Origin of the sequence: Azospirillum ramasamyi (assembly GCF_003233655.1) — a bacterium.
In the GTDB taxonomy this organism is placed as follows: domain Bacteria; phylum Pseudomonadota; class Alphaproteobacteria; order Azospirillales; family Azospirillaceae; genus Azospirillum; species Azospirillum ramasamyi.
In genome coordinates this window covers 285,701-340,784 of the sequence record NZ_CP029834.1, presented here as the reverse complement: position 1 = coordinate 340,784, position 55,084 = coordinate 285,701, and the positions used below count along the sequence as shown (strand labels likewise).

Sequence of the window (55,084 nt, the reverse complement as noted above, 5' to 3'; positions counted from 1 at the left end):
CGTTCACGGCGTCGGCGATGCGGATCGCCGTGGTGAAGTCGGGATTGCGCAGGGCCATCCGCACCATGCCGACATCGTTCAGGGCGAATTTCAGCTCGCGCTCGACCGTGGCGCCGTTGGCGATGCGGGCGGTGGTGGGCACGCCCTTGGTCACCGTCGCCGCCGCGCCGCCGGCGCTGAAGCCGCTGACCGACAGCGCCCCCTGGGCCACGGCATAGGCCTCGCCGTCGGCGCCCAGCAGCGGCGTCACCACCAGCGTGCCGCCCAGCAGGCTGGTGGCGTCGCCGAGCGCCGAGACCGTGACGTCGACGGTGGTGCCCTGGCGCGGGAAGGGCGGCAGGCTGGCCGTCACCATCACCGCCGCGACGTTGCGGGTGCGCAGGGTCTCGCCGCGGGTGTTGATGCCGAGCCGCTCCATCATGCCCTTCAGGCTCTGTTCGGTGAAGGGCGTGTTGATCAGCCGGTCGCCGGTGCCGTTCAGCCCGACCACCAGCCCGTATCCGACCAGCTGGTTGCGGCGGACTCCGTCGAAGGTGACCAGATCCTTCACCCGCGTCTGCGCCGCCGCCGGGGCGGGAAGCACCGACAGGGCGGTGAGCGCCAGCATCAACCCGGCGGCCAGCGCCACAGCACGGCTCGACAAAGCACGGCTGGACGCACGGCTCAGGGAGGCGGGCCGGAGCCGGCGCGGAACGGGAACCTGGATGCCGGGGCTCATGGCGATAGGACCTAGAGGTAGTTGGTCAGGCGGAGCTTAGCGATGCGCGCGGTGGCGTTGGCGGTGGCGTCGATCTGCGCCTCCAGCTGGCTGATCCGCGTGCTCGCCTCGTAGAGGTCGACGCCTTCCAGATTGTCGATCTGCAGGCTGAGGATAGACTTCTGCGTCTTGTGCTGTTCGGTCAGGGTGGCGATCTGGGCGCGCTGGACGCCGAGCTGCGCGGTCGCCTCCCGCAGGTTGCCGAGCCCGGCGGACAGCTTGTCGACCGCCGTCCTGATGTAGTCGGGATAGGCGTCGACATCCATTTTCGAGGTGTCGACCGCCGCCAGCATGTAGATGCCTTCCAGGAGCTCCCGCATCATCGGGTCATTGGCCTGGACGCCATAGGCGATGGTGCTGGAGTCCGCCGGCCGGCCGCTGACGCGCGGGGAGGCGCCGCCGCCGGGCTGGACCGAGGTGGTGCCGGTGTAGAGCCCGCCCTCGAAGGTGTCGGTCAGCGGGGTGGGGGCCGGCGTGGCCGGGTCGCGCACGGCGAACAGATCGTCCAGCCGGGCGATGACCGCCGCGGTCTCCGCCGCGGTCGTCGGCATCTCCGCGCCGCCGGTGGCGGACTGGATGGCGTCGCGGACGATCTGCATCGGCGAGCGCAGGCCCGACTTGTCGCCGTCGACATTGCGCATCGGCGGCTGGTCGAGCGCGGTGCCGGCGAACAGATAGGCGTTGCCGGCCGAGGCGTTCAGCAGCCCGACCACCTGATCCAGCACGCCGCGCGCCCGGACCTGCAGCGAGGTGCCGGTCGGCGACTGCTGCCCCAGGCCGGTGGAGGCGGCGGCCAGGAGGTCGGTTCCGGACTCGATGATGCTGGTCATCGCGCTGTCCATCATCTTCATCCGGCCGTCGAGCAGGTCGGCGGTTTTCACATACTCGTCGGTGCGGTCGAACAGGTTGCGCAGCGCGATGTCGCGGCCGGTGCTGGCGCCGATGGTGGCGGCGACGTCGGCATGGACGCCGGTCGCGACCTCCTCGTTCGCGCGGACCAGGTCCATCTGCTGCCGGGTCATGGTGCTTTGCAGCTTCCGGCTCATTCCCAGCGTGGACAGGGCATTGTACAGCATCGGCCTTACCCCTTGATCTGCAGCAGGATGTCGATCATGCGGCTGGCGACCTGCACCACCTGGGCACTGGCGCCATAGCTCTGCTCGATCAGAAGCAGCTTCTGCATCTCGTCGTCGATGTTGACGCCGTCGCGGTTGATGCGGGCGGTTTCCAGCGTGTCGGCGCTGATCTTGCGCGCGTTCATCTCCGATTCCGCACCGGTCCGGTAGCCATGCTGGGCCGACACCATCGCGGTGGCATAGCCGCCGAGCGTCGCGGAGGCCGGCATGTCGGCGGCGGCGAAGCTGCGGGCGTCGGTGAAGACGGTCAGGAACTGGTCGATCTGCGTCTGGTCGCCGGGCTGGAGCGGGGCCGCCGCCTGGACGCCGCTGCGCACCCGCCAGCTTTCCGTCCGCACCGCGTCGTTGACGGCGATGCGCGACGCCAGCCCGGCGGTGGCGCCATAGGCCGCACCGTCATCGGTGAACAGGCCCGGCTGGCCCGGATCGGCCTCTGCCCCCTGGAAGGCCTGCACGAGACCGGCGGCCAGCTCGTCCAGTTGGGCCAGCGCGCGGGGCATGTCCTGCTTGATGGTCTGGACATAGCCCATGATCCGGCCGCTCTGGATCTCGCTGTCCGCGTTGGCGGACAGGGCGACGCCATTGGCCATCACCTCGTTCCCCAGCAGGGACAGCGGCTGTTCGTGCGGCGCCAGCGGGCGGTCGAGCAGGGTCTGGCCGTTGCGGGTCATCACCACCACCTGGCCGTCCTCGCGGCTGTAGGTGCGGATGCCGATCTCCTGCGAAACCTGGTCGAGCAGGCGGTCGCGGTCGTCGCGCAGGTCGCCGGTATCGCCGCCGCGCGCTTCCAGCCCGGCGATCCTGCCGTTCAGGTCGCTGATCCGCTGCAGCGCGGTGTTCACCGAATCGATCGAGGTCTCCAGCCGGTCGCGGGCGTCGGACTGCACCGTCTGCGCCGCTTCCGCCGCACGGTTCAGGCTGTCGGCGAGCGTGATCGCCTGCGACACCACCGCGTTCTGGGCGGCATCGTCCTGCGGCATGCCATGCAGGCGGGAGAAGGCCTGCTGCAGCTTCGACAGCTGGGTGGAGACCGATCTCTCGTCCTGCGGCTGTCCCAGCACCAGGGCGTAGTCGGCCAGCGCCGAAGCCCGCGCCTCCTGCCCGGTGTAGCGGCTGGTCTCGAACCGCGCGTCGCGGATCAGCAGTTCGTCCACCTTGCGGGCGATGGCGTCGACCTGCACCCCGGCGCCGCGGCCGGAGGTGTTGGCCGACGACAGGGCGAGGTCGCGGCGCACAAAGCCGGCGGTGGTGGCGTTGGCGAGGTTGTGGGAGGTCATCGCCGCCTGCTGCTGCGTCGTACGCAGGCCGGACAGGGCGGCGGTGAGGGCAAGTTGGACGCTCATGGCCGGGGCTCCGTCGCGACTGGGCTCAACGCTTCAGGCGGGTGGTTTCCTCGACCAGCTCGTCCGCCGTGCGCACCAGGGTGGCATTCGAGGAATAGGCGCGCTGGGTCTCGATCAGCGAAACCAGCTCCGTCGCGATGTCGACGTTCGACTGCTCCAGCGCGCTGCCGATGACGGTGCCGGCGGCCCCCTTATTGCCGGCGCCCAGCGTCAGCGTGCCGGTCTCGGCGCCCAGCGTGTAGGTGTTGCCGTCCTGGGCGACCAGACCGTCGGGGTTGGTGACGGTGGCGATCGGGATCTGGTACAGCGCCTGCCGGGCGCCGTTGTCGTACATCACCCACAGCTTGCCGCTGTCGTCGATGTTGACCGAGGTGACCTGACCGACCTTGGCGCCGTCGCCGGTGACGGTCGGGACATAGTCGCCGTTCAGCTGCGTGAGGTTGCCGAGCGACATGGTGAAGGTGTCGGCGGTCGGCGTGGCGGGCGAGGTGATGGTGATGCCGGGCATCGGGTCCAGCGGCATGCCGGCGCCGTCCACCGGCTTTCCGGCATAGGGGCCGGTTGCGGCGAAGGTGAGCGTCACCGGCGCGCCGCCGACCGTATAGCCGGCCGGGCCGGAGGCGGTCAGCGTCCACTCGTTGGGGGCGGCGCCCTTGGTCCAGGTCACCGACAAATCGAGCGGGTTGCCGAGCCCGTCGTAGAAGGTCGGGCTGGTGGTGAAGCTGTCGCCGGCCGCCGCCTGGGCCGGCAAATTGCCGGAGAAGTCCATCAGCGTGGTCCGGCTGCCGCCATAGACGAGATTGCCGATGTTGACCGGCTGCAGGTCGTCGAAACGGGCGGTGCTGACGTTGGGCATCGTGCCGTCGGGGTTCAGCTTCCACGCTTCCAGATACTGGCCGGCGTTGTTGCGCAGGAAACCGCTTTCATCGGGCAGGAAGCTGCCGGCGCGGGTCAGCGAATATTGCGGCGTGCCGGATGCGTTGCTGCCGACGACGAAGAAGCCGGCGCCGCTGATCGCCATGTCGGTCGTCGAGGTGCTGCCGAGGATGGTGCCGTCCTGCTGCACCTGATAGTGCGTGGCGGACTGCACGCCGCTGGCCGTGTAGGTGCTGCGCGCGCCGGGCGAGGTGACCAGGGTGGAGAAATCCACGGTGGCCCGCTTGTAGCCGACCGTCTGGGAATTGCTGATGTTGTCCGAAATGGCGGCGAGTCGCGAGCTTTGCGCGGCCATGCCGCTGACACCGGAACGCATTGCGCTGTACAGGCTCATCCTTGGGATCCTCTGGTCAACCGTCGAACGGGCCGTCGCAGTGACGACAAACGGAAGGGGAATGGCGTGTCCCGGGATTCTCCACGAAGGACTGACGGGTTAACGGTAGCGAAGCTGTTTTAAAGGCGCTTTAAAGGAAAAGCCGGACGGTTTTGTTAAAATGTCCGGCGCTTTTCCTTTAAAGCGAATTTGCATTCGTTTTGGATTCAGATGACCTCATTCGCCGGTCGGGCTTCGGCCGCATGAGCGGCCGGGACCGCCGTCGCGGTCCAAAGCGGATTGCAATCCACTTTAGGCGGCGGGCGCATCGAAGCCGAAACCTCACCCCGGCCGCCGCAACAGCGTGATGCTGATCCGCCGGTTGCTGGGGTCGAGCGGGTTGCTGCTGGCGAAATGGTCGAGATCGGCGCGGCCTTCGACGCGGACGATGCGGCTGCCGGGAATGCCGCTGGTCAGCAGTTCGCGGCGGGCGGCGTTGGCGCGGTCGCTGGACAGTTCCCAATTGCCGTATCTGGCGTCGGGAGCGTAGCCGAGACCGTCGGTGTGGCCGGTGATGCCGATGGGATTGGGAATGGCCGCCAACGCGGAGGCCACCATCCGCATCAGGCGGCGGCCCTGCTCGTTCATCTGGGCCGAGCCGACCTTGAACATCGAGAAGCGGGCCTGATCGGTCAGCTGGACGCGCAGCCCCTCCGGCACCTGCTGGATCACCAGACTGCCCTGCAGGGCGTTGAGGTCCGGCGATGCGGCGATGCGCCGGCGCAGGTCGTGCTCCAGCGCCTCCAGCGCCAACCGATCGGTCAGCTCGGCGGACTGGCGGTCGAGCAGCGCCTCGAGTTCCGCGCGGGTGGCGGCGATGCCGGCTGCCGGAGGTTCGGCGGCTGCGGCTGCGGCTGCGGCCTGCGCCGGTTCGGCGGCGGGGTGCAGCAGATCGATCGGCGGCACCGGGCTGCCGAGGGGATGCGGCATCGGATCCTTGCGGCCGGCCGGCTGGCGGTCGCTGTCGCCGACCGATGCCACGACCGGCGGGGAGGCCACCGGGCTCGCCTGATCGCCGGCGGCGTTGGGGGTGGTCAGCGAGCCGGAACTGTCGACCGAGCGGCCGGCCAGCATGCCGTCGGCGCCGGAGTTGTTCTGCGACACCGCGACCGGATTGAAGTAATCGGCGATGCCCTTGCGCTGTTCGGTGGTGGTGATGTTCATCAGCCACATCACCAGGAAGAAGGTCATCATCGCCGTCACGAAGTCGGCATAGGCCAGCTTCCAGGCGCTGTTGTGCTCCTCTTCATCATGGCTGCCGAGATGGCGCTTGACGATGATCGGGGGGAGGGGGGCCTTGCGGGGCATGGCCGGTCACGCCGGCTGGCGGCCGTCGCGGCCCTTGGCCTGCGACGACAGGGTGGTGGCGATCTCGACCTCCGCCAGACTGGGCTGGATGTCGGTGTAGAGCACCTTGCGGGCATACTCGGCGCAGATCTGCGGGGGGCTGCCGCGCAGGTAGGCGCAGAGCGCCGCCTTGATGCAGAAATACATGTTCAGTTCCGATTCGCGGCGCTGGCGGGCGGCGCTGGCGATCGGGCCGACCATGCCGTAGGACAGCAGCACGCCCAGGAAGGTGCCGGACAGCGCCCCGGCGATCATGCGGCCCAGCACCTCCGGCGCCTCGCTGATGGCGCCCATGGCGTTGATGACGCCCAGCACCGCGGCGACGATGCCCAGCGCCGGCAGGGCGTCGGCCAGATTCTGCAACGCCTTGGGCACCTGGTTCAGTTCGCGGCCCAGCGTGTCCAGCTCCTCCGTCATCAGCGATTCGAGGTCGTGCGGGTTGTCCTGCCCCAGCGCGATCAGGCGCAGATAGTCGCAGAGGAAGGTCATGCAGCGCTCATAGCGCAGGACGTTGGGGTACTGGGTGAACAGCGGGCTTTCGGAGGGCTTGTCGATGTCGGCCTCGATCTGCGACATGCCCTTGGACTTGGCGATGCGCAGCAGGCTGTAGACCAGCGCGATCATGTCGAGATAGTCGTTCTTTGGCGTGTTGCGCCCGCGGGCGATGGCGCCGACGGCGCGCAGCGTGTCGCGCAGGACCGCCGGGCTGTTGGCGATGGCGAAACCGCCGATCCCGGCGCCGACGATGATGACGATCTCGACCGGCTGCCACAGCACGGTCATCCGCCCGCCCATGGCATAGAATCCGCCGAGCACGCTGGCGAACACCGCGAACAACCCGAACATCAAGCGCATGTTTTACTTCTCCGGATGTACACAGGCCGTCGCGACCGCTGTCGCCCCGACGACGCTACAGGCCGCGGTTTAAAGCGGCTTTACGGATTGTGGCCCGAAAGTCAGGGCTGCCCGCGCCAGCCGCGCGCCAGCCGGTCGAGCGCGGCGGCGGCGGCGAGGTCGCGCTCCACCGAGTCCGCGCGCAGCGGACCGTCGGCGGGCGGCGGGGCCAGCGCATCGAGCAGGCCGGCCCAACGGGTGCCGTCCAGCCGGCCGCGCTGCGCCTCGCCCAGGCCGCGCAAGGCCTCGCCGTCGCCGGCCAGATAGGCCGACAGGCCCTGCAGGGCCACGTCCTCCGCCATCGGCTCGCCACCGGCCTCTGCCAGTTCGGCGAAGGCCTTGCGGGCGGCGGCCCACTCGCCGGCGGCGAACAGCCCCTGGGCGCGCAGCCGCGCCGCCTCCAGGCCGGTCAGGCCGCGCAGCGCGTCGAGCGCCCGCACGGTGTCGCCGCCGCCGAGCAGCGCGTCGGCGCGCAGCAGGGCGCGGCGTTCGGCCAGGGCGGGCTCCAGTGTCGGACCACCGGTACCGGCCAGCACGTCCAGCGCCTCCGCCTCCCGTCCGTTGTCGATCAAGGCGCGGGCGAGGGTGGCGCCCAGCTCCGCCCGCTGCGGGCCGCTGGCGGTCTCGGTCAGCGCGTGCAGGATGCGGGTGGCCTCCAGCGCATAGCCGTCGCGCAGCAGCAGGGCGGCGAGGCGCAGGCGCAGCCCGCCGTCCGCCCGGTCGGCCAGCGTCACCAGCCGGCCATGCCGGGCCTGAAGCGCCAATGCGTAGAGCCCGCCCGGCGGCGACCGGTCGAGGCGGTCGAGCACGGCGGTCAGCAGGTCGCGCCCGGCCTCCAGCGCGTCGCGCCCGCGCGCCGTGGCGCCGAAGCGGCGGCCGAGCAGGCCGAAGATGTCGAGCGCCGCATCGGTCTTGCCGCTGCGGGCATAGGCGGCGCCGAGGGCGGCCAGCGCATCGGTTTCGATCTCGTCGCCACGCCAGGCGAAGCGCAGGGCCTCCAGTGCGGCGATGGCGCCCTCCTCGTCCAGCCGGCCGAGGCTGCGGCGCAATTCGATGGCGCGCACCTCGGCCCGTCGGGCGAAGGGGCCGCGGCGCAGGGCCGCCGCGGCATCGTAGCGGTCGAGCGCCGCGTCGGGCGTCGCCTTCAGTTCCGCCAGCCGGCCGCGGAAGTAATCGAGCCGCCCGTCGGCCATCCCCGTGGAATCGACGGTGATCATCTCCAGCACGATCAGGTTCAGGGCGGCGACGTCCCCGGCCTGATCCGACGAGTCGGCCAGCGTGGTCAGCAGGCGGCTGCGCAGATCGGCCGGATAGTCGAGAAGGCGGCGCAGGGCGATCGGCAGCCCTTCCTTCGCCGCAGTCCAGCGGGTCGGGGCCAGTGCGACGCTGCGCCAGACATTGTGGTCGGCCATGACGCCGGCCGGCAGCTGGACGAACAGGTTGTCGTCGGGCGCGTCCTCGCGGTCGAGCGCGCGGAAGGCGTCGCCGAGGATGCGCAGGGTGTAGCGCTGGTCGGGCGCCGGCGACAGGCTGGCCGCCGTTTCCAGCGCCGCGCGGCCTTCCTCGTCCATGGCGCGGGCGAGCAGGAAGCGGATCAGCGCGATCTGCGCATCGACCCGCGCCCGGCCCTGCGCCGCACCGACCGCCTGCTGCAGGGCTTCGCGCGTGCGGTTGAAGTCGTCACCGGCCCAGCCGGGGAAATCCATCGCGCCGATGGGCGGCGGGGCGGGGGGCTTCGGCGGTTCGGCCGCTCGCGGCGCCGGCTTCGGGCTGCGGTCGGGCAAGCGTTCGAGCCGCCGCAGCGTGTCCTCGATGCTGGAGCGGACCTCGTCCTCCAGGCTGGCGACGAGGGCGGCAGGCGGGGATATGCCCTCTCCCGCCCTGGGAGAGGGAGGGCCCCCCCGATGTGGGGAGGGGGAGGGACTATCCGAACATGGAGCGACCGGATCCTTGCAATCCCCCTCACCCTTCCCAAGCTGCGCTTGGGCCCCTTCCCTCTCCCGGGGCGGGAGAGGGAGGTTGGCGGGCGCGGCATGGGCCGTGCCGATGGGGCTCAGAGCTTCAGCAATCGTCGCCACGCTGGACGTACCCGGCTGCGGCGGGGCGGGGGCTGGCTCCGCCGCGGTGACCGCAGCCGCCACGACCGCATCCGGCGGGGCCTCCACCGGCACGGCTTCCGGCGCAGCCGGCTTGATGCCCGGCACCGGCGGGCCGCCGACATCGACGATCAGCATCCGGCGCTCGATGAAGCTGGCGACCCGTGCGCCGCAGGGGATCGCCGCGGTCAGGCTGCGCCCGTCATCCGCGGTCACGAAGTCCGACAGGCGGCGGGAGTAGGTGGCGTGCAGGCTGGCCAGCGGCCAGCGCACCGGCTCGGGCGTGCTGATTCGCAGCACGCAGCCGTCGACGACCGCAACCGGCTCCGGCCCCCCCGGCACCGACAGCACCAGCCGCGAATGGTCGGCGTGGTCGCCCATCTGCGCGCGGACGGACGCGGCCTGAGCCGGGCCGGGCACCGCCAGCAGAGCGAGGACCAGCGTCGAACCAGTGATCAGTGCGGTATCCGGGCGCCGTTTCATCACAGTCGTCTCGTATTTTATCGAAATGATCGCCAAACCGTCGCCAACACCGGCAAGGAGCCGGCCGGGACGGTCCGGGTTGAAACCCGGCTTTAAACTGCATCGTCCAGATTAAGGCGGAGTTCAAAACCGGAGAGTTCGGCGATGGAGAACCAGCTTTACATCGGACTGTCGCGCCAGGTGGCGCTGCGGCGGCAGCTGGACGTCGTGGCGAACAACGTCGCCAACATGAATACCGTCGGCTTTCGCGGCGAACGCACCCTGTTCGAGGCGGCGCTGGAGGCCGGCGGACGCAAGCCGACCGACCGCATCGCCTTCACGATCGACCGCTCCACCTACACCGATCTGCGCGCCGGCGCCTTCAGCGAGACCGGCAACCCCTATGACGTGGCGCTGGACGGCGATGGGTTCCTCTCGGTGCAGTCGCCCGACGGCGTGCGCTACACCCGCGACGGCCGGATGCGCCGCGATGCCGACGGCACGCTGGTCGGCACCAACGGCCATCCGGTGCTGGACGACGGCGGCCGGCCCATCGTCATTCCGCAGGATTCCAGCACGATCAGCATCGGGTCGGACGGGCTGCTGTCGGCCGACGACAACGTGATCGCCCGCATCGCCGTGTCGCGATTCGAGAACCCGCAGATGCTGAAGCAGACCGGCGACCTGCTGTTCGAGCCGGCGGACGGGATGGAGGCGCTCCCCGCGCCCGACACCCGTCTGGTCGAGGGCAAGGTCGAGCGGTCCAACGTGCAGGGCATCGTCGAGATCAGCCGCATGATGGACCTGACCCGCGACTACCAGTCGGTGACCAAGATGGTGGACGACGGGCAGGAGCTTCTGCGCTCCGCCATCAACCGCCTCGGCAAATCCACCTAAAGCGCCAAAAGGGAGAGATCGTCCATGCGCGTGCTCAGCATCGCGTCCACCGGCATGATGGCCCAGCAGATGAACGTCGAGGTCATCTCGAACAACATCGCCAACATCAACACCACGGCCTTCAAGCGCTCGCGCGCCGAATTCCAGGACCTGATGTATCAGGCGGAGCGGCGGCAGGGCAGCCAGTCGACCGATTCCGGCACCATCGTGCCGACCGGCGTCGAGGTGGGGCTGGGCGTGCGGCCGACCTCGGTCAACCGCATCAACACCAACGGCAACCTGACCTCCACCGGCAACGAACTGGATCTGGCGATCGAGGGGCGCGGCTATTTCAACGTGACCCAGCCCGGCGGCGAGACCGTCTACACCCGCGCCGGCAGCTTCAAGCTGTCGCCGGAGGGCACCATCGTCACCGCCGACGGCTTCACCGTCGCCCCCGGCATCACCGTGCCGCAGGGCACGCGCGAGGTGGTCATCAACCGGTCGGGCGAGGTGCTGGCCTATGTCGACGGCCAGAACCAGCCGGTCAACCAGGGCCAGCTGGCGATGACGGTGTTCGTCAACGACTCCGGGCTTGAGGCGCTGGGCGACAACCTGTTCCGCGCCACCCCGGCCTCGGGCGAGCCGCAGGACGGGCTGGCGGGGCAGGCCGGATTCGGCACCATCCGCCAGAAGTACCTGGAATCCTCCAACGTCAACGTGGTGCAGGAGATCACCGAACTGATTTCCGCCCAGCGCGCCTACGAGATGAACGCCAAGGTGATCGAGGCGGGCGACCAGATGGCCTCCACCATGACCAACATGCGGTGACGACCGTGCGGCACACCATCCGCCGGCCGCTGGCCGTTCTGCTGCTGGGGGCTTCCCTGGCGCTGCCCTGGCAGGCCGCCGCCGGGCCGGTCGAGTCCCGGCTGGCGGAGGAGCTTCTGGTCTCGCTCGGCCCATCGGTGCCGGCGGACGCGCAGGTGGCGGTCACGCTCGGCCGGCCCTTCGACGGCCCGATGGACGCGGTGCGCGACGTCAGCCTCGATCCCCGCACCGGGATCTTCCAGGCGCGGATCCTCAGCGACGGGCGGATGGTGGAACTGAGCGGGCGCGCCGAGGTCGAGGTGGCGATGCCGGTGCCGGTCCGCCGCATCCGCCCCGGCGAGATCATCGAGGCGGCCGACCTGACCACCGTCCGCCTGTCGCTCGACCGCGCCGGTTCGGGATTCATCTCGTCGGCCGACGCGCTGATCGGGCTGTCGCCGCGCCGTCAGATCTCGGCCGGGCGGCTGATCCAGGTCGGATCGGTGGGTGCGCCGATCGTCGTCCAGCGCAACCGGCCGGTGACGCTGGTCTACGAGGACGGTGCGCTGGTTCTGGCGGCGCGCGGCCGTGCCTTGCAGGAGGGCGGCGTCGGCGACGTCGTCCGCGTCATGAACATCGCCAGCAGCACCATCGTCACCGGAATCGTCACCGGCGCGGAAACCGTTTCGGTGAACGGCCCGCGCATTCCGCAACACCCCTGACCGTTGGCCGCGCGGCCCTGATCGACCCATACGAGGGAGCTTCCGTCATGCGCACCGCGCTCGTCCCCATCCTGCTGCTTTCGCTTGCGACCGGCGGCTGCGCGCGGCTGTCCGATATCGGCAGCGCTCCCACCCTGTCGGAGATCTCCAACCCGGCGATGCAGCCGGAGGCGCGCGTGATCTCGCTGCCGATGCCGCAGCCGACGACGGCCGAGCAGATCCCCAGTTCGCTGTGGCGCACCGGATCGCGCGACTTCTTCCGCGACCCGCGGGCCAAGGCGGTGGGCGACCTGCTGACCGTCGTCATCGACATCGCCGATCAGGCGCAGCTGCGCAACAGCACCCAGCGCGGACGCAGCAACAACGAGAAGGCTGGGCTGTCCAACTTCTTCGGGCTGGAAAGCCGCCTTCCCGCCGTCCTGCCCGATGCCGTCGACGCGTCGGGCCTCGTCGATCTCGACAGCTCCAGCTCGTCGAGCGGCAACGGCACCATCCAGCGCAACGAGCGGATCGCCATGCGCGTCGCCGCCGTGGTGACGCAGGTGCTGCCCAACGGCAATTTCGTGATCGCCGGCCGGCAGGAGGTGCGGGTGAACTACGAACTGCGCGAGATGCGCATCGCCGGCGTCATCCGTCCCGAAGACATCAGCAACGCCAACACCATCGAATACGACAAGATCGCCGAGGCGCGCATCACCTATGGCGGCCGCGGCCAGATCACCGACGTGCAGCAGCCCCGCTACGGCCAGCAGGTGCTGGACGTGATCCTGCCCTTCTGACATCCGGCTTCACTGGGGAATCCGCACCATGAAAGCCGTCCTGCTGTTCGCCGTGGCCGCCGCGCTCGCCTTTGCCGGCGGCTACGGCTTCGGCCGTTTCGAAGCCCCGCAAGCCCCCGAAACCGTGGACCGGCCTCCCGATGCCGGGGTGCCGGTTGCCGGCGGTCCCTACTATGTCGAGGCCGGGCAGCTTATCGTGCCGATGCTGGAGCGCGGCCGCACCATCGCCTTCATCCTGACCCAGGTGACGCTGGAGGCGTCGAGCGCCGACGATGCGCTGCTGGTGCGCCGCCGTCTGCCGCATGCGCGCAGCGCCATGCTGGAGGCCCTGTTCGACCTCGCCGGGCAAGGCCGCTTCAACGGCCCGTCGGTCGATCCGCAAGGCGTGGCGACCGCCCTGCTGGCCGGCGCCAACGGCACCCTGACCAGCCAGGAAAGCACCCAGCCGGTCCGTGCCGTGCTGATCGACCGCCTGCTGCGCCAGGACAACACGCGGCTGTAACTACGCTCTCTCTCCGCCCGGAGATCCCTCTCCCCGGGGGGAGAGGGGGCAGACCAAGGTCGGGAGAGGGTGATTTTCGCTTTACGACGCCGACAGCACGGCATCCGAAGAGATGGTGGCGCCGTTCTTCAGCACGAACTTGGTGGCGCCGTCGACGCTGCGCACCTCGGCCACCGTGTCGGTGACGACGGTGGCGGTGTTCAGCGCCTTGCCGTCCTTGTCCTTCGCCGTCACCCGCAGCGTGTAGAGGCCGTCGGGGGCGGTGCCGCCGCCGGCGGTCTGGCCGGTCCAGCTGAAAACCTGGCGGCCGGTCTGCAAGGCGCCGGGCATGCTGTGGACGACGTTGCCGGCGCTGTTCAGCACCTCCAGCTTCACGCTTGCCGGCTGGCCGTCCACGGTATAGGCGGCTTCCGCCTTGCCTTCGGTAAGCGACAGCTGGTTCGACTCCACCTCCACCTTGCGGCCGAGCAGGGCCATGTCCATGCGCATGCCGCTGCTCTTCAGCGTGTCCAGAACCTTGCCCAGCGTGTCGTTTGAACGCATCGACTGCTCGACCGTGGACAGCTGCGCCAGCTGGGTCATGAACTGCGAAGCGTCCATCGGCGCCAGCGGATCCTGGTTGCGCAGCTGCGCGGTCAGCAGCTTGAGGAAGGATTCGTAATCGACGGTGGGCTTCTTGGACTCGTCGGCAGACGCGGCGGCCTTCGTGGCCGCGACTTGCGTCATGCCGGTGCCGGGGGTGGTGGTCATGGCGGGATGGTCTTTCCTGTTCAGACGGTGACGTCGACGAGCCCGTCGATCGGGCGCATCGGTCTTTCCGCGACGGGTTCGGGACTGGCTTCCGGTTGGGCCTGGGCGCGCCAGCCGGCGGTGCGGCCCTGGTCGGGAGCGGCGAAGCCGCGCGACTGGCCGTCGTCCCGCAGCGAGAACTGGAGGCTGGCGTTGTCGAGCGACAGGCCGGCATCGCCGAGCGCGCGTTCGAGCTGTTGCAGGTCGCGCCGCAGCATTGCCAGCGTATCGGCCTGTTCGGCCTGGACGACCAGCGAGACCTTGCCGTCGCTGACGTCGGCGACGACGCGGATGCGGCCGAGCTCCGCCGGGGCGAGGTCGATGTGGAACTCCCCGCCGCCGGTTTCCAACACGCGGACGAGCGGTGCGGCCAACTGCGCCATCGCCGGGCTGTGCGCCGTCGCGGCCCGGCCCGATGCCGCCGCTGCGGCATATTGGGTGGCGGCCTGGGCGGGCAGGGTCGGCAGCGATTCGAACCCGGTCGCGGCGGTGCCGCCGCCGACGCCGGCGGTGAGCGGTGCGCCGAAGGCGGGGGCGGGGGCCGGTTCGGGAGCGATGGCGGAGGCGGTCGCATCGGTGGGGGGCTGGGCCGTGCGGGAAACCGCCGGAGCGGCCGTGGGCTGCTCCGCCTTGTTGGCGGCGGCCGGTTTGCCGGTTCCGCGAGAGGAACGGATCGCGGTGCGGGGATCGGTGCTTTCGTCGCGGCGGCTGGCGCGCGCGTCAGGCTCCGCGTCGGTCGCAGCCGTCGCGGTCGCCATGGTTGCGGTCGCGGCGGCGGTTTCCGCGGGCGCTTGCGTTGTCTGCGGGAAGGCGGGGGCGGACGCGCTCCGGTCCATGGCGCCTTGAGGGGTGCCTTCGGCGGCGCTTGCGCCCTGTGCCGTGCCCGCAGGCGCGGGGTTAGTGCTCGCGGTTGCGGACGGGTCGGCCGGCTGCTGCGGAGCGGCAGCGGTCCCCGTGGTCCGGTTGCCGTTCCCGGCCGCGGATGGAGCAGGCTGCCCCGGCAGCGCGGCAGCCGCGCCCGGATCGGGAGACGGTGTCCCGGATGCGGCCGGCGGTGCGGCCGGCGGCGGGGCGGGAGGCGCGGCCGGGATGGCGGCGACCATCCAGGGCATCAGTGGGGCGTCGGTGCTGCCGCCGGGCCGGACCGCCGGCTGGACGACCGCCTGGGTGATGGCGGCCTGCACGGCGGCGGGGCTGTCGGGCATCGCCTCCTTGCGTTTGCGCAGCCGGTCGGAGCGCGTCGCGCCCTCGTCGGACTCGTCCTCGGCGGCGTCGTCCACCAGACTGGAAAAGTCGCCGTCGCGGGCGTCGTCGCCGGCGGAGCCGCCGCGCTGGGACGGGGTGGGGCGGGACGGTGCCGCGACGGCATCGGGCATGCTGGTCATGGCGCTCAATTGGTCAGGGTGGGGCGCGGCATGGCGGCGGTGACGGGGACCGCCGTCCCCCCTGTTGCCGGGGCCGCCTTGCGGTCGCCGGGCAGGGCGCGGCGCTGCAGGATCAGCCGCGTCACTTCGCGGGCCTTGGCGTCGGCCATCTCGGCAAGGATCGGGGCGGCGCGCCGTTCGGTGATGCGGTCCAGCACGTCGACCACCATGTCGGTTTCCATGTCCGTCAGGATGCGGGCGGCGTCGCGCGGCTTCATCGCCTCATAGATCGCCACCATGCGCTTCAGGTCTTCCTGCTGCAGGGTGGAGCGCTGGGCCATCAGCGCCTCGACCTCGTGCTTCACGCCGTTCAGCCGCTGGATCTGGGTGCCGACCCGCGCCTCGGTGGCGGCGAGCACCGCTTCGGCCTCGCGCAGGCGGTTCTGCCGGCCGGCGCTGTCGGCCTTCTGTTCGTCGATGGCCGCACGCAGGAGCGGGTCGGTGCAGCTGGGCGGAGCCAGCGCGACCGGCGGCGGCGCCTCTGCCACCGGGGCCCCTGCGGCCGGCGCCGAGATCGGGGGGGAAGCGGGGGCCGGCGCCGTTTCGGCCGCCTTGGGATCGGTCGTCTTCAGGTCGGTCGCCCAGGGGCGCTCATGGGCGCCGAATTCGCGGTCGAACTGCTGGGCGATGACCGGGAAGCCGTCCACCAGCGCGCCGAGCTTCAGCGGCAGGACCATCAGGACGGCGACCAGGGTGATGGGAAGGATGCGCGGAATCATGCCGACGTCTCCGAGCCCACGGTGCGCAGCCGCGCGTAGAAGGCGCTGGCCGCGGCCTTGGCAGGACCGGTGGGGGCCGGGGCCGATGATGCCGGGGTAGAGGGCGCGGCGGTTTCCGCCGGCTGGCCGCTCACCGCGCGCAGAGCCGTTTCGAGCGCCTGGAACTCGCCCTTGTCGACCTCCGCCGCCTTCAGGGCCGACAGGAGGGGGGATGCTGGTGCGGCCTCGGCCTCGGCCGGCTTCGCCATGCTCCCGGCCGCGATGCCGGCCGCGATGCCGGCCCCAATGCCGGAGGTGCCGTCGGCGTCGGCCATTTCCCGCCGCATCCGGTCGCGTCCGCCGCGCATGGCGCCCGCCATGGCGCCCTCATCCAGCCGGCGCAGCAAGGCGCGGGCATGCTGGACGGATTCCTCCATGCGGGCGGTGGTGCGCTCGCAGGAGCCGAGGATCAGCGCCATGTCCTCCTTCATGCCCTTGGCGCGGTCCAGGTCGTCGGACAGGCGGGCGGCGATCTCGGTCGCCGAGGCCACCATGCGCTTCATCGAAGCGTCGGTATCGTCGATCGACTTGGAGAAGGTCGACACCAGGGCATTGATCTCGGACTGGCCGTTGCGCAGCAGCTTCAGCCGCTTGTTGACGATGACCAGATAGACGGTCGCCGTGACGAGCATCACCGCCAGGGCCGCGTCAATGAGAAAGGAGACCATCGATCAGCTCCTGCTTGGTATCGAGATCGGTGTCGATCTTCACCGCGATGTTGTCGTTGCGCTGTCCCATGTGGCCGGCGAACAGCGGGATGGTCTTGCTGAAGACCAGGACGGTGGAATCGGGGTTGATGCGCAGCTTCAGAGACTGGCCCTTCTGCCAGGCCAGAACCTCGCCCAGCGGCACCTTGGTTTCCGCCAGCACGGCGACCAGCTCCAGCTTGGAGCGCATCAGCTCGTTCTTCAGGTGGCTTTCCCACACCGTGTCATGGCCGAACTTCTCGCCCATGAACATCTGCACCAGCTTGCCGCGGATCGGCTCCAGCGTGGCGTAGGGGATCACGATGTCGATGTGGCCGGTGCGGCGCTCCACCTCCACGGCGATGCGCACGCGGATGATGGCGTTGGAGGCGCGGGTGATGGTGGCGAATTGCGGATTCACCTCCAGCCGGTCGAAGACGAAGTCCACCTGGGCCAGCGGGTCGAAGGACTGCCCCAGATCCTGGAGCACCACCTTCATCATCCGCTCGGTCATCTTGCGTTCGATGGAGGTGTAGGCGCGCCCGTCGATCCGCCCCGGCCGCGAGCGCCGTCCGCCCAGCAGCACGTCCATCATGCAATAGATCAGCGCGCTGTCGATCGACACCAGCATCTGGTTGTCCCACGGCTCGGCGCGGGCCACGCCGATCAGGGCCGGCAGTTCGATGGTGTCCTGGAAGTCGGTGTAGCGCAGCCATTCGATCTTCGACAGCGACGCCTCGACGTTGGAGGACGCGAACTGGCGCAGCGAGGTGTTCAGCATCCGCACCATGCGGTCGAACACCACGTCCAGCATCGGCAGCCGGTCCTTGTTGACCGTGGTCGAGCTGACCAGCCGCTGGATGGCGCTCATCTCCGGCCCGCCGCCTTCCGGCGCGCCGAAATTCAGCAGCCGGTCGATCTCCTCCTGGCTCAGCGTCTTGGTCTCGCCGGGCATGGCGGCCATCGCCTCGCTCATCGTCTCGGCCGGCGGAGCGTCGGACGGAACGGCGGACGGGGCGGGCGGATCGCTCTGCTGTGCGGCGGCCAGTTCCCACGCGGCGTCGGACCAGTCCGCGGCCTCGTCGGGGGTCGGCTGGGAAGCGGCCATGGATGGGGCGGTCGGGGCGGGGGTATCGGTCATCCGGTGCCTCTGGAGGTCGCTATTGCGTGAGCAGGCTGCGCAGCAGGACGTCGGTGACGACCTCCTGCCGGCCGGCGGGATCGGACAGGATCAGGTTGAAGCGGCGCTTGATCTCGCTGCGCAGCCGGTGGAGCCCGGCCGACCCCTCCAGATCGTCCTGGTCCAGGTTGCGCAGGAATTCCTGCAGGCTGTCGGTGAGCTGCGGCATGGCGCGCTCCACCGTCTCGCGGTCGCTCTGGGCGATCGCCAGCGACAGGCCGATCTTCAGGAAGCGGGACGGCGTGTCGCGCCGCAGGTTGACCACCAGTTCCGGCATGTCGACCACCGTGTCGGCCGGCAGCGCCTCCGTCACCGTCTCCGCGGTCCACAGCCGGTCCAGCGCCTGCGGTCCGGCGGCCATCCAGTATCCGGCGATCCCGGCGGCCGCCACGGCCCCCACCGCCATCATGCCTGCGGCGAGGCGGGCGAGCGGCAGGGCGATCACCAGGATGCGTCCCGATCCGCGCAGACGGTTCAGGACTTCTTCCCGGACCGCTGCCGTCCCCGACATGCCAAATCGTGTAATCATCGAACCATTCCGCCGGCGATTGCCGAAAATTTTAGTAAAGCTGACATTCTGTAAGATTTGAGCCGCTTTGTCTTGGGAGGCTGCGCCGTTTTTTACTCCGCTTAAAAGTCGCCCCGTTAGCGTGAGGGGGTGTGCAGGGCGAAGACTAGGCCCGCCGATTTTCAGAAACTTTAAAGGTGCGGGGAACCGTGGACAGTCTGATCGACACGTTGCGGTCGTTGGGGCGCGGTCGGCTGCTCGTGCTGGCGGGGACCGGGCTCGGCATCGTCCTGGCGATCGCCGGCATGGCGCTTCTATTGTCGCAGCCGCACATGACGCAGCTCTACAGCGGCCTGGAGCCGTCGGAGGCCGGCCGCATCGCCAAGGCGGTGCAGGAGATGGGCGTGCCGGTGGATGCCGGTTTCGACGGGACGACGATCAGCGTGCCGCAGTCCGAGGTCTCCCGCGTCCGCATGGCGCTGGCGGAAAAGGGCCTGCCGGCCCAGGGCGGCGTCGGCTACGAGCTGTTCGACACCGACAAGCCGCTCGGCATCACCAGCTTCATGCAGCGCATCAACCGACTGCGCGCCATGGAAGGGGAGCTGGGCCGCACCATCGAGACGCTGGCCGGCGTCGAGGCCGCGCGCGTCCACATCGTCATGCCGGAGCGCGAGGAGTTCTCGCGCAGCGCGCCCAAGCCGACCGCGTCGGTGGTGGTGCGCATGCGCGGGCGGGCGGCGATGGACCGCAAGCAGGCCCTGTCGATCCGCCATCTCGTCTCCGCCGCCGTGCCGAACCTGAAGCCCAGCGCCGTGACGGTGATGGATTCCTCCGGCGAGCTTCTGCTGACCGAGGATGACGGGCCGGGGCTGGCGTCGGCGCGCACCGACGGGATGCGCGTGGCCGCCGAGACCCGCGTCGCCCGCGCGGTGGAACAGATGCTGACCGCCCGGCTCGGCGCGGGCAACGTCCGCGTCCAGGTCGCCGCCGAGGTGGAGACCAAGCGCGAGGTGGTGCGCAGCCAGACCTTCGATCCCAACAGCCAGGTCGTCCGCTCCACCCAGACCGTGCAGGAGCAGGAGCGCGCCCTGGACAGCAACGGCGAGCCGCCGGTCACCGCCGAACAGAACCTGCCGCAGCGCGACGTGCGCGCCCAGCCGCAGGGGCCGCAATCCTCCAACGACAGCAAGCGGCAGGAGGAGACGGTCAACTACGAGATCTCCAGCGTCAGCCGCGAGACCGTGATCGAACCCGGCGACGTCCGCCGTCTCAGCGTCGCCGTGCTGGTCAACGGTACCTGGACGACCGCCGCCGACGGCACCCGCCAGTACGAGCCGCGCAGCGCGGAGGAGCTTCAGCGCCTGACCGAGCTGGTCCGCTCCGCCATGGGCTTCAGCGAGGAGCGCGGCGACCGGGTGACGGTGGACAATCTGGAATTCGTCGATCTGGCGCCCGACCTGACGCCGCGCCCGCTGGGCGACGAGATCGCCGAGACGCTGAGCCGCAACATCATGACGCTGATCCAGTGGGTGATCCTGCTGGTGCTCTCCGCCCTGGTCATCCTGGTCGGCCTGCGTCCTCTGATCCGCCGCGTCTTCCCGGCGCCCGAGCCGGCGGCGGCGGAAACCCCCGCCCCGGCTCTGGCCGCGCCCGCGGCCGGCGCCATGCCGCAGCTGGCCGGCCCGGCCACGGCCGCCGCGGCCGGCGGCGCGACGGCTCTGGCCGACGGCGAGGAGGGCGATCCCGCCCTTGCCGCCGCGTCGATGACGCCGCAGCTGGGCATCGAAGAAACCATGGACCAGCTGATCGAACTGCGCACGGTGGAAGGCCGCGTCCGCGCCTCCTCCATCCGGCGGCTGGGCGAGCTGGTCGACCAGTATCCCGACGAGGCCATCGATATCCTGCGCTCCTGGCTCTATGAGGAGGTGGCGTGATGGCCGCCTATCCGCGTTACCGTTTCGACCACGGCTTCGGTGCGCCCGCCCCCGTGGTGGAACCGGAGGTGGTGGAGGTGGCCGATCCGCTCGACCTTCCCACCCTGTCGGAGCGCGAGCATCAGGCCGCCTTGGCGCAAGCCCGTGCGAGCGCGCTGGACGAGGGGCTCGCCCAGGGCCGCGCCGAGGGCGAGGATGCCGCCGCCCGGCGGACCGAGGCGGAGCTTGCCGCCACCCTCGACCAGCTGGCGCAGCGGATGGCGGCGCTCGACGCCGACCATGCCGCCCTGATGGGACGGCTGGAGGCCGAGGGCGCCTTGGTGCTGGTGGCGCTGGTCCGCCGGATGGTGCCGCAGCTGCTCGACAAGGTGGCGCGCGAGGAGGTCGAGCGGCTTGCCGCCGATGCCCTGCGCGCCGCCGGCCAGTCCCCCGTCCTCACCCTGCGCCTGCACCCGTCGCTCCGCCGCCCGCTGGAAGAGCGGCTGGCCGGGCAAAGCGCCTTCAGCGGCCGCATCGACATCCAGGGCGACGCGGCGCTCGCCGTCGGCGCTTTGGAAGCGAGCTGGGGCGCGGGCTCCGTCCGCCGCGATCCCGCCGCCTTCGAGGCCGCCGTCGCCGCACTCGCCGACCGTGCCGTCGCCGCGCTGATGCCGGCGCCGTCTTCCGACATCACCTGAACGATCCGAAGCGAGAATCCTCATGCCTCCCTTGAACCTCGACATGCTCGACGATGATCCCAAGCAGGCCGAGAAGGCCGCCGACAAAAGCCTCGAGAAGACCTTCGATGGCCCGATGAACGCCATCTACAACGTGCCCGTCGACGTCCAGGTCGTGCTGGGCCGCACCAGCATGCTGGTGGCGCAACTGCTGAAGCTCGGCCGCGGCGCGGTGCTGGAGCTTGAGCGCAAGGTGGACGAGCCGGTCGAGGTGCTGGTGAATCACCGTCTGGTCGCGCGCGGCGAGGTGGTGATCGTCGAGGACCAGCGGCTGGGCGTCACCCTGACCGAGATCGTGCGGACGGAGCTGGAAATCGACTGAGTTGGGAACTCCAACTCCCTCTCCCGTCCCGGGAGAGGGCGATTCGCCAGACATGTCTTCATCCCCCCGAAAGCCAGCGCATGCGTCCCCGTACCCTCATCCCCCTCGCCCTGACCCTTGTCGCCGGCCCCGCCGCCGCGGCGCCGCTCGATCTCGATCTCGGTGCGCTGGGGGCGATGGCGGACGGGGCGAGCCTGTCGGGGCGGATCATCCAGGGCATCGTGCTGCTGACGGTGCTCAGCGTGGCGCCGGGGCTGCTGATCATGGTGACCTGCTTCACCCGGATCATCGTCGTGCTGTCGCTGCTGCGCTCGGCACTCGGCCTGCAGCAGTCGCCGCCGAACATGGTGCTGGTCAGCCTCGCCATGTTCCTGACCTTTCACATCATGGGGCCGACCTTCGACAGCGCCTGGCAGGATGGCCTGCGTCCGCTGCTGAACGAGCAGGTGACGCATGAGCAGGGGCTGGAGCGGATGATCGAGCCGTTCCGCAGCTTCATGGCCTCCCATGTCCGCGAACGCGACCTTGCCGCCTTCGCCGCCTTCACCGCCAAGCCGAAACCGGCCGGCGAGGACGGCGCGGCGCAGGACGAGCGGCCGGTGACGGCGGAGAGCGTCGATCTGCGGTTGCTGATGCCGGCCTTCCTGCTGTCGGAGCTGCGCCGCGCCTTCGAGATCGGCTTCCTGCTGTTCCTGCCCTTCCTGGTGATCGACATGGTGGTGGCGGCCATCCTGATGGCGATGGGCATGATGATGCTGCCGCCGGTGATGATCGCGCTGCCCTTCAAGATCATCTTCTTCGTGCTGACCGACGGCTGGTTCCTGATCGCCGGCAGCCTGATCCGCTCCTACGGGGTCTGAGGATGGACGAGGCCGCCGCCAACCCCGCCAACCCCGCCGAGCCGCCGGCCAGCCTCGCCGACAGCATGCTGGCGCTGGCCAGCCGCCGCGGCGTAGCGGTGCCGGAGGACGGCTCCATCGCCGGGCTGCTCGCCGCCATCGAGCCCAACCCGCTGATCCCGCATCCGCTGCTTCTGGTGGCCGGCGCGGTGATGGCGGTCGCCTTCCGCCACGACCGCGCGCTGGCCCTGCCGCCGGCCGACGGACCCGACGCGCCGCCGTCGTCCGCAGATACCGCCGACCTTTCCTTCTGAGGTGCCGCCATGGGAACGCCGATCAAGATCCGTGAGAACTACAAGAGCCTGAGCGGCGTCGAGAAGAGCGCCGTCATCTTCCTGGCGCTGGGCGAGGAGCGCGGGTCGCGGCTGATGGAACGGCTGGACGAGGACGAGATCCGCCTCGTCAGCCGGGCGATGGCCACGCTGGGCAACGTCACCTCCAATCTGGTGGAGGCGCTGATGCGCATCTTCACCGAACGCTTCGCCAATGCGGGATCGGTCGTCGGCTCCTACGACAGCACGGAGCGGATGTTGAACCGCTTCCTGCCGCCCGACCGCGTGACCGAGATCATGGGCGAGATCCGCGGCCCGGCCGGACGCACCATGTGGGAGAAGATGTCCAACGTGAACGAGGGGGTGCTCGCCAGCTATCTGGCCGGCGAATATCCCCAGACGGCGGCGGTCATCCTGTCCAAGATGCGTCCCGACCATGCCGCCAAGGTGCTGGTCCTGCTGCCGCCGGCCATCCGCACCGAGGTGATCGAACGCATGATCCAGATCGAATCGGTCCAGCGCGAGGTGCTGCTCGACATCGAATCGATCCTGCACAACGAGTTCATGGCGAATTACGCCCGCACCCACGGAAACGATTCGCTGGAGCGGATGGCCGACATCTTCAACCGCATCGACCGCGAGACGCTGGGCGAGATCTTCGACGATCTGGAAACGGTGATGCCGGAGCCGACCCAGCGCATCAAGCAGCTGATGTTCACCTTCGAGGATCTGATGCGGCTGGACCGCGTCTCGCTGCAGGCGGTGATCCGCCGCTGCGACACCGGACAGCTCGCCATCGCGCTGAAGGGCGCGCCGGCGATGCAGCGCGACCATTTCCTGTCGGTGCTGTCGGAGCGTGCCCGCCTGATCCTGCAGGACGAGATCGAGAACATGGGGCCGTTGCGGATGCGCGACGTCAACGACGCCCAGGCCGAGATCGTCCGCACCGCCAAGGCGATGGCCGAGGACGGCACCATCATCATCCCGCAATCCGACGACGTCGACACGGTCGTCTATTGAGCGGAGCGCGCCGGATGGGAGGTTCCTGAATGGCCGGGCAAGACCTGGTTCCCCGGCAGGTTCCGCCGCCCGACCTGTTGGCGTCGCGCTTCGCTGGACCGCCGGCGGTCATGCCGGCCGTGTCGGGCGATGCCGGCGATGGGGACGACGTGGGGCCGCTGGTGCGGCGGCTGCTCGACCTGCTCGACACACTGGCACCGGTCGAGGCGGCGCTGGCGCGTGGATGCCTGCCGCGCTGCGACTCGACCTTCGGCGCCGGGCTCGCCCTGTTCCTGGCGGCGACGGCGGGCGGCTGCCGCGACTGGATCGGCGCGGATGCTGCGGACGAACTTTCGGACCTCGACGGCGGATTGCTGATCGACGAGTGCGAGCGGGCGCTGGCCGCGCGTTTCCAGCCCGTCGAGGGGCGTGTGTGGCGGCTGTCGCGCGTGCCGCTGCTGGACGGTGACGGCGGGTTGCTCTGCGCCGTCGGAATCGAGGACGGGCCGTCCGACCGCGTCACCCTGGTGCTTCAGGCCCGGCCGCAGCGGCTGGGACCGGTGCAGCTGATGGCGACGCTGGGCGGCCGCCGGCTGGACGTGACCCTGCGGCTGGCGGCCTGCCTGCCGTCGTCGGCGCTGGCCGATTTGCATGAGACCTTCAGCGCCGCCCTGGCCGATTGCCGGATCGACGGCGCGCTGACCGTCGGGCCGCTGGCCGACGCCTGGTTGGGCCTGGACCGGCCGCTTTCGTCCGATCTGGCGCTTTGATACCGCCGAACGAAAGTTCTGATTTACGTTCGGCGGTAAGGGCCGCGACTGCGGCCCCGCAGGCCCCTTGCCTGCGAGGGCAAGCGGCCGGACGGCCGCGCCCGCCGTTCGAGGGTGAGGATAAAGCCTGATGGGTCAGGCTTTGCGCTCGATTAAATGACATGCGCTGAAGCCCTGTTCCCGGCAGGGAATGGGCTTCGGCTTGGTGCCGTGCCGATCCTGTACAAGGCATGTGCCTTTATCGGCAAACCCACGCCGAATCAGATCTCCGCCGGCGGCCTGACCAGGGTCGGACCGGCCTGTACCGGTGCGGGAATCACCCCCGGCAGGGATAGCGGCGGCGGCAGCGCTTGCAGAGAGGCGCGGGCGGCCTCGCGCAGCGGGGTGAAGCCGTCTTCCGGGAAGTGGCGGATCAGCGTCTGGTAGGACGCGCGCGCCACCTCCGGACAGCCCAGGATGCGGAACTGGTCGCCCTGGCGCAGCAAGGCCACGGCCTCGTCGGTCCTCGAATGGCCGGCGATGGAGGACGCCGCCGCATACCACCGGCCATAGGCAGACCACAGGTCGCGCACGGATTCGCCGTCGCACTGGCCGGCGGTGATCGCTTTTTCAAGGGCTTGCCGGTAATCGCTGTCGGGCGCCTGCGACAATTGCGCGCAGCCCGCGAGGACCGACAGGCAAGCAGCGGCTGCGGCCGCCGGAATGACGGACGCCTTCGTTCCGGACATGAAACCTCCTCAAACGCGGTGCTCGGCGACCGTATGGCAACACGGTTAAACCAACGTTCATATTTTTAAGCACCGGTTTGCTGCTTCTTCACGAGCGTTAACCATAGATAGCGAATGAATTAATGATTGCCTGTGGCGAGAACTGCGAAAGCCGGTAGAAAATCGAAGTAAAGCCGGGGATGAATAAAAATTGATCCGGTATTTAGGCGTATGAAACCCTTAAAACGGCGTAAAACCTCGCCATAGGCTATGTCTATCCGGTTACCTCATTTTGTTGACACATCGCCTTTCGATAGGTTCTTTTGGGGCTGTGATAAGCATGTGACACGAACGCAATTGCGTAAAAATCAATGCTTTATCTGCGCTTGCTCGACAATGGAGAATCCAATGCAGGCTTTGCTGATTGAGCCAGCCAATCTGATTGCCGACGCTATCGGTAAGCAACTTGCCCTGTGCAAGGTTAACCATGACCGTGTGGACCTGAACGGTTTGCGCGAAATGGTTGAAGGACATGGCTCCATCGAGATCGCACACGACGCCATCATCATCGGCGATGTCGGCGATCCCGAAGCCTGCGTGGCGATGCTCCGCGCCCGCAACGTCACCGCCGCGATCATCTGCCTGATCGAGCGCCGTTGTGCCAACACCACCGCCGGCATCCTGCGGGCCGGTGCGGACGACGTTCTGGTGAAGCCGGTGGTCAGCACCGAGATCCGTGCCCGGCTGGAGGCGATCCGCCGCCGATCCTACGGGCTGACCAGCAATGCGGTGTCGGTCGGCCGCCTGACCGTCTTCCTCGATGGCCGTGACCCGGAGGTGGACGGTGAGCGCCTCCGCCTCAGCCAGCGGGAACACGCGATCCTGTCGGTGCTCGCCCTCAACCACCGCCGCGTGGTGTCGAAGGAGCATATCTACGAGGAGGTCTACGGCCTGTCCGGCTCCGACCCGCTCGACAAGGTGATCGACGTCTACATTTGCAAGCTGCGCAAGAAGATCGATACGGCGACCGGCGGCGGCCGCTACATCGAGACGGTCTATGGCCGCGGCTACAAGTTCGAGGCGCCGCCCGATCATGTCGCTCCCGACCAGGCCAAGCCGATGCTGGACCGCTGGACGAGCGCCGTCGGCGGGCTGGCTTCGCCCCGCGTGCCCTTCATTCCGCCGGTGTCGCGGCGCGACGCGGCCCGTGCGGTCGGGCGCTGATCGGGCCACCGATCGCGTCCCGATGCTCCGGCTTTCCGCCCGCATCTGAAGCCTCCGATTTTTTACCCCGGCTTAAACCGCCTCCGTCATCCTGATTTTGCCGCTCGCGCCCCCGCACACTGATCGGGAAGGCCGGCGCGAACGGCCCCGGCGTCAGAAAGGCGCCATGCATCTCACGAATGGAGATACCCATGGCCTCGATTATGACGAATACCTCCGCCATGACCGCGCTGCAGACCCTGCGTCGCGTGACCGGGGATCTGGAGACCACGCAGGACCGCATCTCGACCGGTCTGAAGGTCAACAACGCCAAGGACAACGCCGCCTACTGGTCGATCGCCACGACCATGAAGGCCGACGTCGCCGGCTTCAAGGCGGTCAAGGAGTCGCTGGAGCTGGGGTCCGGCACCACCAACACCGCGTCGGTGGCCTCCAAGAACATCGTCGAGAACCTGCAGACGCTGAAGGCCCGCGTCATCGCCGGCCAGACCAACGGCGTCGACAAGACCCTCATCCAGAACGACGTCGACCAGCTGGTCAAGCTGATCAAGGGCGCCGCCGCCGATGCCTCCTTCAACGGCGACAACCTGCTGAAGGTCAGCTACTCCAACGACGGCACGGCCAAGGACAAGGACGTCTCGATCCTGGCCTCGCTGAGCCGCAGCGACAGCACGGTCGACCCGAGCTACATCGAATTCCAGCGCCAGGACATGCGCGTGGAATCGATCGTCGGCAAGGCCACGATCGAGCAGCAGATCGACTCGACCAATGACCTGAAGGCCTCGGTCGACATCAAGCTCGGCGCCGACGGCGACACCTTCATCGACGGCCAGAACCTGGGCCTCGGCAACCTGACGCTGACGGTCACCAAGGAAGACGGCAGCAAGGTCGACGTGTCGGTCGATCTGTCGGCGCAGAACTACGACACCGATCTGGCCACCACCCAGGGCAACATCGAGACGGCCGTCAACGCCGCGCTGACCACGGCCGGCGCCGACTTCCAGGTCGCCTTCAACGGCGACACGCTGGAGTTCACCGACCAGGACGTGAACTCCGACGGCAACTTCACCGCCCAGATCTCCGGTCTGTGGGTCGGCTCGAAGGAAAGCGACGCCTTCGGCGGCCTCGCCGATCTGACCCAGATCGACGTGGTCAACAACTCCCGCAAGTCGCTGGAAGTCATCAACTCGCTGCTCGACAGCGCCATCGGCAAGGCGTCGGTGATCGGCTCGATCGAGAACCGCGTTTCGGTTCAGAACGACTTCGTGTCGAAGCTGACCGACTCGATGAACAAGGGCATCGGCGCGCTGGTCGATGCCGACATGAACGAGGAATCGAGCCGCCTGCAGGCCCTCCAGGTCCAGCAGCAGCTCGCCATCCAGGCTCTGTCGATCGCCAACCAGGGTCCGCAGAACATCCTGTCGCTGTTCCGCTAAGTCCCTGATGGGCGGCGTCATCGTCCGAGTGCCCGGACGGTGGCGCCGCCCCGTCGGCCATGCCCGTTCATGCCGCCCGTTGCGATACGGAGCGGGCATCGCCGACGGCCGGCCTGTCGCCGGCTTCCCAACCGTCAATCAAGACCCACCGAAACCGGTCCGGCTTCCCGCCGTCAAGGATCCCACCGCAGGGGTGCGCCCATGAGCATCGCCGCCTACCACCAGACCATCGCCGAGTGCGACGATCCGCGAAAGATCGAATACCGGGTGTTCCTGCGGATCACTCTGGCGTTGGAGAACAACCGCAATGCCGACTGGCGCTGTGCCGAGCTGAAGGACGCGCTGTGGCGGAATATGGAGTTGTGGAACGCGCTGCGCGCCGATCTGCTGGAGGACGGCAACGCCCTGCCCGAAGCGCTGCGCGCCGGGCTGGTCTCGCTGTCCTTCGCGGTGAACCGCAACACCCAGCGCGTCCTGCGCGGGGAAGGCGGCATCGATCTGCTGATCCACATCAACCGGTCGGTCATGCAGGGCCTGCAGGGCGCCGCCCAGCAGCCGGCGCGGGAGCTGGCCACGGAGGAACTGTCCTATGGCGCTTAAGCTCCGCCTCAAGCCGTGCGAGCGGGTGGTCATCAACGGCTGCGTCGTGCAGAACGAGAATCGCCGCTACACCCTGACCATCTCCAATTTCGCGCAGATCATCCGCGGCAGCGATATCCTGCAGGAAGAGGATGCGGTGACCCCGGTACGCCGCGCCTATTTCCTGATCCAGAGCATGCTGCTGGACCCGGCCACGGCCGCCGCCGGCAACGGTGCGGTGGCCGAGATGATGGCGCAGCTCTACACCACCTTCACCCGGCCCGACATCCAGGACCGCATCGCCGGCGCCATGGGCCATGTGGGCGAGCGCGACTATTACAAGGCGCTCGCCGCCCTGCGCCCGGTGATGGAGTATGAGGGGACGCTGCTGTCGGCGGCCAATGCGGCGCCGGCGCTTCCCATCCAGGCGGCCCAGGCGGCGCAGATCGGCCGTCACGCGGGAGGATGAGGCCATGACCACCCCCGTCGCCGGCGTGGCCGGCCCGAGCGGCGAACGCTCTCCCGCCAGCGCCGACATCATCGCCGAGGCCCGCCAGCGGCAGGCCGACCGTCTGCGCGCCGCCCAGGCCGAGACGACCAAGCCGGCGGAGGTGGTGGAGCGCAGCGCGAAGACCGACGGCACGGAGGCGGAGCCCAAGCATGCGGCCCGTCCCTACCGGGTCAACCTCGATCCCGACACGAGCCGGCTCTACACCGAGGTGCTCGATACCGCGACGGGGGACGTGATCATGCGCATCCCCGCCAACTACGGCGCGGAAACCGACGCCGCCGACGAGGATCCGGCCGTTCCGCGCGACGGCACCGGTACCGGCATCGCAGAGGTGAAGGCATGACCACCCTCGCAGACTTCCGCCTCGTCAGCCGCAACCACGACCGCTACGAACAGGCGGTGCGCAGCCGCCCGGCGGTGCAGCGGGCCGTCTCCTATTTCCAGGAGAACATCGGCAAGGTCTCCAGCACCGAAGAGTTGATGAAGGACGACAAGCTCTACCGCTTCGTCCTGGAGGCGTTCGACCTGGGCAGCCAGGCGAAGTCGCGCGGCCTGATCCGCAAGGTGCTGGAAGAGGGGGTGAGCGACCAGTACTCCACCGCCAACCGGATGAGCGACACCAAGTTCAAGGAGATGGCGACGATCCTCGGATTCGCCGAGAACGGCGGCGCCAATCTGAAGCAGCCGGCCGTCGTCCAGGCGATCATCGACCGCTACGTCAACGTGACGCTGGAGGTCGAATCCGAGACCACAAACCCGGCGGTCCGCCTCGGCCTCTATTTCCAGCGGCGGTCGGGGAACATCAACAACTGGTATCAGGTGATGGCCGACAATGCCCTGCGCAAGGTGGTCTACACCGCGCTGGGACTGCCGGACCAGACGGCGCTGCTGGACGTGGACAAGCAGAAGGCGTTGCTGGAAAAGCGGATGGACATCGCCGACCTGAAGGATCCGCAGAAGGTCGCCAAGTTCCTCGACCGCTTCGCCGCGATGTACGACATGCAGAACGGCGGGACCGCCGCAGCCGCGTCCATGCCGTCGATCGGCCCGATCTCCCGCAGCGGGCGCGCGTCGATCATCTCCATCGATCCATCCATCACCATGACGCTGATGAGATTCCCGCGCTTCTGACAAGCCCGCGGGGCTCGGCAGCGGGGAGAGCAACCTTGCCGCCAGCCGGCACGCTACAGTACAGACCGGGGCGGGAGCGCATCCGGCCGCCGGCCACCACCGGAGCGGCGGCGCCGCGGCTGAAGCCGCCGGCCTCCTGGCAGGAGGACGAGGCGCGCGATGCGCTGCACATCCTGCCGCTGTCGATCCTGCCGCTGGAAACGCCGGGCCTGCGCCGCGCCCGGCTGATCAAGAATGTCCGTCTGGAGACGGTGGCGGAGCTGTTCAACGACGCCCAGACCGGCAGCGGCCAGATCGGCATCAACCAGCTTCCCAAATGCTTCGGCATCGACGATCCGCAGTTCCGCCGCGACCTGCGCAAGATCGCTCAGATCGCCGAAGCCGCCAGCTTCGACGTCTACAGCCTGCGCCTGGAGCTGCGCCGGCTGAACATCGACGTGGAGGATTCCGACGCCCTGCGGCTGTCGCAGGCCAAGCGGTCGGAGCTGACCAGCTACATGCGCGTCTTCACCCGGCCGCTGATCGAGCATGTCTATGGCATCCAATCGCCCGTCGGCGAAGCGGAGATCGCCAGCATGGACGAGCTGATCCGCCTGTTCGCCCAGCCCGACGTGGAGGAGGCGCGGCGCCGGCTGCAGATGACCGCCGACCGGCTCGACATCCCGCTTCAGGAAATTCCGGCCTTCCTGGAGGACTATGCCGACATCTTCCTGTCGCTGGCCTATTTCAAGCGCTGCCTGGACGACATCGTGCCCGACGTGCAGGGTTTCCTCGGCTGGATGGCGGAGCTCTATCAGGTCAGCGAGGTGCGCCGCGACACCCGCCAAAGCCGGATGCTGGACGAGATCGGCCGCGACCTGACCGACATCGCCACCTCCATCACCGGGCGGTTCGAGAGCTTCGACAACCGCTCCCGCGATTTCTGGCACGACATCAACCCGCACAGCTTCCGCAGCATCCGCGACCTGATCGTCACCCACCACCTGACGATCGGCGGGGTTCTGTGCGGGCTGGCGGTGAAGATGAACCTGTGGAAGCACCGCTTCTCCCGCGGCGGCGGCCCGGTCCGCAGGCTGGAGTTCATCCGGTCCGAAATCCTGCCCGGCCTGGCCCACATCAAGACCATCGAGCAGGCGTCCCGCAACAATATGGGACGGTGAGCGGCCGGGCTCAGCTCTTGTCGTCGGCGGAGGGGACCGGCCGCGAGACCACGTAGGTGCCGGCCGCCACCATGACCATCCCGACGCCGCCGAGCACCAGATAGCTCGGCGAGGACAGGGCGAGCACGGTGAAGCCGGACGACATGCCGGCGACGGCGAAGACCTTGGCCTTGACCGGGATGGCGCCGCGGTCCTGCCAGTTCCGCACGGCTTGGCCGAAGCGGGGATCGTTGCGCAGCCGCTCGCGCAGGGCCGGGTTGCCGCGGGAATAGGCCCAGCCGGCCACCAGCAGGAAGGGGACCGTGGGCAGGACCGGCAGGAATGCGCCGGCCGTGGCGAGACCAACTGCGGAATGGCCGATCAGCAGCCAGAGCCAGCGCCGTCCGCGCTGCGCGCCGGCGGTGTCTGCCCCACCACGATCCTCGCCGTCGTCCGCCACCTGAACACCCACGAACTGGAGCCGGCGGGAATCGTAGCATGCCTGTCGGTCGCCGCTCCAGGGTATCAAGATCGAGGCGCGAAGCGCGTCACCCCGTCTTGCGGAGCGTCCCCGGCGCGCCGGCGTTGGCGGTCGCCTCCAGGCTGTAGAGCTTCGCCAGCAGTTGCGGCGCCGGGCGATCGGCGGCTGGGACGGCGAGGGCCGCCGCCGCGGTTTCCGTGGCCGGAGACTTGCGCCGCAGGGCTTCCGCCAGGGCCTGGGGGGAGGGCAGGGCCGGGTCGGCGCCGCTCCCGTCCGCGTCGCCGGCACCGGCGTTCATCCAGGGCAGCGATCCGACCGCCTTGCCGTCCGCCGCGGCGGGGGCGCCGCCGCCGTCATCCTCCAGCAGGCTGCCGATATGGCCGAGCACGCTGTCGCCCGTCACCTCCTCGAACGCCACCATGGCGGCGCTGCCGATCAGGCCGGGCAGGCCGCCGAACAGGAAGCCGCCGGCCAGCCGGGCCGGGATCGAGATGGTCTCTCCCGTCGCCTCGCGATAGACCGACGACACCACCGGCAACTGCTGCAGCGGGTTGACCGCGTCCACCAGATCGTCGAAGCCGAGACTCATCCTGTCGGCCGTAGTTTCCCGCGGCTCGGCGGCGGTTTTGCGCTGTGCCGTGGGCGGGGTGACGGCCTGGGCGGCCAGCCTCCTGTCGGCGGGCGGGGTGTTGACGCTCATGATTGGGCTCCGATGGCGGCGAGCAGCGCGTCCAGATGCGCGAAGCTGTCGGCGGAAGGGGAGGGATCGTCCTTGCCCTGGCGCAGGAACTCCTCCAGCCGCGGGTTCAGGTCGATGGCGGCGTCGGTTTCCGGATCGGTGCCGCGCTTGTAGGCGCCGAGCCGGATCATCTCCCTCATGCCGTCATAGGTGGCGGCAAGCGCGCGGGCGCGGCCGACGATGCGGTTCTCCCGCGCGTCGTGGCAGCCGGGCAGGGTGCGCGATACGCTGCGCAGCAGGTTGACGGCGGGATAGCGCCCCTGTTCGGCGATCTTGCGGTCGAGCACCAGATGTCCGTCGAGGATGCCGCGCACCGCGTCGGCGATGGGCTCGTCGTGGTCGTCGCCGTCGACCAGGACGGTGAAGATGGAGGTGATGTCGCCCTCTCCGCCTCCTTCCGGTCCGGGACCGGCGCGCTCCAGCAGGCGGGGCAGTTCGGCGAAGACGCTGGGCGGATAGCTCTTGGCGGTCGGCGGTTCCCCGGCGGCCAGCCCGATCTCGCGCTGGGCCATGGCGAAGCGGGTGACGCTGTCCATCAGGCAAAGCACGTGCTTGCCCTGGTCGCGCATCTCCTCCGCCACCGTCATGCAGAGCAGGGCGGCCTGCCGGCGCATCAGCGGGGGCTCGTCGGAGGTGGCGACGATGACGACGGAACGCGCCAGCCCCTCCGGCCCCAGATCGTCCTGGATGAACTCGCGCACCTCGCGCCCGCGCTCGCCGATCAGGCCGATGACGATGGCGTCTGCCTCGGCATGGCGGGCGACCATCGCCAGCAGGGTGGATTTGCCGACGCCGGACCCGGCGAAGACGCCCAGCCGCTGGCCGCGGCACAGCGGCACGAAGCTGTCGATCACCCGGATGCCGCTGTCCAGCCGCTTCCCCACCCGGCGGCGGGCGCAGGCGGCCGGCGGCGGCTGGCGCAGGGACCGAGGGTGCTCGCCATTGACCAGGGGGCCCTTGCCGTCGATCGGCTCGCCCAGCGCATTGACCACCCGGCCGAGCCAGCCGGGACCGGGGCGGAGGGTGAAGGCGGTGTCGTCGGTGATGGCGGCGCAGCCTTCGGCCACGCCGTCCAGATTGTCGAAGGCCATCAGCAGCGAGCGGCCGTTGCGGAATCCGACGGTCTCGCACAGCACCCGGCCGCCGCGCACGGTTTCCGCATGGCATTTGTCGCCGACCGACAGCACGCGCTGCAGTCCGTCGACCTCCAGCGTCATGCCGGCGGCGGAGCGGATTTCCCCGCGCCAGTGGCGCGTCGGCAGCCGTTCGAGTTCCGCCGCCAGTGTGGCGAGTGCCGGCATCGGCGCTGTCTCCATCATGTCCGTCGATGAAGGCAGCCTAGAGCAGGGAATTTAAATCCGGTTTTAAACGGGCGCGTTCATCGTCCGGCCCAGTGTTCCGGCCAGATGAGATGGAACGAGGTCGCAATGGATTTAGGTAAAATCGGTTTCTTTCAGCTTGCCGGCACGCGCATGGACTATCTGGCGCAGCGGCAGAAGCTGGTCGCCGAGAATGTCGTGAACGCCAACACGCCCGACTACCAGGCGCGTGACCTGAAATCCTTCGACAGCGTGATGGAGGGCATCCGGCCGGTGGAGACCGTCCGCACCTCCGGCCTGCATCTGGCGGGCGGGCGCTCCACCGCCGGCTTCCGCGAGGCGGGCAAGGCGGGGCTGTGGGAAACGACGCCCTCCGGCAACGCCGTGTCGCTGGAGCAGGAGATGATCAAGGGCAGCGAGACCCGCGACGCCTTCGCGCTGACCACCGGCCTGTTCCAGCGCAATGTGCAGATGCTGCGCATGGCCTGGCGAAACGGCTAAAGCGGATTGCAATCCGCTTTGGACCGCGACGGCGGCCCCGGCCGCTCATGCGGCCGAAGCCAGACCGGCGAATGAGGTCGTATGAAGCTAAAGCGAATGCAAATTCGCTTTAGGGGCGGCTGACGGTATTCGAGACGGAGACGAGCCATGATGAACGACGCCCTCGGCACCACGCTGAAGATCGCCGGTGCCGGCCTGCAGGCGCAATCGACCCGGCTGCGCGTGGTTGCCGAAAACCTCGCCAACGCCGATTCCACCGCCACCACCAAGGGCGGCGACCCCTACCGCCGCAAGACCGTTTCCTTCGACAGCGTGATGGACCGCAGCGTCGGCGCGGAACTGGTGCAGGTCAAGCAGATCGGCCGCGACCGCAGCGACTTCAAGCTCGAATACGATCCCTCGCATCCGGCGGCGGACGACAAGGGCTACGTCAAGAAGCCGAACGTCCAGTCGCTGATCGAGATGATGGACATGCGGGAGGCCGGCCGCGCCTTCGAGGCCAGCATGAACGTCATCGAACAGTCGCGCGCGATGATGACCCGCGTCGTCGACCTGCTGCGCAGCTGAGGAGCCTTTCCATGATCGAGATGTCCGTCGGCCGCGTCGCCGCCGCCTATGCCGCCAACCGCAGCCCCTTCACCGCGGGCCTCGCTGAAACGCAGACGGCGGCCTCGCCGCTGTCCGCCGCCAACCGGACCGGAGCGGTGGCGCCCAGCGCCGAAAGCGACTTCGGCGGCTTCCTCGACAAGTCGATCTCGCAGGCGGTCGAGACGCTGAAGGAGAGCGAGCGCGTCTCGCTGGCCGCCGTTTCGGGGAAGGCGAGCGCGCAGGAGGTGGTCCGCTCGGTCCTGGCCGCGGAGATGACGGTGCAGAGCGTCGTCGCCATCCGCGACAAGATGGTCCAGGCTTATCAGGAGATCATGCGGATCGCGGTTTGAGGGGCAACGTGCCGCCACCTCTCCACAGGATAAGGACCGTCCCATGAACCAGGCCGACGTGCTGGAGGTGCTGCGCAGCGGCATCTGGACGACGCTGCTGATCGCCGCGCCGCCGCTGATCATCGCGGTGGTGGTGGGCGTGACGATCTCGCTGGTCCAGGCGCTGACCCAGGTGCAGGAAATGACGCTGACCTTCGTGCCGAAGATCGTCGCGATCCTGATGGTGACGGTGCTGGCGCTGCCCTTCATGTACGGCGCGCTCGCCACCTACGCCGACCGGCTGAGCGACCTCATCGTCGCCATCGACTGACGCGCGCAGTGACGCCCATGGCGATGCGGCGCCCCCCGTTGCGAGCGGTCATCCCCCTTCTCGTCCTGCTCGTAAGTCCGGCCGGCGGTGCGGCGGCGCCGCCGGCCAACAACTCGCAGATCGGGGTGTGGAGCACCGCGCTCTATGCCGCGCCGAAGCTGCCGGCCCAACCCGCTCCCCAGGCGTCGCGCAAGACGCTGCCGCCGGAAGCCCAGTGCATCGCCGCCATCCTGGATGCGGAGAAGGCGGCCGGCATCACCGACCATCTGCTGCTGGCGATGGGCTTCACCGAATCCGGGCGGCGGACGGAGGACCGGCTGTTCACCGCCTGGCCCTGGACGGTCAACACCGAAGGGCGTTCCCACTATTTCCCGACGCGGGACGACGCCATCGCCTTCGTGCGCGCGGCGCAGGCGCGCGGCGTGCGCTCCATCGACGTCGGCTGCCTGCAGGTCAACCTGCGTTGGCACCCCGACGCCTTCCCCGATCTGGTCACCGCCTTCGATCCGGTCGCCAACGCGCGCTATGCCGCCTCCTTCCTGTCGGCGCTGCGGCGCGACCACGGCTCGCTGGAAAGCGCCATAGCCCGCTACCACTCGTCCCAGTCGGAACGCGGCGAAGCCTATCGCCAGCGGGTGAGCGGCAACCTGCGCTGGGTCGCCGGGGCTCTCGGCTATCTGGAGACGCTGGCGGCCGGGCCGGGCGGCGGCGGCGCCACCTTCACCGCGGCGGAGCGCGGGCGCCTGAGCTTCCTCTCCGGCCTGTTCGCCGACGGTCCGGCCCGGCCGCTGCTGCCGAACCAGTGACCGGCGGGCTGCCCACGGCGGTTTAAATCCCGGTTTTACCGCGCGCGCCTATCGTTGCCGGAACGCCCCTCCTCCACAAACCTGTCGGGACCTCCATGACCCTCACGGATCACGTCCGCAGCCGGTTCGGCCTGATCGGCGACATCGGCCTGGCGAACCGCGACGTGCTGTTCGCGGTCGGCATCCTGCTGGTGCTCGCGGTGCTGTTCCTGCCGGTGCCGTCCTGGTTCCTCGATCTCGGGCTGGCGCTGTCGATCTCGGTCGCGGTGCTGGTGCTGATGGTGTCCCTGTGGATTCCGCGGCCGCTGGACTTCTCGTCCTTCCCCACCGTCCTGCTGGTGGTGACGATGCTGCGGTTGGCGCTGAACATCGCGTCCACCCGGCTGATCCTCAGCGAGGGGCACAACGGCCACGCCGCCGCCGGCCACGTCATCCAGGGCTTCAGCCAGTTCGTGATGGGCGGCAACTTCGTCATCGGCGTGGTGATCTTCTGCATCCTGGTGGTGATCAACTTCGTGGTCATCACCAAGGGCGCCACCCGCATCGCCGAGGTCGGCGCCCGCTTCACGCTGGACGCCATTCCCGGCAAGCAGATGGCGATCGACGCGGATCTCTCCGCCGGCATGATCGACGAGGCCGAGGCGCGGCGTCGCCGCAAGGAGCTGGAGGACGAAAGCACCTTCTACGGCGCCATGGACGGCGCCTCGAAATTCGTGCGCGGCGATGCGGTGGCCGGGCTGATCATCACCATCATCAACGTGCTGGGCGGCATGGCAATCGGCATCGCCCAGAAGGGGATGAGCTTCGAGAACGCCGCCTCGATCTACACCTCCCTGACGGTGGGCGACGGGCTGGCGACGCAGATCCCGGCGCTGGTGGTGTCGCTGGCCGCGGGCCTGCTGGTGACCAAGGGCGGCAACGTCGGCTCCGCCGAAAAGGCGGTGATCGACCAGATGGGCGCCTATCCGAAGGCGCTGATGGTGGCGTCCGGCCTGCTGGTGGCGCTGGCGGTGATGCCGGGACTGCCGTTGGCGCCCTTCCTCGTCATGGGATTGGCCTTCGCCGCGCTCGGCTGGTACGCGCCGCGCCGCAAGGCCCGCGCCGCGGCGCTCGCCAAGCTGGAGGAAAGCCGCAAGGCGCCGCCCGCCGTCCCCGAGGAGGCGGTGGAGGACATGCTGAAGGTCGACGAGGTGAAAGTGGAGGTCGGCAACCACCTCGTCCCGCTGATCCTCAACAAGAACGGCCCGCTGACCACCAAGGTGAAGACGCTGCGCAAGCGTTTCGCCACCGAATTCGGCTTCGTCCTGCCGTCGGTGCGCATCAAGGATTCCAGCTTCCTGCCGCCCAAGAGCTACGTCATCAGCATCATGGGGGTGGAGGCGGCGAAGGGGGAGGTGCGGCCCAAGCACCTGCTGGCCATCGACCCCACCGGCGGCGCCGTGCCCGACATCGCCGGCGACGCCACGCGCGAGCCGACCTTCGGCCTGCAGGCCAAATGGATCGACCCCTCCCGCCACGAGGAGGCGGTGGCGAAGGGCTACACCGTCGTCGATCCGGAAAGCGTCATCACCACCCACCTGACCGAGGTCATCAAGGACAACCTGTCCACCCTGCTGACCTTCGCCGCCTTGCAGAAGCTGATCGACGGGCTGGGGCGCGAGTACCAGAAGCTGGTCAACGACATGGTGCCGAGCCAGATCTCGCTGGTCGTGCTCCAGCGCGTGCTGCAGCAGCTGCTGTCGGAACGGGTGTCGATCCGCAACCTGCCGGCCATCATCGAGGCGGTGGCGGAGGCGGTCGGCTGGACCCGCCACATCACCCTCATCACCGAACATGTGCGGATGCGGCTGGGCCAGCAGATCCACCAGGGTCTGGCCGGGCCGGACGGCTTCGTGTCGGTGATCGCGCTCAGCCCGCGCTGGGAGCAGGCCCTGCTCGACCACATCGTGGTGGAGGGCGACGACCGCCGCTTCGTCATGCCGCCCAGCCAGGTGCAGGAATTCCTGACCGCGGTGCGGCTGAAGATCCAGAAGCACGCCACGTCCCAGGTCTGGCCCGCCCTGCTGGTGGGGGCGGAGGTGCGCCCCTTCGTCCGTTCCCTGCTGGAGCGGGTCAGCCCGATGACGCCGGTGCTGAGCCATGCCGAACTGCACCGCAAGGCGTCGCTCAAGACCGTCGATCAGGTCTAGCCCGATGGATGGCTCCATGGATGGCTTGAGCCAGTTCCTCACCCTGGAGATCTACCGCGGCCTTCTCGTGCTGGCGCGGGTGGCGGCGGCCATCGGGCTGCTGCCGGGCTTCGGCGAGGCGGCGGTGCCGATGCGGGTGCGTGCGGCGCTGGCGGTCATCGTCACGCTGGTGCTGCTGCCGGGGGTGGAGGGCCTGCCGGAGCGGATGCCGGACCAGCCGGTGGAGATGCTGCGGGCGCTGGCCGGGGAATCGCTGGTCGGCGCCTATCTGGGGCTCGGCGCGCGGCTGTTCATGGCGGCCCTGCAGACCGCCGGCGCCCTGGCGGCGCAGGTGGTGGGGCTGAGCAACCCGTTCGCCATGGAGGCGGCGGGGTTCGAGGGCGGGTCGGTGCTGTCGGGCGTGCTGCTGATCGGCGGGCTGGCGCTGCTGTTCGCGTCAGACGTGCATTACCTGATGATCGGCGCGCTGGCCCGCTCCTACGGCTCCTGGCCGGCGGGGGTGCTTCCTGACCTCGGCATGGTCGCCCAGCGCTTCGCCGAGCTGCTGGCGGCGACCTTCCGGCTGGGGGTGGGGCTGGCGGCTCCCTTCATCCTCTACGGGCTGGTGATGAATGCGGCGCTGGGGCTGGTCAACCGGGTGATGCCGGCGATGCCCGTCTACTTCGTCGCCACGCCGGGCATGCTGATGGCGGGGCTGGCCCTGTTCATGCTGACCGCCGGCGCGATGCTGACCGCCTTCGTCGCCGCGCTCGGCGGCTGGCTGTCGGGATCCTGACGCATGTCGGAGCAGGACCAGGAGCAGAAGACAGAGGAACCGACAGAGAAGCGCCTGCGCGAGGCGGCGGAGAAGGGCGACGTTCCCCGCGCCCGCGACGTCGGCCTGCTGTCCGCCATGATCGCGGCCTGGATGATCGTGCTGATGGCGGCGGCGCCCATGGCGTCGCAGCTGTCGTCGCTGCTGCTGCCGCTGATCGAGAACCCCGACAACATCCGCATCGACGGCAGCGCCGTCGACGTCATCCACAGCCTGCATTGGCTGGTCGTCGGCGGTGCCGTGGCTCTGCTGCCGGTGCTGGGCATCCTGCTGGGCGGGGTGGTGCTCTCTGCGCTTGGGCAGGGGCCGTTTCTGTTCGCATCCGACCGCATCCGGCCGAAATGGTCGCACCTGTCGCCCGCCTCCGGCTGGAAGCGGATCGCCGGGCGGCCGGCTCTGATCGAATTCGTCAAGAGCCTGGTTAAGCTCGGCATCATCAGCGCCGCGGCCTGGTACGCGCTGGCGCCCTACATCGCATGGACGGAGGATACTGTGGGCATGGACGTCGCCGGATTGCCCGTGCTGCTGCGGGACGTGACCTTGCGGCTGCTGCTGGCGGTCCTGCTGGCGACCGTCCTGATGGCGGTGGTGGACGTGTTGTGGAACCGCCTGGAATGGCGCCGCCGCCTGCGCATGAGCCACCAGGAGATCAAGGACGAGTTCAAGCAGATCGAGGGCGATCCCCACGCCAAGGCCCGCCTGCGCGACATCCGCCGCTCGCGCTCCAAGAAGCGGATGATGGCGAACGTCCCGCGGGCGACGGTGGTCATCACCAATCCCACCCATTTCGCCGTGGCCCTGGAATACGAGCGAGGCCGCACCGCCGCCCCCATCTGCCTGGCCAAGGGCGCCGACCTGATCGCGCTGCGCATCCGCGCGCTGGCCCAGGAGCACGGCATTCCCATCGTCGAGAACCCGCCGCTCGCCCGTGCCCTCCACGCCTCGGCCGAGGTCGACGCCGCCATCCCGCTCCAGCACTATCAGGCGGTGGCGGAGGTCATCACCTATGTGCTGAAGCTGAAGGGGGGTCTGGCGCGGCGGTAAGGGCCGCGACTGCGGCCCCGCAGGCCCGTGCCTGCAAAGGCAAGCGGCCGGACGGCCGCGCCCGCCTTATGCCATCCCCTTGCCATCGCACCGGGCGCGTGCCAGGAACGGTGTCGCCAGTTCGTGACGTGATGGGGGACCCCCGATGCCGCCGCTTTCCGCCAAGCCCGCTCCTAAAACCGCCCCCAAATCCGCCCCCAAATCCGCTGCCGGTTCGCTGGCCGGCTTCTGCCCCTGGGCGGGGGAGGAGGGAGTGCGGGTCTATCTGCGGCCGGTCGGCTTGATGCCCATCGCCGCCTGGGCCAAGGGGGCGGCGGTGCCGCTTGCCGGCGGGCGCTTCGCCTTCTCCACCGCCGAGCTGATCGTCCGCGACCGGTCTGCCCGCATCGACCGTGCCTTCGCGCCGCTGTCGGAGATCATGGCCTGGGGCTGGGAGCGGTCGCGCGCCGTGGCGGAGGCGCTGGACCGCCAGCTCGGCGCCCTGACCCGCGCCCGTGCGCCCTTCGCCGGGCTGGCGCTCGACCGGCCGCTCATCATGGGCATCGTCAACGTCACGCCGGACAGCTTCTCCGACGGCGGCGACTTCCTCGATCCCGCCGCCGCAATCGCCCATGGCGAGGCGATGCTGGCCGCAGGCGCCGACATCCTGGACATCGGCGGCGAATCCACCCGCCCCGGCGCCGCCCCGGTCCCGCCGGAGGAGGAGGAGCGGCGCGTCCTGCCGGTCATCCGCCATTTCGCCGCCAAGGGAGCCGCCGTCTCGGTCGATACCCGCCACGCCAGCGTGATGGAGTCCGCCGCCGCGGCCGGCGCCCGCATCGTCAACGACATCGCCGGGCTGTCCGATCCGAACGCCCTGCCGGTCGTCTCGCGCAGCGGCACGCCGGTGGTGGTGATGCACATGCAGGGCGAGCCCGGCACCATGCAGGCCAATCCGACCTACCGCGACGCGGCGCTGGACGTGTTCGACTGGCTGGAGGAGCGGATCGCCCGCTGCGTCGCGGCCGGCGTGCCGGCGGAGCGCATCACCGTCGATCCCGGCATCGGCTTCGGCAAGCGGACGGAGCACAATCTGGAGATCCTGCGCCACACCGCGCTGTACCATGCGCTGGGCTGCGCGGTGCTGATCGGGCTGTCGCGCAAGGGCTTCATCGGCCGCCTGTCGCGTGAGGAGCCGCCGAAGGAGCGGTTGGCCGGCTCGCTCGCCGCCGGGCTGGAGACGCTGAATCAGGGCGCGCAGATCCTGCGGGTCCACGACGTGGCGGAAACGGCGCAGGCCCGCGCCCTTTGGGAAGGGCTGCATCCCCGCTGATCCGGCCCTTACCCCTTTCGCGCGGATGCCGAAGGGAGCTTGACCCGGCTGGGCTGCCGCGCGAAGAAACATCCTTCGCTTGTCATTTCCGGCGCCCGATCCGACATGCGGGCGTGGAGACGGTTCCTGCACGAGGTTTTCATGACGCGACACCTGTTCGGCACCGACGGCATCCGTGGCACTGCCAATATCGACCCGATGACCGCCGAAACGGCTCTGCGCGTGGCGATGGCGACCGCGCTGCAGTTCCGCCGCGGCGACCACCGGCACCGGGTGGTGATCGGCAAGGACACCCGTCTGTCCGGCTATCTGCTGGAACCGGCGCTGACCGCCGGCTTCATCTCGATGGGGATGGACGTGGTGCTGGTCGGCCCGCTGCCGACCCCGGCGGTCGCCATGCTGACCCGCTCGCTCCGGGCCGACATGGGCGTCGTGATCTCCGCCTCGCACAACCCGTACCAGGACAACGGCATCAAGCTGTTCGGCCCCGACGGCTACAAGCTGTCGGACGAGGTCGAGGCCGCCATCGAGGCGCGCATGGCGCTGCCCTTCGGCCCCGAACTTGCCGGCCCCGCCGACCTCGGCCGCGCCAGCCGGCTGGACGATGCCACCGGCCGCTACATCGAATATGTGAAGAACACCTTCCCGCGCGGCCTGCGGCTGGACGGGCTGAAGATCGTCGTCGATTGCGCCAACGGCGCCGCCTATAGGGTCGCGCCCAAGGTGCTGTACGAACTGGGGGCCGACGTGATCCCGGTCGGCGTCAATCCCGACGGCACCAACATCAACAAGGGCTGCGGCGCCACGGCCACCCAGACCCTGCAGGAGCAGGTGGTCGCCCACGGCGCCCATCTGGGCGTCGCGCTGGACGGCGACGCCGACCGCCTGATCATGGTGGACGAGGCCGGCCGGCCCATCGACGGCGACCAGCTGATGAGCCTGATCGCCACCTCCTGGGCACGGTCGCAGACCCTGCGCGGCGGCGGCGTGGTCGCCACGGTGATGTCCAACCTGGGCATGGAGCGCCATCTCGGCGGGCTGGGCCTGCATCTGGCCCGCACGCCGGTGGGCGACCGCTATGTCGTCGAGATGATGCGCGAGCGCGGCTACAATGTCGGCGGCGAGCAGTCGGGGCATGTGGTGCTGTCCGACTATTCCACCACCGGCGACGGGCTGATCGCCGCGCTTCAGGTGCTGGCGGTGCTGATCCAGGCCGACGGCCGCTCGGCCAGCGAGGTCTGCCGCGTGTTCGATCCGGTGCCGCAGAAGCTGACCAACGTCCGCTTCGCCGCCGGAACCAAGCCGCTGGAGGACGCCGTCGTCCAGCAGGCGATCAGGGAGGGCGAGGCGCGGCTGGCGTCGAGCGGCCGCATCCTGATCCGCAAGTCCGGCACCGAACCGGTCATCCGCGTGATGGCGGAGGGCGACGACGAGGCGCTGGTCCATGGCGTCGTCGGCGACATCGCCGAGGCCATCCGCGCCAGCGCCGACCGCAGCCTGGAGGCCGCGCAATGAAGGGCGGTTCGGTGAAGGGCAGGGTTCTGATCGTCGCCGGCTCGGATTCCGGCGGCGGTGCCGGCATCCAGGCCGACATCAAGGCGGTCAGCGCGCTCGGCGCCTATGGGATGACCGCCATCGCCGCGCTGACGGCGCAGAACACCACCGGCGTCTATGGCGTGGTGCCGGTCGATCCGGCCTTCGTCGCCCTGCAGATGAAGGTGGTGCTGGAGGACATCGGCGCCGACGCCGTGAAGGTCGGCATGCTCGCCAACGCCCCCGTCATCGAGGCGGTGGCGACGGAGTATGAGGCCCGCGCGGTCAACGTGCCGCTGGTGCTGGATCCGGTGATGATCGCCAAGAGCGGCCATCACCTGCTCGACCCCGACGCCGTGGTGACGCTGCGCAAGCGCCTGCTGCCGCTGGCCGAGGTGGTGACGCCCAACCTGCCGGAGGCGGAGGCGCTGACCGACTTGCCGATCCGCGATCTGGACGACATGCGCCGCGCGGCGGAGCTGATTCTGAGCTTCGGTCCGAAATCGGTGCTGCTGAAGGGCGGACACCTGGAGGACGACAGCCTCTACGACCTGCTGCTGACGGTGGATGGCGAAACGGTGTTCGAGGGCCGGCGTGTCCACACCCCGCATACCCACGGCACCGGCTGCACCCTGTCCTCGGCGATCGCCGCGGGCCTGGCGCAGGGACTCTGCTCGCGCGACGCGGTGGCACGGGCGCGGAATTATGTGGAGAGGGCGATTTTGACCGCGCCGGGGCTGGGTCACGGCCATGGGCCGCTCAACCACCTGCACACGGTGGGGGAGTTTCAGTGAGGGGTCGTTAGGCTCCCACCCCACCCCAACCCTCCCCCGCCCAGCGGGGGAGGGTAGGCGGGGGGCTAACGGCCCCTCATCTCACTTGCTGTAGTCGTAGAAGCCGCGGCCGGTCTTGCGGCCGAGATAGCCGGCGTCGACCATTTCCTTCAGCAGCGGGGCCGGGCGGTACTTCGGATCGTTGAAGCCCTCATAGAAGACCTCCATCACCGACAGCATGGTGTCCAGACCGATCAGGTCGGCGAGCGCCAACGGGCCGATCGGGTGGTTGCAGCCCGCCTTCATGCCGGCGTCGATGTCCTCGGCCGTGGCGATGCCTTCCTGCAGCGCGAAGATCGCCTCATTGATCATCGGGCAGAGGATGCGGTTGACGGCGAAGCCCGGGCTGTTCTTGGCGGTGATCGGCGACTTTCCGACGCGCTTGGCGAAGGCCATCGCCTTGGCATGCGTGTCGTCGCTGGTCTGGATGCCGCGGATGATCTCCAGCAGCGCCATCAGCGGCACCGGGTTGAAGAAGTGCAGGCCGATGAAGCGATCCGGACGGTCGGTGGCCGTCGCCAGCTTGGTGATGGAGATCGACGAGGTGTTGGTGGCGACCAGCGCCTCCGGCTTCAGCGTCGCGCAGAGTTCCTTCAGGATCTTGACCTTCAGATCCTCGTTCTCGGTCGCGGCCTCGATCACCAGATCGCAGGAGGCCAGCTTCGACTTGTCGGTGGTGGCGGTGATGCGCGCCAGGGCCGCCTCGCGGTCGGCGGCGGTCATCTTCTCCTTCTTGACCAGACGGTCCAGGCTGCCGCCGACGGTCGACAGACCGCGCTGCACCGCTTCCTCGGAAATGTCGGTCATCACCACCGTCAGGCCGGCGACGGCGCAGACCTGGGCGATGCCGTTGCCCATCTGTCCGGCGCCGATGACGCCGATGGTCTCGATTCCCATGCTCTCGGCCATTGTTCCTTGTCCCTACTGGTTGGCATTGCGTTGGTTCGCAGGTGCAGCAAGTTCTACACGCTTTTCCGCTGCGCCGCGATGACTTGTCGTATGCGGCATGCGAAGCTTCCGGCCGGCGCGTCGTCCTGCCGCAGCCCGTCCCGATCGCCGATGCTCCCGGCTGCGCAGGCGGAAATCCTCCGCTCACGGGCCCGGTCCGAACGGTCAGGCCCAGGCTTTCCAACTGTTTGCGTGGCTAACTGACCATGGTGTGCCCCTTGCTCTTCTCCGGGGCGATTGCGGTGACGGGCCGCGGACCAAGCCCAGGGGAGTGACTCGATGCTTCGGACGGGCCTGCTTGCCGCCACCGCTTTCATCGCTGCCGCACTCGCCGCCCGGGCCGCCTCGGCTGCGGATCCGGTCCGACTCGGCACCCTGAAATTCGCCCGTTCCGGCGCAGTTTCCTCGCGGTAGGCTCTGCTGCGATATCCAGCACGCCGGCTGGCCGGCCTATTCCCGCGGGCTGACGCTGGATGATCTTGCCCCGGTTCGGTGGGCTCAGCCGTCACGCGTGATCCGGGCACCAAGCTCGCGTGTGGAGGCCCCCGGGTTCGCGACGGTTTCCCCCACCGACATCGTTATCGTCTGCATGGTGCCGCCGATCTGTGGCAAGGTCTTCTTTGGCGCCCCGTTTCGCAAGGAGCTTGAATGGGCGATGCAACTCGGAACGTGCTGACCGCCGTTCTTGGAGGGACCGGGGTCCCATGACAGTCGCGCTGACCTTCCTGCGCGTTGCGTCGAGGCTGGCGTGGCGGGATCTGCGGGGCGGAGTCGCCGGCCTGTGGATCGTTGTTCTGGGGATAGCGCTCGGTTCCGCCATGATGGCCGCCGTGGGATCCCTGAGCGGGGCCGTGCTCGATGGGATGCACGCGACCGCACGGGAGACCGTCGGCGGCGATCTGTCCCTGCGGCTGTTCCACGCTCCGGCAACACCGGAGCAGCGGGCATTCCTGGAGACGATGGGCATCGTCAGTGAAACGGCGGAGATGAGACCGGTCGCCCAAGCTGTCAGCAGTACCGCCGGCGGCAGTGACGCGCGGACCCTGGTCGAGTTGAAGGCGATCGATGGGAAATACCCTCTTGTCGGTTCGGCCTCCGTCTCCGGGGCCGCATCCCTCGGCGATGTCACCGCCCGCCGGGACGGACTCTGGGGCGCGGCGGTCTCCGCCGACCTTCTCGACCTGCTGACGCTGTCCGTTGGGGACAGGCTGCGGCTTGGAACGGCCGAAGTCGCGATCCGCGCCGTCCTGGAGCATGAGCCGGACCGGGCCTTCCGGGCCTTCTCCCTTGGTCCGCGCGTCGTCATCGATCGCCGGGCTCTGGCGGAAACCGGTCTTGCGGAGCCTGGAGCGCCGGTCTACTGGTATTACCGCGTGCTGCTGCCGGAGACCGCCCGGTCCGGCGCCGTCCTGCGCGACCTGGAGCGCCGCTTTCCCGATGCCGGGTGGCGGATCGTCGATGCCTCAGGCGGCATTCCGGGCGTCGACCGCACGGTCCAACTCGCCCGTACGCTGTTCCTTCTGGTGTCCCTGTCGATTCTGCTGATCGGCGGCGTGGGGGTCAGCCGGGCGCTGTCGGTTCACCTCGCCCGGCGGTTGCCGACCATCGCGGCGTTGAGGGCATTGGGCAGTTCGCCGCGCCTTCTCTTCACCGCCTTCCTGATGCAGACACTGGGCGTGGTCGCCATCGCGCTCCTGATCGGCACGGCGGGTGGAGCGGTTCTGGCCGCCGCAGCGGCGCGCGCGCTGCCGTTCGCCTGGATGCCGGAGACTGCCGGCGCCGTCCATCCGCCGGCGCTTCTGCTGTCCGCGGCGGTGGGATTCCTGGCGGCGCTCCTGTGTGCCCTGCCGCCGCTGGCGCGCGCGGTCGGAACCAGCCCCGCCGTGATCTGGCGGGGTCCGGCGGACAGACCGCGGCAACCGTTGGGATGGCGGACGCGCGGCGCCGTCGCCGTTCTCGGGCTTTCGCTTGCCGGTGTGCTCGCCGCGTGGACGGGCATGCCTTTCGCCGTTGCCGGGTTTCTCCTGGCCGCGGGGCTGGCCGCGGCCGGCTTCGCCGCCCTGGGGCATGGGATCGGGCTGGCGGCCCGCCGCCTGGCGCGCAACCGCCGGCCGGTGGTCCGTCTGGCCGTCGCTAACCTCGGGCGGCCGGGGGCGCCGACGGTCCCGGTCGCCGTTGCGCTGGGGGTCGGCCTTACCGTTATGGTGGCGGTCGGAGTGACCGGAACGTCGGCGGTCGAGCACGTCGAGGCGACGCTTCCGGCCAGGATGCCGTCCGTCATCTTCATGAACGTACCCTCGCACGACGATCGGCGCGTGCGCGAAGGCCTCTCCGTCCTGCCGGGCGTTCACCGGGTGGAAACGGCACCGTTCCTCCACGCCCGGATCAGCCGGGTCAACGGCGCCGCCATCACCGAGGCGGATGTTCCGCGTTCCGTGGCCTGGGCGGTGCGCGGCGACCGGGGCCTGTCCTGGCGTGACCGTCCCGCCGCGACGGACAGGATCGTGGCCGGCTCCTGGTGGCCTCCGGGCTACGGCGGTCCGCCGCTCGCGTCGGTGGACGCGCAGGTGGCCCGCAGGCTGGGATTGGCGGTGGGGGACACCATCACCCTGGCCCTGGCGAGCGGTCCGCTCACCGTGACGGTCGGCAATCTTCGGCAGGTCGACTGGTCGACGCTCGAATTGGATTTTCCGATCGTCCTGTCGCCCCCCGCCGAAGCGCCGCCGCACAGCCTCGTCGTTGCCGTCTGGTCCGGCGCGACTTCCGTGCCCGCTGCGGAGGCCGCCATGGCGGAGGTTTCCCCGCAGGCTCCCGCGGTGCGCGCGGCCGAGGTTCTGCGCCCGCTCCGCGCGACCATCGACCGGATCCGTCTGCTCTTGGACGGTCTGTCGGTCCTCGCCCTTTGCGGGGCCGCCATCGTCCTCCTGGGCGCCATCGCCAACAGCGTGAGGGTGAGGCTCCACGAGATGGCGATCCTGCATGTCCTCGGGGTTGGACGGCGCCCGATGGGACAGGCCATGGTTCTGGAATTCACCCTCCTGGGCGCTGCCGTCGCCGCCGTGGCGGTCCCCCTGGGCTGGCTTGGCGGAACGGCCGTGGTCGCCAGCGTCACCGATGCCAGCGGCATCCCAGGCGGCGCCTTCGCCGTGGCTGCGTTCCTGGCCACCATCCTTGCCATGGCGCTGGCCGGGGCCGTACTGGTCGCTGGCCTGCGCCGAAGCGGCGTGCTGCGGCATCTGCACGGCAGCGCCTTCGACTGATCGGCGCCGGAATTCCCGAAGGCCGGTTTGGTTGGGTCGCGCCGTCATGGCGACCCCCTGTGTTTGAGCGTGAAAGCGCGCTTCAGCCTCGGCGGGTGGAACGTATCCGATGAACTCGGGGATACTACCCGGCGCCTTGGCCCTCAGCGGGTTGCCGTGCGATCCCGCTACTCTCCGTCCGGGCCGAGCGCCGGGCCGTGAGGAGAAGCAGGACCAACAGGATCGGCCGGATGCAGGTGAGGGCAAGGAGAATGCCGGCGTTTCCGGGCGCGTGGTTGCCCGCGATCCAAATCTGATGAAAGTGGCCGTATGCCACGCCGATGTAGAACAGTGACGCATAGGTCACCGCCGCCGCCTTGAAATCGAGCGATCTCCGGAAGGAGAGCACTCCCATGACGCCCAACGCTATGTCGGCGATGCCGATCTCGAACTGAAAGGGGCTTGTCGTCCATCCGATGAACGCCGCGGCGCGCTCCGGGGCGAACACATGGAACAGCCCTGCCCAAAGGGCATCGACACCAACGGCGAGCAGCAACAGCCAGGACAAATACCCGTCCGGGGTTCGTTCGGACCGGCTGAAAGTTGGAATGATGATCGCCAGCAGGAAGGTGATCAAAGGAATGTGGGTCAGGACAAATCGTATCAAATCGGCGACGTCCATTTTGCCCTCCATGGAAGAGACGGCAAGTGGACGTTGAGCCGTTTCGCCCGTCCATTCCAATAGGCTATCGGAAATACCCCGATCTGGGCGCAGCCTGACCGTGATGAACGATCAGGCACCGTCACACCGCCATGTATGAGCGATCGATGAGGTGACGAAAGGAAGAGATCGGGCTTAAGCGGGCTCAGCTTTCCAGACACTTGAAGGCCGAGCGTGGGAGTCCACGTTGCCGCACACCGGATGCCGCATGACGCCACGCAGTGCCAAGGCGCCGACGCCGGGCATGCGAAGGGAGAATCGGACATGGACGACAAGTACCACGGTCACGCGCACCCTCATGACGACCATGCTGGACACGACCACCACGCCGGCCATGACGCTGTCGCCAAGCTGCGGGATCCCGTCTGCGGCATGATGGTCGACCCGGAGCGGACCGAGTACCATGCGGACTATGCCGGCCACACGTTCCATTTCTGCTCTGCCCGCTGCCACGACAAATTCATCGCCAATCCCGAGCAGTACCTGAAGCCGGAGGCCAGGCCCGCGGCACCGGAGAAGGCGGGGCAGGGAGCCCCCCGGAAAGGCGTCGTCTACACCTGCCCCATGCACCCGGAAATCCGCCGGGAGGAGCCGGGCAACTGCCCGCTCTGCGGCATGGCGCTGGAGCCGGTCGGGGCCACTGTCGAGGAAGGCCCCAGCCCCGAGTTCATCGACATGAAGCGGCGGTTCTGGATCGGTCTGGCCCTCAGCCTGCCCCTGGTGGCCTTGGAAATGGGCAGCCACATTCCGGCCCTGGGCCTCCAGGGTTTGGTGCCGCCCCGCATTTCCGTCTGGATTCAGTTCCTCCTCGCGACGCCGGTCGTGTTTTGGGCGGGTTGGCCCTTGCTTGAACGCGGCTGGCAATCGGTCGTGAACCGCAGCTTGAACATGTTCACCCTGATCGCGCTGGGGGTCGGCGTCGCCTATGTGTTCAGTCTGATCGCCACCGTCCTTCCCGGTCTCTTCCCACCTTCGTTCCGCGGCAGGGACGGGGTGGTGGCGGTCTATTATGAGGCGGCCGCCGTCATCACGGTGCTGGTGCTGCTCGGCCAGGTGCTCGAACTCCGCGCCCGCGAACAGACCGGCGGCGCCATCCGCGCCCTGCTGAACCTGGCGCCCAAGACGGCGAGGCGCCTCCGGGAGAACGGCGAGGATGAGGAGATCCCGCTCGACCAGGTGCATGTCGGGGATCGGCTGCGCGTCCGCCCCGGCGAGGGGGTGCCGGTCGACGGTGACGTGCTGGAGGGCCGCAGCGCCGTGGACGAGTCCATGGTCACCGGCGAGAGCATGCCGGTCCAGAAGGAACCCGGCGCCACGGTGATCGGCGGCACGGTGAACCAGACGGGCGCGCTGGTGATGCGGGCAGAGAAGGTCGGGTCGGACACGATGCTGTCGCGCATCGTCTCCATGGTCGCCGAGGCGCAGCGCTCGCGGGCGCCGATCCAGCGCATGGCCGACAAGGTGTCCGGGTATTTCGTCCCGGCGATCATCCTTGCCGCTGTCCTCGCCTTCATCGGCTGGATGATCTGGGGGCCGTCGCCCGCCTTCGCCTATGCGCTGATCGCCGCCGTCTCGGTGCTCATCATCGCCTGCCCGTGCGCGCTGGGTCTGGCCACGCCGATGTCGATCATGGTCGGGGTGGGAAAGGGTGCCACGGCGGGGGTTCTCATCAAGGACGCGGCGAGCCTGGAGCGGTTCGAGAAGGTCGACACGCTGGTCGTTGACAAGACCGGCACGCTGACCGAGGGCAAGCCGCGGGTGACCGCCGTGGTTCCGACGCCGGGGGGCGACGAAGCGACGCTTCTGGCGTTGGCGGCCAGCCTGGAGCGGTCGAGCGAGCACCCGCTGGCCGCGGCCATCGTCGCCTCCGCCAAGGAGCGCGGGCTGCCGCTGCGGGAGGTCGCTGACTTCCGGTCCGTGACCGGCAAAGGCGTGGCCGGGACGGTCGAGGGCCGCGCGGTGCTTCTCGGCAATGCCGGGCTGATGCGGGATCAGGGCATTGTGCTCGGCGACCTGGAGGCGCGTGCGGACGAACTGCGGCGCGAGGGTGCGACGGCGCTGTACGCCGCGGCGGACGGACGGCCCGGCGGCGTCATCGCGGTGGCCGACCCGATCAAGGCGAGCACACCCAAGGCGCTGGAGACGCTGCGGTCCGAAGGCGTGCGCATCGTGATGCTGACGGGCGACAATCGCACCACGGCCGATGCGGTGGCCCGCCGGCTGGCCATCGACGAGGTTGTGGCCGAGCTTCTCCCCGACCAGAAGCATCAGGTCGTCCGGCGCCTGAAGGCCGAAGGGCGCGTGGTGGCGATGGCCGGGGACGGTGTGAACGACGCTCCGGCGCTGGCCGAGGCCGATGTCGGCGTCGCCATGGGCACCGGGACGGAGGTCGCGATCCAAAGCGCCGGGGTCACGTTGGTGAAGGGCGATTTGGCCGGGATCGCGCGGGCGCGGTTGCTCAGTCGGGCGACCATGGAAAACATCCGCCAGAACCTGTTCCTGGCGTTCATCTACAACTCGCTGGGCGTGCCGATCGCGGCCGGCGTGTTCTATCCACTGTTCGGCTGGATGCTGAGCCCGATCGTTGCCGCAGCGGCCATGGCGTTGAGCTCCGTCAGCGTCATCGGCAATGCCCTGCGTCTGCGGGGGCTTCGCCTGTAGCCGTGACGGTACCGTCATACGGGATGGCCTTGCGCTGCTCCTTGCGTCTATCGGCCGGGGCCCGGATCACGATGGTTTGGGATCGAAGCGGATCAGACGCAGCCTGATCCCCCCGAACAGCGCAAGGACGGCGGCCAGGGGCAGGAACGGCGTGATTCGGAGCCAATGCGCGGCCATGACACCGACGATCATCGCGCCGCCGAAATAGGCGGCCAGCGCCAACAGTTGCCGCAGCGCGAGTGCTGTGAACAGCGGGCGGTCGCCATTCAGCACGCGCGTGGTCAAATCGCTGGCGATCGTTGTGTAGGTGCCCGTGAAGATCACGGTCAGGATTCCCGGGGCACCGATCGCGCGGCCTATGCGGCCTTGCAGCCCCATGGCGATGGACGAAACGACGATGAGGCCGTAAAGGGCGTATGGCTGGGGATGGGTGCCGGAGGCGAGCCACAGCGCGGTGAAGATGGCGAGAAGCAATGCTTCGAGCCCGACCGTCCATCCGCTGCCGTGCCCGAGTTTCGCAATCGATACCGACGCCATCGATATCCCCGCCACATAGCCGAGGATTCCGAATATGAAGAGCAGCGACTCGGTGAATTGCCCCTGGCCGATCGCCAGCCCAAGGAGAATGGTGTTCCCGCTCATCGCCGAGGCGAAGACCCCGCTCAGGGCAAGAAAGGCGATGCCATCCATGCTGCCGGCGGTGAAGGACAGCAGGACGAGGCCATGCATCGCCCGGTTCTGCTCGACGGAGGCTGTCGGGGGCATGGCCGGGCTTACTCCATGAATGCCGCACCCCTGAAAATGCCGTCAGCCTGATTCCGTTCCCGGTATCAGCACGGAAAAAGCATCATACTGAACAAGTCACCCCGCTTTCACGGTCCGCACGTCCGGCAGCAGGATTTCCGCCGGCAGCTCGTCGCCCCCGCTCATTGGAACAGTCCGGCATGGAGTTCGCGAAGCAGCGCCTTCTGCACCTTGCCCATGCTGTTGCGCGGCAGTTCGTCGACGACGATCACCCGCTTGGGCTGCTTGTAGCGGGCCAAGCGCTCGGTCAGCGCGGCGGTCACCGATGCTTCGGTCACGGGGGTGGAATGATCGGGCACCAGGACCGCCACGACGCCTTCCCCGAAATCGGGGTGGGGGACGCCGATGACGGCGCTTTCCAGAACTCCGGGCAGGGCGTCGATCTCGCCCTCCACCTCCTTGGGGTAGACGTTGAAGCCGCCGCTGATGATCAGATCCTTGCCGCGCCCGACGATGTGCAGGTAGCCGCGCTCGTCGATGCGGCCGAGGTCGCCGGTGATGAAGAAGCCGTCCGCTCGGAATTCGGCGGCCGTCTTCTCGGGCATGCGCCAGTATCCCTTGAAGACGTTCGGGCCTTTCACCTCCACCACGCCGATCTCGCCGTCGGGCAGCAGGGCGCCGGTCTGCGGATCGGCGATGCGCGCCTTGACTCCCGGCAGAGGCAATCCCACCGTACCGGCGATGCGGTCACCATCATAGGGGTTGGAGGTGAGCATCCCCGTTTCGGTCATGCCATAGCGCTCCAGGATCCGGTGTCCGGTGCGCGATTCCCAGGCACGGTGCGTTTCAGCCAGCAGGGGCGCCGAGCCGGAAACGAACAGGCGGACGGAGCGGCATAGATCCGCCGTCAGCGCGTCCTGGCCGAGCAGCCGGGTGTAGAAGGTCGGCACCCCCATCATCGCCGTGGAGCGGGGCAGGCGTTCCAGCATTGCCGCCGGATCGAAGCGCGGCAGCAGGATCATCGTGGCGCCGGCCATCAGCGCCACGTTGCAGGCGACGAACAGACCGTGGGTGTGGAACAGCGGCAGGGCGTGGAGCAGCACGTCGTCCTGCGTGAACCGCCATTCCGCGCAGAGCACCCGCGCGTTGCTCAGCAGGTTTCCCTGGGTCAGCATCGCACCCTTGGAGCGCCCGGTGGTGCCCGAGGTGTAGAGGATGGCGGCGAGGTCGTCGGTGCCGCGGGCGACCGTCGCGAAGTCGTCGGGCTGCGCGGCCAGGGCATCCGCGAGCGTGCCCCGTCCCTCGGCGTCGAGGGTGAGCAGGCGCGCGTCGCCTGCCATCGCCGCGGTGGCGTCCAGCCGCGCCGGATCGCAGACGACCAGCGCCGGCTCGGCATCGCCGATGAAGTAGCCGAGTTCGGTCGGCGTGTAGGCGGTGTTCAGCGGAAGATAGACCGCGCCGGACCGCAGGCAACCGAGATAGAGGACGAGCGCCTCGAACGACTTCTCCACCTGGACGGCGACGCGGTCGCCCGGCCTCACCCCGGCGGCCGCGATGGCGTTGGCCATCCGACCCGACGCCGCACGCAGATCGCCGTAGGTCGCGCGCCGGCCGTCGGCCAGCTCGATGGCGGCGCGGCCCGGATCGACGGACGGGTTCAGGAGATGGTTGAACAGGGATTCGGACATGGTTCGGTTTCCGCAAGGGGCGCCAGGGGGTTGGAACGCCACGCCTCAGACGTTGGGGTTGGGGGAGTGCTCCGGTGGGAAGATGGACCGCAGCCATGCGGACCTTGGACTGTGGGCGAGACCAGTGGCAGTATGAGACATTTCCCGGAGCTTCGCACGTGCCCCCTCACCATTCTCCGGCTTCGCTGCCGGCGGGTTCGGCATCAGACCACCGTGTCGCGCCTGATCGCGTCGATCTCGGCGGGGCTTCGCACAGCCTCGACGACTAATCCGTCCGCAGGGCGAGTTCCGCGCCAAAGTCCCTGATACAGACAAATTCTCAGACACCGAGTTCGTTGCTAACGAAGTTGCTGCGATAGACATGCCGGATCGCATCAAGCATTATTGCGATTTCCGGGGAGTTGTCGTTGACGCGATGGCTCATGAAAAGCGGAGAGGCGGCATGTGCTTCCTCAAGTGTACGATACTCGACTTTGTCCCGACGCAAATGCTGTACGGAAGCGGTCACCAAACTAAACCCGACATCAGCCGCAACCAAACCCAATGCCGTCTGCACATCCCGCACTTCCAGAATGGTGTCCGGCTTTAACCCGTGGGAGCGATAGAGCGCGAGCACCTGATCGGCAAAGCTCGGCCGCGGCGCCTTGGGGTAAACAACCAGTGTTCCGGCTGTCAGATCGTCGAGACGGAGCGGCCGCTCCAGTTCCAGCAGCCGGTGGCCTGACGGAATGGCGGCGATGAGCGCCTCGTAGCGGAGCAGAGTCCGCGTGATGGCGGCGTCCTCCAGCGGAATGCGGCCGAAGCCGACATCGATGCGTCCCTCCTTGAGCGCCGCGATCTGCTCCACCGTTGTCAACTCGACCAACGAGACCTCCACAGTCGGACGGATTGAGCGGTAACGCCGGATCATCTCCGGCAGCCAGCCATAGAGTGTGGAAGCCACGAAGCCGATGGTGAAGCGGCTGTGCTCGGCATGGCGCAGGCGGCGGGCCAAGGCCTTGATCTCATCGACGCGCTCCAGCACCTGCACCGCCTGTTCATAGATCAGCCGCCCTGCCTCCGTCAGGCGCAGGGGGCGGCTGTCCCGTTCGATGAGCTGAAGGCCAAGTTCCTCTTCCAACTGCTGAATCTGCCGGCTCAGCGGTGGCTGCGCCATGTTCAGACGCTCTGCCGCACGCGTGAAGTTCCGCTCGTTCACGACCGCCATGAAGTAGCGCAGATGCCGAAGTTCCATGAACGAGCCTCTT

General features: G+C 68.9%; 54 protein-coding genes (1 of these 54 only partly in view). 32 read left to right on the top strand and 22 right to left on the bottom strand.

Annotation, left to right across the window (positions count from 1 at the left end):
• The 7 genes from DM194_RS26165 to DM194_RS26135 all read right to left on the bottom strand — a co-directional run.
• Positions 1-718 carry the 5' portion of a flagellar basal body P-ring protein FlgI gene (locus DM194_RS26165; RefSeq protein WP_111070567.1) on the bottom strand. Its footprint begins 482 nt before the window's first position, so the window shows 718 of its 1,200 coding nt (coding positions 1-718); the start codon lies at positions 716-718; its stop codon lies off the left edge, out of view.
• An 11-nt stretch (positions 719-729) separates the two neighbouring features.
• A complete protein-coding gene (locus DM194_RS26160; RefSeq protein ID WP_111070566.1) occupies positions 730-1,833 on the bottom strand; it encodes a flagellin N-terminal helical domain-containing protein in 1,104 nt (367 codons plus the stop codon).
• Between the two features lie 5 nt (positions 1,834-1,838).
• Positions 1,839-3,236, bottom strand: a complete 1,398-nt coding sequence (gene flgK, locus DM194_RS26155; protein ID WP_111070565.1) for a flagellar hook-associated protein FlgK — start codon at positions 3,234-3,236, stop codon at positions 1,839-1,841.
• 25 nt (positions 3,237-3,261) lie between these two features.
• Positions 3,262-4,506 carry a flagellar hook protein FlgE gene (locus tag DM194_RS26150; protein WP_111070564.1) on the bottom strand — a complete coding sequence of 415 codons (1,245 nt, stop codon included), beginning with the start codon at positions 4,504-4,506 and terminating at the stop codon, positions 3,262-3,264.
• Positions 4,507-4,827: 321 nt separating this feature from the next.
• Positions 4,828-5,853: a flagellar motor protein MotB gene (locus tag DM194_RS26145; RefSeq protein ID WP_111070563.1), complete on the bottom strand. Its 1,026-nt coding sequence runs from the start codon at positions 5,851-5,853 to the stop codon at positions 4,828-4,830.
• Between the two features lie 6 nt (positions 5,854-5,859).
• On the bottom strand, positions 5,860-6,747 hold the full coding sequence (gene motA / locus DM194_RS26140; RefSeq protein WP_111070562.1) for a flagellar motor stator protein MotA: 888 nt from the start codon (positions 6,745-6,747) through the stop codon (positions 5,860-5,862).
• 101 nt (positions 6,748-6,848) lie between these two features.
• Positions 6,849-9,365 (bottom strand): hypothetical protein, encoded by a 2,517-nt coding sequence (locus tag DM194_RS26135; RefSeq protein WP_111070561.1) that lies wholly within the window; start codon positions 9,363-9,365, stop codon positions 6,849-6,851.
• A gap of 144 nt (positions 9,366-9,509) precedes the next feature.
• Between DM194_RS26135 and flgF the strand changes: the two genes are divergently transcribed.
• From flgF to DM194_RS26110, 5 genes are read left to right on the top strand one after another with little or no spacing between them, the layout of a single operon-like run.
• Complete coding sequence (gene flgF / locus DM194_RS26130; protein ID WP_111070560.1) at positions 9,510-10,241, top strand: flagellar basal-body rod protein FlgF; 732 nt, start codon at positions 9,510-9,512, stop codon at positions 10,239-10,241.
• 24 nt (positions 10,242-10,265) lie between these two features.
• Positions 10,266-11,051, top strand: coding sequence for a flagellar basal-body rod protein FlgG (gene flgG, locus DM194_RS26125; protein WP_111070559.1), 786 nt, complete (start codon positions 10,266-10,268; stop codon positions 11,049-11,051).
• Positions 11,048-11,752 carry a flagellar basal body P-ring formation chaperone FlgA gene (gene flgA, locus DM194_RS26120; RefSeq protein ID WP_111070558.1) on the top strand — a complete coding sequence of 235 codons (705 nt, stop codon included), beginning with the start codon at positions 11,048-11,050 and terminating at the stop codon, positions 11,750-11,752. The genes flgG and flgA overlap by 4 nt, the downstream gene beginning before the upstream one ends.
• Positions 11,753-11,799: 47 nt before the next feature.
• Entirely contained in the window at positions 11,800-12,531 is a 732-nt protein-coding gene (gene flgH, locus DM194_RS26115) for a flagellar basal body L-ring protein FlgH (protein WP_111070557.1), read from the top strand.
• A 28-nt stretch (positions 12,532-12,559) separates the two neighbouring features.
• Positions 12,560-13,033 carry a hypothetical protein gene (locus DM194_RS26110; protein WP_111070556.1) on the top strand — a complete coding sequence of 158 codons (474 nt, stop codon included), beginning with the start codon at positions 12,560-12,562 and terminating at the stop codon, positions 13,031-13,033.
• Positions 13,034-13,114: 81 nt separating this feature from the next.
• Here the strand turns inward: DM194_RS26110 and DM194_RS26105 are convergent, their stop codons facing one another.
• The 6 genes from DM194_RS26105 to DM194_RS26080 are packed head-to-tail and all read right to left on the bottom strand — an operon-like array spanning position 13,115 to position 18,399.
• Positions 13,115-13,783 carry a flagellar hook assembly protein FlgD gene (locus DM194_RS26105; protein ID WP_111070555.1) on the bottom strand — a complete coding sequence of 223 codons (669 nt, stop codon included), beginning with the start codon at positions 13,781-13,783 and terminating at the stop codon, positions 13,115-13,117.
• A gap of 20 nt (positions 13,784-13,803) precedes the next feature.
• Positions 13,804-15,207: a flagellar hook-length control protein FliK gene (locus DM194_RS26100; protein WP_111070554.1), complete on the bottom strand. Its 1,404-nt coding sequence runs from the start codon at positions 15,205-15,207 to the stop codon at positions 13,804-13,806.
• Positions 15,208-15,212: 5 nt separating this feature from the next.
• Positions 15,213-15,965, bottom strand: a complete 753-nt coding sequence (locus DM194_RS26095) for a MotE family protein (RefSeq protein WP_111070553.1) — start codon at positions 15,963-15,965, stop codon at positions 15,213-15,215.
• Positions 15,962-16,672, bottom strand: coding sequence for a DUF6468 domain-containing protein (locus tag DM194_RS26090; RefSeq protein WP_111070552.1), 711 nt, complete (start codon positions 16,670-16,672; stop codon positions 15,962-15,964). Before DM194_RS26090 ends, DM194_RS26095 begins: the two co-directional genes overlap by 4 nt.
• Entirely contained in the window at positions 16,653-17,831 is a 1,179-nt protein-coding gene (gene fliM / locus DM194_RS26085; RefSeq protein WP_111070551.1) for a flagellar motor switch protein FliM, read from the bottom strand. The genes DM194_RS26090 and fliM overlap by 20 nt, the downstream gene beginning before the upstream one ends.
• 19 nt (positions 17,832-17,850) lie before the next feature.
• Positions 17,851-18,399: a flagellar basal body-associated FliL family protein gene (locus DM194_RS26080; RefSeq protein ID WP_246024638.1), complete on the bottom strand. Its 549-nt coding sequence runs from the start codon at positions 18,397-18,399 to the stop codon at positions 17,851-17,853.
• 188 nt (positions 18,400-18,587) lie between these two features.
• Between DM194_RS26080 and fliF the strand changes: the two genes are divergently transcribed.
• The 7 genes from fliF (at position 18,588) to DM194_RS26045 (ending at position 24,290) form a co-directional block, all read left to right on the top strand.
• Positions 18,588-20,312 (top strand): flagellar basal-body MS-ring/collar protein FliF, encoded by a 1,725-nt coding sequence (gene fliF, locus DM194_RS26075; RefSeq protein ID WP_111070549.1) that lies wholly within the window; start codon positions 18,588-18,590, stop codon positions 20,310-20,312.
• Positions 20,312-20,989 (top strand): FliH/SctL family protein, encoded by a 678-nt coding sequence (locus DM194_RS26070; protein ID WP_111070548.1) that lies wholly within the window; start codon positions 20,312-20,314, stop codon positions 20,987-20,989. The genes fliF and DM194_RS26070 overlap by 1 nt, the downstream gene beginning before the upstream one ends.
• A gap of 22 nt (positions 20,990-21,011) precedes the next feature.
• A complete protein-coding gene (fliN, locus tag DM194_RS26065) occupies positions 21,012-21,350 on the top strand; it encodes a flagellar motor switch protein FliN (RefSeq protein ID WP_111070547.1) in 339 nt (112 codons plus the stop codon).
• 80 nt (positions 21,351-21,430) lie between these two features.
• Positions 21,431-22,210: a flagellar type III secretion system pore protein FliP gene (fliP, locus tag DM194_RS26060; protein WP_111070546.1), complete on the top strand. Its 780-nt coding sequence runs from the start codon at positions 21,431-21,433 to the stop codon at positions 22,208-22,210.
• A gap of 2 nt (positions 22,211-22,212) precedes the next feature.
• Positions 22,213-22,503 carry a hypothetical protein gene (locus DM194_RS26055; RefSeq protein WP_111070545.1) on the top strand — a complete coding sequence of 97 codons (291 nt, stop codon included), beginning with the start codon at positions 22,213-22,215 and terminating at the stop codon, positions 22,501-22,503.
• Positions 22,504-22,512: 9 nt separating this feature from the next.
• Positions 22,513-23,541 (top strand): flagellar motor switch protein FliG, encoded by a 1,029-nt coding sequence (locus DM194_RS26050; RefSeq protein WP_111070544.1) that lies wholly within the window; start codon positions 22,513-22,515, stop codon positions 23,539-23,541.
• Positions 23,542-23,570: 29 nt separating this feature from the next.
• Positions 23,571-24,290: a hypothetical protein gene (locus DM194_RS26045; protein ID WP_111070543.1), complete on the top strand. Its 720-nt coding sequence runs from the start codon at positions 23,571-23,573 to the stop codon at positions 24,288-24,290.
• 260 nt (positions 24,291-24,550) lie between these two features.
• Here DM194_RS26045 and DM194_RS26040 read toward each other — a convergent pair whose 3' ends face one another.
• Complete coding sequence (locus DM194_RS26040) at positions 24,551-25,018, bottom strand: hypothetical protein (protein WP_111070542.1); 468 nt, start codon at positions 25,016-25,018, stop codon at positions 24,551-24,553.
• Positions 25,019-25,516: 498 nt separating this feature from the next.
• On the opposite strand from DM194_RS26040, the gene DM194_RS26035 reads away from it, so the two are divergent.
• The 7 genes from DM194_RS26035 (at position 25,517) to DM194_RS26005 (ending at position 31,038) form a co-directional block, all read left to right on the top strand.
• Complete coding sequence (locus DM194_RS26035) at positions 25,517-26,221, top strand: winged helix-turn-helix domain-containing protein (RefSeq protein ID WP_246024636.1); 705 nt, start codon at positions 25,517-25,519, stop codon at positions 26,219-26,221.
• Between the two features lie 221 nt (positions 26,222-26,442).
• Entirely contained in the window at positions 26,443-27,657 is a 1,215-nt protein-coding gene (locus DM194_RS26030) for a flagellin N-terminal helical domain-containing protein (RefSeq protein ID WP_246024634.1), read from the top strand.
• A 201-nt stretch (positions 27,658-27,858) separates the two neighbouring features.
• On the top strand, positions 27,859-28,257 hold the full coding sequence (gene flaF / locus DM194_RS26025; RefSeq protein ID WP_111070539.1) for a flagellar biosynthesis regulator FlaF: 399 nt from the start codon (positions 27,859-27,861) through the stop codon (positions 28,255-28,257).
• The gene (locus DM194_RS26020; RefSeq protein WP_111070538.1) at positions 28,247-28,705 is read left to right on the top strand and encodes a flagellar biosynthesis repressor FlbT; all 459 of its coding nucleotides are present in this window, start codon (positions 28,247-28,249) and stop codon (positions 28,703-28,705) included. The genes flaF and DM194_RS26020 overlap by 11 nt, the downstream gene beginning before the upstream one ends.
• Positions 28,706-28,709: 4 nt before the next feature.
• Positions 28,710-29,090 carry a hypothetical protein gene (locus DM194_RS26015; protein WP_111070537.1) on the top strand — a complete coding sequence of 127 codons (381 nt, stop codon included), beginning with the start codon at positions 28,710-28,712 and terminating at the stop codon, positions 29,088-29,090.
• Positions 29,087-29,878, top strand: coding sequence for a DUF1217 domain-containing protein (locus DM194_RS26010; protein WP_111070536.1), 792 nt, complete (start codon positions 29,087-29,089; stop codon positions 29,876-29,878). The genes DM194_RS26015 and DM194_RS26010 overlap by 4 nt, the downstream gene beginning before the upstream one ends.
• A gap of 35 nt (positions 29,879-29,913) precedes the next feature.
• Positions 29,914-31,038, top strand: coding sequence for a hypothetical protein (locus tag DM194_RS26005; RefSeq protein ID WP_111070535.1), 1,125 nt, complete (start codon positions 29,914-29,916; stop codon positions 31,036-31,038).
• 10 nt (positions 31,039-31,048) lie between these two features.
• Here the strand turns inward: DM194_RS26005 and DM194_RS26000 are convergent, their stop codons facing one another.
• The 3 genes from DM194_RS26000 to fliI all read right to left on the bottom strand — a co-directional run bounded on the left by DM194_RS26000 (position 31,049) and on the right by fliI (position 33,538).
• Positions 31,049-31,477, bottom strand: coding sequence for a YbaN family protein (locus DM194_RS26000; RefSeq protein ID WP_246024632.1), 429 nt, complete (start codon positions 31,475-31,477; stop codon positions 31,049-31,051).
• An 88-nt stretch (positions 31,478-31,565) separates the two neighbouring features.
• On the bottom strand, positions 31,566-32,198 hold the full coding sequence (locus tag DM194_RS25995) for a hypothetical protein (protein WP_111070534.1): 633 nt from the start codon (positions 32,196-32,198) through the stop codon (positions 31,566-31,568).
• Entirely contained in the window at positions 32,195-33,538 is a 1,344-nt protein-coding gene (gene fliI / locus DM194_RS25990; RefSeq protein ID WP_111070533.1) for a flagellar protein export ATPase FliI, read from the bottom strand. The genes DM194_RS25995 and fliI overlap by 4 nt, the downstream gene beginning before the upstream one ends.
• A 126-nt stretch (positions 33,539-33,664) precedes the next feature.
• On the opposite strand from fliI, the gene DM194_RS25985 reads away from it, so the two are divergent.
• The 11 genes from DM194_RS25985 to thiD all read left to right on the top strand — a co-directional run bounded on the left by DM194_RS25985 (position 33,665) and on the right by thiD (position 43,797).
• Positions 33,665-34,057: a flagellar biosynthesis protein FlgG gene (locus DM194_RS25985; protein ID WP_111070532.1), complete on the top strand. Its 393-nt coding sequence runs from the start codon at positions 33,665-33,667 to the stop codon at positions 34,055-34,057.
• Positions 34,058-34,207: 150 nt separating this feature from the next.
• Positions 34,208-34,624 carry a flagellar basal body rod protein FlgC gene (gene flgC / locus DM194_RS25980; RefSeq protein WP_111070651.1) on the top strand — a complete coding sequence of 139 codons (417 nt, stop codon included), beginning with the start codon at positions 34,208-34,210 and terminating at the stop codon, positions 34,622-34,624.
• A gap of 11 nt (positions 34,625-34,635) precedes the next feature.
• A complete protein-coding gene (gene fliE / locus DM194_RS25975) occupies positions 34,636-34,995 on the top strand; it encodes a flagellar hook-basal body complex protein FliE (protein ID WP_111070531.1) in 360 nt (119 codons plus the stop codon).
• A 43-nt stretch (positions 34,996-35,038) separates the two neighbouring features.
• Positions 35,039-35,305 carry a flagellar biosynthesis protein FliQ gene (gene fliQ, locus DM194_RS25970; RefSeq protein ID WP_111070530.1) on the top strand — a complete coding sequence of 89 codons (267 nt, stop codon included), beginning with the start codon at positions 35,039-35,041 and terminating at the stop codon, positions 35,303-35,305.
• Between the two features lie 38 nt (positions 35,306-35,343).
• Positions 35,344-36,111 carry a lysozyme family protein gene (locus tag DM194_RS25965; RefSeq protein WP_246024630.1) on the top strand — a complete coding sequence of 256 codons (768 nt, stop codon included), beginning with the start codon at positions 35,344-35,346 and terminating at the stop codon, positions 36,109-36,111.
• Positions 36,112-36,206: 95 nt separating this feature from the next.
• Positions 36,207-38,300 (top strand): flagellar biosynthesis protein FlhA, encoded by a 2,094-nt coding sequence (flhA, locus tag DM194_RS25960; RefSeq protein ID WP_111070528.1) that lies wholly within the window; start codon positions 36,207-36,209, stop codon positions 38,298-38,300.
• A gap of 16 nt (positions 38,301-38,316) precedes the next feature.
• Entirely contained in the window at positions 38,317-39,075 is a 759-nt protein-coding gene (locus DM194_RS25955) for a flagellar biosynthetic protein FliR (protein ID WP_111070527.1), read from the top strand.
• Between the two features lie 3 nt (positions 39,076-39,078).
• Complete coding sequence (locus DM194_RS25950; protein WP_111070526.1) at positions 39,079-40,158, top strand: EscU/YscU/HrcU family type III secretion system export apparatus switch protein; 1,080 nt, start codon at positions 39,079-39,081, stop codon at positions 40,156-40,158.
• A 145-nt stretch (positions 40,159-40,303) separates the two neighbouring features.
• Complete coding sequence (folP, locus tag DM194_RS25945; RefSeq protein ID WP_111070525.1) at positions 40,304-41,470, top strand: dihydropteroate synthase; 1,167 nt, start codon at positions 40,304-40,306, stop codon at positions 41,468-41,470.
• A 141-nt stretch (positions 41,471-41,611) separates the two neighbouring features.
• Positions 41,612-42,985, top strand: coding sequence for a phosphoglucosamine mutase (gene glmM, locus DM194_RS25940; RefSeq protein WP_111070524.1), 1,374 nt, complete (start codon positions 41,612-41,614; stop codon positions 42,983-42,985).
• On the top strand, positions 42,982-43,797 hold the full coding sequence (gene thiD, locus DM194_RS25935) for a bifunctional hydroxymethylpyrimidine kinase/phosphomethylpyrimidine kinase (RefSeq protein ID WP_111070523.1): 816 nt from the start codon (positions 42,982-42,984) through the stop codon (positions 43,795-43,797). Before glmM ends, thiD begins: the two co-directional genes overlap by 4 nt.
• Positions 43,798-43,878: 81 nt before the next feature.
• On the opposite strand, the gene DM194_RS25930 is transcribed toward thiD, so the two are convergent.
• Positions 43,879-44,745 carry a 3-hydroxybutyryl-CoA dehydrogenase gene (locus DM194_RS25930; protein ID WP_176581515.1) on the bottom strand — a complete coding sequence of 289 codons (867 nt, stop codon included), beginning with the start codon at positions 44,743-44,745 and terminating at the stop codon, positions 43,879-43,881.
• A 743-nt stretch (positions 44,746-45,488) separates the two neighbouring features.
• Between DM194_RS25930 and DM194_RS28525 the strand changes: the two genes are divergently transcribed.
• Complete coding sequence (locus tag DM194_RS28525) at positions 45,489-48,044, top strand: ABC transporter permease (protein WP_111070522.1); 2,556 nt, start codon at positions 45,489-45,491, stop codon at positions 48,042-48,044.
• A 124-nt stretch (positions 48,045-48,168) separates the two neighbouring features.
• Here the strand turns inward: DM194_RS28525 and DM194_RS25915 are convergent, their stop codons facing one another.
• Positions 48,169-48,705 (bottom strand): DUF6790 family protein, encoded by a 537-nt coding sequence (locus DM194_RS25915; protein ID WP_162630186.1) that lies wholly within the window; start codon positions 48,703-48,705, stop codon positions 48,169-48,171.
• A 303-nt stretch (positions 48,706-49,008) separates the two neighbouring features.
• Between DM194_RS25915 and DM194_RS25910 the strand changes: the two genes are divergently transcribed.
• Complete coding sequence (locus tag DM194_RS25910) at positions 49,009-51,405, top strand: heavy metal translocating P-type ATPase (protein ID WP_111070649.1); 2,397 nt, start codon at positions 49,009-49,011, stop codon at positions 51,403-51,405.
• A gap of 66 nt (positions 51,406-51,471) precedes the next feature.
• Here DM194_RS25910 and DM194_RS25905 read toward each other — a convergent pair whose 3' ends face one another.
• The 3 genes from DM194_RS25905 to DM194_RS25895 all read right to left on the bottom strand — a co-directional run bounded on the left by DM194_RS25905 (position 51,472) and on the right by DM194_RS25895 (position 55,071).
• Positions 51,472-52,170: a YoaK family protein gene (locus tag DM194_RS25905; RefSeq protein WP_111070520.1), complete on the bottom strand. Its 699-nt coding sequence runs from the start codon at positions 52,168-52,170 to the stop codon at positions 51,472-51,474.
• Positions 52,171-52,331: 161 nt separating this feature from the next.
• Positions 52,332-53,837 (bottom strand): malonate--CoA ligase, encoded by a 1,506-nt coding sequence (locus DM194_RS25900; RefSeq protein WP_111070519.1) that lies wholly within the window; start codon positions 53,835-53,837, stop codon positions 52,332-52,334.
• A 319-nt stretch (positions 53,838-54,156) separates the two neighbouring features.
• Complete coding sequence (locus tag DM194_RS25895) at positions 54,157-55,071, bottom strand: LysR family transcriptional regulator (protein ID WP_111070648.1); 915 nt, start codon at positions 55,069-55,071, stop codon at positions 54,157-54,159.
• Positions 55,072-55,084: the final 13 nt, after the last annotated feature.

What these genes read in the sequence shown, in the direction of transcription:
- motA (WP_111070562.1), bottom strand. Translation starts at nt 6,747, where the DNA reads ATGCGCTTGATGTTCGGGTTGTTCGCGGTGTTCGCCAGCGTGCTCGGC.
- DM194_RS25950 (WP_111070526.1), top strand. Translation starts at nt 39,079, where the DNA reads ATGTCGGAGCAGGACCAGGAGCAGAAGACAGAGGAACCGACAGAGAAG.
- fliN (WP_111070547.1), top strand. Translation starts at nt 21,012, where the DNA reads ATGCCTCCCTTGAACCTCGACATGCTCGACGATGATCCCAAGCAGGCC.
- flgF (WP_111070560.1), top strand. Translation starts at nt 9,510, where the DNA reads ATGGAGAACCAGCTTTACATCGGACTGTCGCGCCAGGTGGCGCTGCGG.
- DM194_RS26095 (WP_111070553.1), bottom strand. Translation starts at nt 15,965, where the DNA reads ATGATTCCGCGCATCCTTCCCATCACCCTGGTCGCCGTCCTGATGGTC.
- DM194_RS25985 (WP_111070532.1), top strand. Translation starts at nt 33,665, where the DNA reads ATGGATTTAGGTAAAATCGGTTTCTTTCAGCTTGCCGGCACGCGCATG.
- DM194_RS26035 (WP_246024636.1), top strand. Translation starts at nt 25,517, where the DNA reads ATGGTTGAAGGACATGGCTCCATCGAGATCGCACACGACGCCATCATC.
- flgH (WP_111070557.1), top strand. Translation starts at nt 11,800, where the DNA reads ATGCGCACCGCGCTCGTCCCCATCCTGCTGCTTTCGCTTGCGACCGGC.
- DM194_RS26055 (WP_111070545.1), top strand. Translation starts at nt 22,213, where the DNA reads ATGGACGAGGCCGCCGCCAACCCCGCCAACCCCGCCGAGCCGCCGGCC.
- flhA (WP_111070528.1), top strand. Translation starts at nt 36,207, where the DNA reads ATGACCCTCACGGATCACGTCCGCAGCCGGTTCGGCCTGATCGGCGAC.
- DM194_RS26160 (WP_111070566.1), bottom strand. Translation starts at nt 1,833, where the DNA reads ATGCTGTACAATGCCCTGTCCACGCTGGGAATGAGCCGGAAGCTGCAA.
- DM194_RS26020 (WP_111070538.1), top strand. Translation starts at nt 28,247, where the DNA reads ATGGCGCTTAAGCTCCGCCTCAAGCCGTGCGAGCGGGTGGTCATCAAC.
- DM194_RS26030 (WP_246024634.1), top strand. Translation starts at nt 26,443, where the DNA reads ATGACCGCGCTGCAGACCCTGCGTCGCGTGACCGGGGATCTGGAGACC.
- DM194_RS25895 (WP_111070648.1), bottom strand. Translation starts at nt 55,071, where the DNA reads ATGGAACTTCGGCATCTGCGCTACTTCATGGCGGTCGTGAACGAGCGG.
- DM194_RS26070 (WP_111070548.1), top strand. Translation starts at nt 20,312, where the DNA reads ATGGCCGCCTATCCGCGTTACCGTTTCGACCACGGCTTCGGTGCGCCC.
- DM194_RS26110 (WP_111070556.1), top strand. Translation starts at nt 12,560, where the DNA reads ATGAAAGCCGTCCTGCTGTTCGCCGTGGCCGCCGCGCTCGCCTTTGCC.
- DM194_RS26010 (WP_111070536.1), top strand. Translation starts at nt 29,087, where the DNA reads ATGACCACCCTCGCAGACTTCCGCCTCGTCAGCCGCAACCACGACCGC.
- DM194_RS26100 (WP_111070554.1), bottom strand. Translation starts at nt 15,207, where the DNA reads ATGACCAGCATGCCCGATGCCGTCGCGGCACCGTCCCGCCCCACCCCG.
- DM194_RS26105 (WP_111070555.1), bottom strand. Translation starts at nt 13,783, where the DNA reads ATGACCACCACCCCCGGCACCGGCATGACGCAAGTCGCGGCCACGAAG.
- DM194_RS26150 (WP_111070564.1), bottom strand. Translation starts at nt 4,506, where the DNA reads ATGAGCCTGTACAGCGCAATGCGTTCCGGTGTCAGCGGCATGGCCGCG.
- DM194_RS26080 (WP_246024638.1), bottom strand. Translation starts at nt 18,399, where the DNA reads ATGATTACACGATTTGGCATGTCGGGGACGGCAGCGGTCCGGGAAGAA.
- DM194_RS26090 (WP_111070552.1), bottom strand. Translation starts at nt 16,672, where the DNA reads ATGGTCTCCTTTCTCATTGACGCGGCCCTGGCGGTGATGCTCGTCACG.
- DM194_RS26015 (WP_111070537.1), top strand. Translation starts at nt 28,710, where the DNA reads ATGACCACCCCCGTCGCCGGCGTGGCCGGCCCGAGCGGCGAACGCTCT.
- DM194_RS25915 (WP_162630186.1), bottom strand. Translation starts at nt 48,705, where the DNA reads ATGGACGTCGCCGATTTGATACGATTTGTCCTGACCCACATTCCTTTG.
- flgK (WP_111070565.1), bottom strand. Translation starts at nt 3,236, where the DNA reads ATGAGCGTCCAACTTGCCCTCACCGCCGCCCTGTCCGGCCTGCGTACG.
- fliM (WP_111070551.1), bottom strand. Translation starts at nt 17,831, where the DNA reads ATGACCGATACCCCCGCCCCGACCGCCCCATCCATGGCCGCTTCCCAG.
- DM194_RS26050 (WP_111070544.1), top strand. Translation starts at nt 22,513, where the DNA reads ATGGGAACGCCGATCAAGATCCGTGAGAACTACAAGAGCCTGAGCGGC.
- flgC (WP_111070651.1), top strand. Translation starts at nt 34,208, where the DNA reads ATGAACGACGCCCTCGGCACCACGCTGAAGATCGCCGGTGCCGGCCTG.
- DM194_RS26040 (WP_111070542.1), bottom strand. Translation starts at nt 25,018, where the DNA reads ATGTCCGGAACGAAGGCGTCCGTCATTCCGGCGGCCGCAGCCGCTGCT.
- DM194_RS28525 (WP_111070522.1), top strand. Translation starts at nt 45,489, where the DNA reads ATGACAGTCGCGCTGACCTTCCTGCGCGTTGCGTCGAGGCTGGCGTGG.
- glmM (WP_111070524.1), top strand. Translation starts at nt 41,612, where the DNA reads ATGACGCGACACCTGTTCGGCACCGACGGCATCCGTGGCACTGCCAAT.
- DM194_RS25995 (WP_111070534.1), bottom strand. Translation starts at nt 32,198, where the DNA reads ATGAGCGTCAACACCCCGCCCGCCGACAGGAGGCTGGCCGCCCAGGCC.
- DM194_RS26135 (WP_111070561.1), bottom strand. Translation starts at nt 9,365, where the DNA reads ATGAAACGGCGCCCGGATACCGCACTGATCACTGGTTCGACGCTGGTC.
- thiD (WP_111070523.1), top strand. Translation starts at nt 42,982, where the DNA reads ATGAAGGGCGGTTCGGTGAAGGGCAGGGTTCTGATCGTCGCCGGCTCG.
- flgG (WP_111070559.1), top strand. Translation starts at nt 10,266, where the DNA reads ATGCGCGTGCTCAGCATCGCGTCCACCGGCATGATGGCCCAGCAGATG.
- DM194_RS25910 (WP_111070649.1), top strand. Translation starts at nt 49,009, where the DNA reads ATGGACGACAAGTACCACGGTCACGCGCACCCTCATGACGACCATGCT.
- fliP (WP_111070546.1), top strand. Translation starts at nt 21,431, where the DNA reads ATGCGTCCCCGTACCCTCATCCCCCTCGCCCTGACCCTTGTCGCCGGC.
- fliQ (WP_111070530.1), top strand. Translation starts at nt 35,039, where the DNA reads ATGAACCAGGCCGACGTGCTGGAGGTGCTGCGCAGCGGCATCTGGACG.
- DM194_RS25955 (WP_111070527.1), top strand. Translation starts at nt 38,317, where the DNA reads ATGGATGGCTTGAGCCAGTTCCTCACCCTGGAGATCTACCGCGGCCTT.
- fliE (WP_111070531.1), top strand. Translation starts at nt 34,636, where the DNA reads ATGATCGAGATGTCCGTCGGCCGCGTCGCCGCCGCCTATGCCGCCAAC.
- folP (WP_111070525.1), top strand. Translation starts at nt 40,304, where the DNA reads ATGCCGCCGCTTTCCGCCAAGCCCGCTCCTAAAACCGCCCCCAAATCC.
- DM194_RS25905 (WP_111070520.1), bottom strand. Translation starts at nt 52,170, where the DNA reads ATGCCCCCGACAGCCTCCGTCGAGCAGAACCGGGCGATGCATGGCCTC.
- DM194_RS25900 (WP_111070519.1), bottom strand. Translation starts at nt 53,837, where the DNA reads ATGTCCGAATCCCTGTTCAACCATCTCCTGAACCCGTCCGTCGATCCG.
- DM194_RS26045 (WP_111070543.1), top strand. Translation starts at nt 23,571, where the DNA reads ATGGCCGGGCAAGACCTGGTTCCCCGGCAGGTTCCGCCGCCCGACCTG.
- flaF (WP_111070539.1), top strand. Translation starts at nt 27,859, where the DNA reads ATGAGCATCGCCGCCTACCACCAGACCATCGCCGAGTGCGACGATCCG.
- DM194_RS26145 (WP_111070563.1), bottom strand. Translation starts at nt 5,853, where the DNA reads ATGCCCCGCAAGGCCCCCCTCCCCCCGATCATCGTCAAGCGCCATCTC.
- fliI (WP_111070533.1), bottom strand. Translation starts at nt 33,538, where the DNA reads ATGCCGGCACTCGCCACACTGGCGGCGGAACTCGAACGGCTGCCGACG.
- DM194_RS25930 (WP_176581515.1), bottom strand. Translation starts at nt 44,745, where the DNA reads ATGGCCGAGAGCATGGGAATCGAGACCATCGGCGTCATCGGCGCCGGA.